30 protein-coding genes (2 of these 30 cut by a window edge) are annotated in these 57,671 nt (G+C 58.2%); 19 read left to right on the forward strand and 11 right to left on the reverse strand.

The annotated features are described in order from the left end of the window. Positions 1–90, forward strand: the end of a protein-coding gene (locus J3U88_RS17165) for a hypothetical protein (protein ID WP_207860159.1). Its footprint begins 168 nt before the window's first position; 90 of the gene's 258 nt are visible here — the last part of the coding sequence; the start codon falls outside the window, past its left edge; its stop codon occupies positions 88–90. Positions 91–179: 89 nt separating this feature from the next. Continuing rightward, positions 180–1,256, forward strand: coding sequence for a S66 peptidase family protein (locus J3U88_RS17170; RefSeq protein ID WP_207860160.1), 1,077 nt, complete (start codon positions 180–182; stop codon positions 1,254–1,256). Between the two features lie 21 nt (positions 1,257–1,277). Here the strand turns inward: J3U88_RS17170 and J3U88_RS17175 are convergent, their stop codons facing one another. Then, positions 1,278–4,334, reverse strand: coding sequence for a serine/threonine-protein kinase (locus J3U88_RS17175; RefSeq protein WP_207860161.1), 3,057 nt, complete (start codon positions 4,332–4,334; stop codon positions 1,278–1,280). Positions 4,335–4,682: 348 nt separating this feature from the next. On the opposite strand from J3U88_RS17175, the gene J3U88_RS17180 reads away from it, so the two are divergent. Then, a complete protein-coding gene (locus J3U88_RS17180; RefSeq protein ID WP_207860162.1) occupies positions 4,683–5,708 on the forward strand; it encodes a potassium channel family protein in 1,026 nt (341 codons plus the stop codon). A gap of 176 nt (positions 5,709–5,884) precedes the next feature. Here J3U88_RS17180 and J3U88_RS17185 read toward each other — a convergent pair whose 3' ends face one another. Then, entirely contained in the window at positions 5,885–16,951 is an 11,067-nt protein-coding gene (locus J3U88_RS17185; protein ID WP_207860163.1) for an SDR family NAD(P)-dependent oxidoreductase, read from the reverse strand. A 672-nt stretch (positions 16,952–17,623) separates the two neighbouring features. Between J3U88_RS17185 and J3U88_RS17190 the strand changes: the two genes are divergently transcribed. The 7 genes from J3U88_RS17190 to ribD all read left to right on the forward strand — a co-directional run bounded on the left by J3U88_RS17190 (position 17,624) and on the right by ribD (position 29,191). Beyond that, a complete protein-coding gene (locus tag J3U88_RS17190) occupies positions 17,624–17,995 on the forward strand; it encodes a hypothetical protein (RefSeq protein ID WP_207860164.1) in 372 nt (123 codons plus the stop codon). 310 nt (positions 17,996–18,305) lie between these two features. Next, positions 18,306–19,790 carry a hypothetical protein gene (locus tag J3U88_RS17195; protein ID WP_207860165.1) on the forward strand — a complete coding sequence of 495 codons (1,485 nt, stop codon included), beginning with the start codon at positions 18,306–18,308 and terminating at the stop codon, positions 19,788–19,790. A gap of 393 nt (positions 19,791–20,183) precedes the next feature. After that, complete coding sequence (locus J3U88_RS17200) at positions 20,184–24,242, forward strand: two-component regulator propeller domain-containing protein (RefSeq protein WP_207860166.1); 4,059 nt, start codon at positions 20,184–20,186, stop codon at positions 24,240–24,242. Next, positions 24,239–25,645, forward strand: coding sequence for an ATP-binding cassette domain-containing protein (locus J3U88_RS17205; protein ID WP_207860167.1), 1,407 nt, complete (start codon positions 24,239–24,241; stop codon positions 25,643–25,645). The genes J3U88_RS17200 and J3U88_RS17205 overlap by 4 nt, the downstream gene beginning before the upstream one ends. Positions 25,646–25,799: 154 nt before the next feature. After that, positions 25,800–26,999 (forward strand): BtaA family protein, encoded by a 1,200-nt coding sequence (locus tag J3U88_RS17210; RefSeq protein WP_207860168.1) that lies wholly within the window; start codon positions 25,800–25,802, stop codon positions 26,997–26,999. Positions 27,000–27,112: 113 nt separating this feature from the next. Beyond that, on the forward strand, positions 27,113–27,886 hold the full coding sequence (locus tag J3U88_RS17215) for a methyltransferase domain-containing protein (RefSeq protein ID WP_207860169.1): 774 nt from the start codon (positions 27,113–27,115) through the stop codon (positions 27,884–27,886). Positions 27,887–28,054: 168 nt separating this feature from the next. After that, complete coding sequence (ribD, locus tag J3U88_RS17220; protein WP_207860170.1) at positions 28,055–29,191, forward strand: bifunctional diaminohydroxyphosphoribosylaminopyrimidine deaminase/5-amino-6-(5-phosphoribosylamino)uracil reductase RibD; 1,137 nt, start codon at positions 28,055–28,057, stop codon at positions 29,189–29,191. 66 nt (positions 29,192–29,257) lie between these two features. On the opposite strand, the gene J3U88_RS17225 is transcribed toward ribD, so the two are convergent. Continuing rightward, positions 29,258–31,213 carry a TRAP transporter permease gene (locus tag J3U88_RS17225; RefSeq protein WP_207860171.1) on the reverse strand — a complete coding sequence of 652 codons (1,956 nt, stop codon included), beginning with the start codon at positions 31,211–31,213 and terminating at the stop codon, positions 29,258–29,260. A gap of 4 nt (positions 31,214–31,217) precedes the next feature. Further along, positions 31,218–32,264, reverse strand: coding sequence for a TAXI family TRAP transporter solute-binding subunit (locus tag J3U88_RS17230; RefSeq protein ID WP_207860172.1), 1,047 nt, complete (start codon positions 32,262–32,264; stop codon positions 31,218–31,220). Between the two features lie 280 nt (positions 32,265–32,544). Here J3U88_RS17230 and J3U88_RS17235 point away from each other — a divergent pair, with 280 nt between their 5' ends. Further along, positions 32,545–36,774, forward strand: a complete 4,230-nt coding sequence (locus J3U88_RS17235) for a DEAD/DEAH box helicase (RefSeq protein WP_207860173.1) — start codon at positions 32,545–32,547, stop codon at positions 36,772–36,774. A 24-nt stretch (positions 36,775–36,798) separates the two neighbouring features. Here J3U88_RS17235 and J3U88_RS17240 read toward each other — a convergent pair whose 3' ends face one another. From J3U88_RS17240 to thiL, 4 genes are all read right to left on the reverse strand, one after another. Further along, positions 36,799–37,212 (reverse strand): hypothetical protein, encoded by a 414-nt coding sequence (locus J3U88_RS17240; RefSeq protein WP_207860174.1) that lies wholly within the window; start codon positions 37,210–37,212, stop codon positions 36,799–36,801. Positions 37,213–37,240: 28 nt separating this feature from the next. Continuing rightward, positions 37,241–38,236, reverse strand: a complete 996-nt coding sequence (locus J3U88_RS17245) for an RpnC/YadD family protein (RefSeq protein WP_207860175.1) — start codon at positions 38,234–38,236, stop codon at positions 37,241–37,243. A gap of 231 nt (positions 38,237–38,467) precedes the next feature. Beyond that, positions 38,468–39,391: a DUF1338 domain-containing protein gene (locus J3U88_RS17250; protein WP_207860176.1), complete on the reverse strand. Its 924-nt coding sequence runs from the start codon at positions 39,389–39,391 to the stop codon at positions 38,468–38,470. Positions 39,392–39,515: 124 nt separating this feature from the next. Continuing rightward, on the reverse strand, positions 39,516–40,505 hold the full coding sequence (gene thiL / locus J3U88_RS17255; RefSeq protein ID WP_207860177.1) for a thiamine-phosphate kinase: 990 nt from the start codon (positions 40,503–40,505) through the stop codon (positions 39,516–39,518). 373 nt (positions 40,506–40,878) lie between these two features. Here thiL and J3U88_RS17260 point away from each other — a divergent pair, with 373 nt between their 5' ends. Beyond that, a complete protein-coding gene (locus tag J3U88_RS17260) occupies positions 40,879–42,168 on the forward strand; it encodes a PilZ domain-containing protein (RefSeq protein ID WP_207860178.1) in 1,290 nt (429 codons plus the stop codon). A 257-nt stretch (positions 42,169–42,425) separates the two neighbouring features. Here the strand turns inward: J3U88_RS17260 and J3U88_RS17265 are convergent, their stop codons facing one another. From J3U88_RS17265 to J3U88_RS17275, 3 genes are all read right to left on the reverse strand, one after another. Beyond that, the gene (locus J3U88_RS17265) at positions 42,426–45,386 is read right to left on the reverse strand and encodes a TonB-dependent receptor (RefSeq protein WP_207860179.1); all 2,961 of its coding nucleotides are present in this window, start codon (positions 45,384–45,386) and stop codon (positions 42,426–42,428) included. Between the two features lie 729 nt (positions 45,387–46,115). Next, positions 46,116–46,658: an alpha/beta fold hydrolase gene (locus J3U88_RS17270; protein ID WP_207860180.1), complete on the reverse strand. Its 543-nt coding sequence runs from the start codon at positions 46,656–46,658 to the stop codon at positions 46,116–46,118. Beyond that, positions 46,658–49,582: a BACON domain-containing protein gene (locus J3U88_RS17275; RefSeq protein WP_207860181.1), complete on the reverse strand. Its 2,925-nt coding sequence runs from the start codon at positions 49,580–49,582 to the stop codon at positions 46,658–46,660. Before J3U88_RS17275 ends, J3U88_RS17270 begins: the two co-directional genes overlap by 1 nt. Positions 49,583–50,790: 1,208 nt before the next feature. On the opposite strand from J3U88_RS17275, the gene hisG reads away from it, so the two are divergent. The 7 genes in view from hisG to hisD are tightly spaced (at most 40 nt apart) and all read left to right on the forward strand, a layout consistent with a single transcriptional unit that may run on beyond the window. After that, entirely contained in the window at positions 50,791–51,642 is an 852-nt protein-coding gene (hisG, locus tag J3U88_RS17280; protein WP_207860182.1) for an ATP phosphoribosyltransferase, read from the forward strand. Beyond that, the gene (locus J3U88_RS17285; RefSeq protein WP_207860183.1) at positions 51,639–53,342 is read left to right on the forward strand and encodes an aminotransferase class I/II-fold pyridoxal phosphate-dependent enzyme; all 1,704 of its coding nucleotides are present in this window, start codon (positions 51,639–51,641) and stop codon (positions 53,340–53,342) included. The genes hisG and J3U88_RS17285 overlap by 4 nt, the downstream gene beginning before the upstream one ends. Beyond that, positions 53,339–53,938, forward strand: a complete 600-nt coding sequence (gene hisB / locus J3U88_RS17290; RefSeq protein WP_207860184.1) for an imidazoleglycerol-phosphate dehydratase HisB — start codon at positions 53,339–53,341, stop codon at positions 53,936–53,938. Before J3U88_RS17285 ends, hisB begins: the two co-directional genes overlap by 4 nt. Further along, positions 53,938–54,501: an imidazole glycerol phosphate synthase subunit HisH gene (hisH, locus tag J3U88_RS17295; protein ID WP_243436007.1), complete on the forward strand. Its 564-nt coding sequence runs from the start codon at positions 53,938–53,940 to the stop codon at positions 54,499–54,501. The genes hisB and hisH overlap by 1 nt, the downstream gene beginning before the upstream one ends. Further along, positions 54,489–55,283 (forward strand): imidazole glycerol phosphate synthase subunit HisF, encoded by a 795-nt coding sequence (gene hisF, locus J3U88_RS17300; RefSeq protein WP_207860186.1) that lies wholly within the window; start codon positions 54,489–54,491, stop codon positions 55,281–55,283. Before hisH ends, hisF begins: the two co-directional genes overlap by 13 nt. Positions 55,284–55,323: 40 nt before the next feature. After that, positions 55,324–56,559, forward strand: a complete 1,236-nt coding sequence (hisIE, locus tag J3U88_RS17305) for a bifunctional phosphoribosyl-AMP cyclohydrolase/phosphoribosyl-ATP diphosphatase HisIE (protein ID WP_207860187.1) — start codon at positions 55,324–55,326, stop codon at positions 56,557–56,559. Beyond that, positions 56,546–57,671 carry the 5' portion of a histidinol dehydrogenase gene (gene hisD / locus J3U88_RS17310; protein ID WP_207860188.1) on the forward strand. The gene runs 98 nt beyond the window's last position, so 1,126 of the gene's 1,224 nt are visible here — the first part of the coding sequence; the start codon lies at positions 56,546–56,548; its stop codon lies beyond the right edge, outside the window. Before hisIE ends, hisD begins: the two co-directional genes overlap by 14 nt.

The following is a 57,671-nucleotide window of genomic DNA, read 5'->3' on the forward strand; positions in this document are numbered from 1 at the left end:
AGTTTGGGACCCGGCCAACGCATTTACAAAAGCCTGGATGTGGATGTCGAAAGCGGCCGTGTCATCGCGGTTCGGCGCGCCCATCTGTAAGGAAACGTGGGCCCGCTCACCAAAAGTGCACGCTTTTTCGTCCGTGCTTGGTTTGGGGGCCGTTTCAACCGACAAAAAAAGGAGACGACATGGATCGTCGTGTGTTTTTGCGCGCCGCGGCCGGTTTGGCGGCCGTTAACAGTTTGTCTTGTGTCGCGGCCAAGGTGCCGCTGAACAAATCCGACCGGCTCATGGCCGTCAAGGAGGCTCCCGTGATGGTGCGACCGCCGCGTTTGCAAAGCGGCCAGACGATTGCCCTGATTGCCCCCGCCAGCAACACCCGCGAGAACGAGGACATCCGTTTTGCCATGGACGTCCTCGATTCCTTGGGTTTCAAAGTGAAACCTGGGCGCCATTTGTTCGAGCGCAGCCTTTACCTTGCCGGTGATGACCGCAACCGCGCCGCGGACCTTAACAAAGCTTTTGCAGACAACGACGTTCACGGTATTTGGGCTTTGCGCGGGGGGTACGGGTCCGGCCGCATTTTGCCCTATGTTGATTATCAAACCATCTCCGCGCATCCCAAGGTGTTTGTCGGTTACAGCGACATCACCGCTTTGCACTGCGCCATTCAGGCCCACACCGGGTTGGTGACCTTCCACGGGCCCATCGCAACCCAACAATTTTCCGAATACGCGCTCCAGTCCTTTCAGCAGGTGGTCATGGAAGCTAAGGCGCCGACGCCTTTGGCCGCGCCGCCGCCTTTTGAAACCAAACCCGGCCAAGTGGAGCGCGAAAACCGAATTACCCGTTTTCACGGCGGCAAAGCGCGGGGTCGGTTGATCGGCGGCAACCTCTCGATCCTAACCCAAATGATCGGTACGCCTTACGAACCCCAATTCGACGGCGCCGTCTTGTGTCTGGAAGACGTGAACGAGGCACCCTACCGCATTGACCGCATGCTGACCCATCTGATTCTGTCCGGCCGCTTGCAACGCGTTGCCGGGATTGCCTTTGGAAAATGCACCGACTGCACCCCCGGTAAAGGCAACAGCTTCAGTTTGGAAGAAGTGATTGCCGACCGTTGCTCCGGGTTGGGGGTACCGGTGGTTCGCGGCCTGATGTTTGGCCATATCGAGGACAACGCAACCCTGCCCTTCGGTGCGCTCGCCGAGTTGGATGGTGACACCGGCACCTTGACCCTGGTTGAATCAGCCGTTGCTTAAACCCAAATCGCTCAATTTAGGTTAAAACGCGTCGACCTGCTGCCAGCGCGGCCATTTGGTGAGGTCCAGGGTGAGCAGGCGACCGTCGTTGGTGCCGATATACAGACGGGGTAACTTGGGGTCAAACACGCCGGTGTGGGCACCGTTGAGCCCGATGGCGTTGCCGATCGGTTGAAGGCCCGGCGAGGTGTAAAGCTGCACGCGGTCGCCGCGGAACACCGCCAAGCTATTGGCGTCCGGCCAGCGCGAGAAACCGTGGGTCACCCCGTAGGCGCTGCTTTGGTTGGGTAGAATTTGGGTTTTGACATCATTGTCGTGGAGTTCAACCAGCAGGGTTTGGTGATCCGAGGTGTTGATCAACAGGCGGTTGTTTTGACCGGGGAAAAAGCTGATCCAGTACAAGCCGCGCGTGCTGATGCGTTGCGTGAATTGCTGTTGGAACCCGTCGGTGCGGTAGATGCGGAGGTTCCCGCTCCAGTCGCCGATCACCAGCAGCGAGCCGTCGTCGTTAAAAGCCGCACCCGCGCTGCTGTCCGGCATCGGTGCCAGCGATTGTTCCAAGCTCAACTGGGGGAGGCGCCACACCTTGACCGTGCGGTCGGAGGAGGTCGAAACGCATAAGGTATCGTCCGGGCTGAGTACCACGTTGTTGACCAGATCCTCATGGGCGCGGGTGCGGTTGATCATGCGACCCGCGTCGAGGTCCCAGTGGATGAGGGTGAAATCGTCGCTGGCGGAAACCATGCGCTCGCCGTTTTTCGTGATCGACACGCGGGTTACGCTGTTTTGATGGCCTTCCAGCCGGGCACCGCTCCGAGGGGGATCCGTGCTCAGTACCGCGATGTTGGGATCGAGCCCGGCCACCACAATTTGGCCCTTGGTGCCGCGCGTTGCCACGTCCCACACGCTCCCCCCGAGCAAGGCGGTTTCGTTGAGGATGTCGCGGTTAAGGCGTCGGTAAATATGGACTTTTCCCGTGTCGGGTTTGGCTAACGCGAACACGCCGCCGTCGCTGTAAGCCATCGACAGGTTGCGTTGGCTCTCAAATTGTTCCTGTTTTTTTAAGCCGTCCAACTGAAGCACCGTGAAATCACCGGACTGCGAATAAGCCAAAACCTGTAGTTCGTTTTTGCGGTTTGGGTCGGGCAACAACATGCAGAAGCGTACCCAGTTGTCGAAACTGTTGTTGGCCTTTTTCACTTTATTAAACAAGTCGAAGGTGAGGACTTGGTTGCCGCGCGTGCCGGCCACCAAGTAACGGCCGTCCTCGGAGAAATACGCCGTTTGTACTTGGCCGGCGCCCGAATAGGTTTCGCGCAGGATGAGCCCTTTTTCCGGCATGCGGTACACGCGAACCTGGTTGTCGCCGGCGAAGTGGGCCAATAACGAACCCTTGTCGTCGTAAACCAAACGGCCGCGTCCCTCGGAGGGCATGCTTTTGAGGATTTCGAACTGGTCGCGACCGTTCCAATCGAGCATAAGCAACTGGGTGCTGGTGAGCACCACCAAATCGGGCTCCGCCTCGCGACGGTCGAGGCGGGGGCTAAAGGCGATGTCCATGACCGGTTCGCCTTTGGTCAACTCACACAGATTAAACGTGGTTATTTGGAAATCGTCGCTGTCGACCAAGGCCAAGCGGCACTGATCCTGGGCCAGCAATCCCAAGAAGTCACCCGCGGCGGGGACCGAGTGGGCCAGCCAGCGCGTGTTGTTGGTGGCGGGTTTGTGGACCAAGTTGCCTTTTTCAATATTGTGGAATTCGAGGGAGCCGTCCTCGTAAATCAACGCCAGCAGGCGTTTTTCGGGAATCAGCGCCAACCCATTTTGCAAGAGGGGTTTTTTCGCGAGCGGCAAGGTTTGGGTTTCGCTGAAATGCGTTTCGAACCAGGAGGTTTCGTCCAAACCGCTGGGAAACGAAAGCAAGCCGGCCAGCCAGGCCGCGCCCGTCACCAGTGGCAAGAGCAGCAGCGGCACCAGCCACCACCAGCGCGCCGCCGGGCTTGGTTGCGGGGCTTCCATGACCACGGTTTCCACATCCGCCGATTCTTCCGTGAGCAGGTGGCGGTGGGCGTGTCCGCTGCCGCGGGTTTTTCCGAGTGTGAATTGGTGCTGCTCAATTTCGATGGCTTTGTAGAAATCGCGAGCCGAGGTGTAGCGATCCTCCGGCCGTTTGGAAATCGCACGATCAATGGCGCGGCAGACTTCGTCGGGAATTTCAGGGCGGAACTGCTGGATCGGGGTCGGTGTTTCCTTAATCTGGCGACCCATGATCACCAGGTAATCGTCGCCGATCACCGCGGGCTGGGCCGTCAGCATTTCGTAGGCGACCAGCCCCAGCGAATAAATATCCGTCATGCGGCTGACATTTTGGCCGCGGCATTGTTCCGGCGACATATAGGCCGGGGTGCCGACCATGTGGCCGTGGGCCGTTAGTTTGACGTTGTTCGTTTCCAGATCGTTCTGCATCAGGTGGACCAGACCGAAATCGAGAATGGTCAGGTGCAGTTCGGCGCTGTCGTGGCGCACCATGATATTGCTGGGTTTGATATCGCGGTGGATCATGCCGGATTGGTGAATCGCTTCCATGGCGCGGCAAAGCTGTTTGGTGAGGCTGAAAAACCATTCAATCGGCAGACCGTCGCTGTATTCCTTCAAAAACTCACTGAGCGGTTGACCCTCGACAAACTCCATCACGATGTAAGGCGTGTCGCTATCGATGATGTTGTAGTCGACAATTTCGACCACGTTGGGATGGCTGACCTTGGCCGCGGCCCGTGCCTCGCGTTTAAATCGACCCAGGTAAACCTCGCGTTGGCGGCCGCTAAGTCCTTGCATACGAATAAGTTTGATCGCGAACTTTTTGGGTAGATTGCGGTGCTTGGCAAGGTACAGGATCCCCATGCCGCCCTTGGACAGTACCGACTCGATTTGGTAACGCCCGGCGATGACACGACCAATCATGGTGTCTTCCGGTGTCTCAAGTCCGTGCTTCAGGGAGGAGGGGATATCGACGACCGGACGAACCTCGCCGTCCTCACCGTCCTTATGCTGATGCTTCCAGAGATCGCTAAGCCCCATGTAACCACAACCTTAAATTTTCTTGAGCAAGGTATTGGGAAAAACATGCAAGTATTCAAGTATGCCATAGGAGCCGCCGTTTCGAAGGAAAATTCGCCGAATCAACCTGTCTCGGCCCGATTCCTTGAAAATTGGGGCGATTGGGTCGCCCTGTCGCGATCCTGTTGCCGGGGCCACATCATTCATGCCGATGGGGGCCGAGGTGCGCGCGGGGGCGATCTATTTGGGAAATCCGCGTACCGAGGGTGACAAGGCACCCCGACCTTTTCTATAATGACTGAAATCAAACGTCTTAAATCAAGATAAACAACCCGCTGTATTTGCGTGGGTTGGGCGATGGGTGGCGGCATGAAAGTCAAAACGCTGGTCGAGCGGCTTATCAAGTTTTGTATTCAGGAGAACTTGCACCGCGTTTTTGTGGTGGTGTTTGTCCTGCTGTTCCTCAGTGGTTTCGCCATCTCCCATCTGGAGGACGAACTCAGTTTCGTTGACGGCTTGTGGTGGAGCATTGTCACGCTGACCACCGTCGGTTACGGTGACATTTCCCCGGCCACCCTGGGCGGTCGGGTGATCGCCGTATTTTTGATGCTGTTCGGGATCGGGGTGCTGGGGACCTTAAGCGCCACCCTGGCCGGCTTTTTGATCGAAAAACGTTTTAAGGAAGATCGCGGCATGGGCACTATTCAATTTGACGACCACATCGTGTTGTGCGGCTGGAATCGCCGCGCCAACTTCATCTACCAAGAATTGCGCAAGGATCCGACCACCTCGGAAACGCCGATTGTGATCATCGACGAGCTGGAAAACAAACCCCTAGACGACGCCGATTTGTACCTCATCCGCGGCGAATTGGACGAGGACACCTTCGCCCGTGCCAACATCGCGGGTGCCCGTACCGCCATCGTGATGGGCGACGACACCTTGCCGGTTTCCGCGCGCGACGCCGCCGTGGTGCTCACCACGCTGACGATTGAATCAATGAACCCCGACGTATACACCATTGTCGAGTTATCCGACGAGCGCAATGTGCAGCACTGTGAACGGGCCAACGCCAACGAAATCATCGTCCACAGCGAGTTAAGCAGCAGCCTGATCGCGCGCGCCGCGCTCAACCACGGCATTTCCACCGTCATTTCCGAACTGTTGGCCTACGACCGCGGCAACGAGCTGTACAAATTACCGATTCCGGCGTCGATGGTCGGCAAAAGCTTCAACGAGATCTTCTACGACTTAAAGAAAAACCACCATTCGATTGCAGTCGCGGTCCAGCGCGGCGACGGCGGCAAGGTCTTCAGCAACCCCGACGACGGATTCACCCTGGAAAGCAAAGACTTCCTCATGCTCATCGCCCCAAAACGCCCCAAGCTCGCCTAGCCCAAACCCTTCTTTTTCCCAGCGCAAAGGATGTCCCTTGGCCAATGCCAAATAGATGTCCGGGACGAACCAGGGCCTCTATTAATAAAAGAACGCGCGCGGACGAGAATACGGCATGTTTCTTACAAGAAATAGTGTGGTGGCATGATGTGCTGGTTAAGCTAAATCAAAGAAAATCAACGGAAGATTTTTACGTTTTTTAGGGTGTCGCTGTTGGCTTGGCCCTCCGCCACGTTGGTGAGCATGCGGTACAACTCGCCGATTTTTTCCGGCGGGATGCGGCCCGCCGCCGGTGCTTCGCTTTTGACCGCTTCGCCTTCGCCCGCTTTGGTTGCGGGTGGTTTGTTTGGCGGGGCGGCTTTTTGAGGCTCGAAGGATTGGCCCTGGAAGGGGTATACCGGCAATGGCTCCATTTTGCCGCTGAGCCGCAAGATGCGCCAATCGATGCGTGCGCCTTCCAGCCACAGCGCCGCCAGTTGGCCCAGGTGACCGGTATCGGCCAAACCTTTGAGGTAGGCGCGGTCTTGGAGCGACAACCCAAAAACGCGGTCGCTTTGTTCGTGGCCCAGTTGCACTTGGCTGTCGCCTCCCTCGAGGAATTGCTCCAATTCCTCGCGTAGGTGAACCTGGGTGTCGATGAGCAAGGCTAGGCGGTGTTGCATGTGCTCCCGGCCGATTTGTAGGGTGTAGGCGATGTTGCGCAAGCTGGGTGGGTTTTCAGATTCCTCGGCCGCTTTCAAGTAGTCGGCCAGCGCCCTGGCGCGGTCGCGTAAGCGGTTTTCGTCGCGCGCCGACAGCAGAATGAGCTCGTGGGCCGGCGCATTTGGCGCGGGGGCGCTGTCGCGACGGGCGCGCTCCTCCAGAATCACCGCGGCGCCGGTGCCGCCGTCGCCCACGGTGGTGATCAAACCGCGGCGCGGTTGGGCCTGGCCGTCGACGGCCATTTGCGGCCAGTGTTGTTTTTCGGTTTGCAGGTAAAACGGGGTGTTTTTTAGTTCCAGCGCCGGGTTGATTTCGTCGTGGAGCAGGGTAGGCGCTAGGTGGTTGTGGTAAAGCTGCAGCACCATTTTGATCAGCGTGGCGATGCCCGATGCGGCTTCCAAGTGCCCGATGTTGGGTTTTAGCGTGCCCACGGCGCAGAATTGACGTCCGCCCGCCTGGTGCCCGAAGGCCTTGGCCAAACCGGCGATTTCCATTTGGTCGCCGAGTTGGGCGCCGAAGCCTTGGATTTCGACCGCGGCGATGGTGGCGGGGTTGACAGCGCTGGTGTTAAAGGCTTTGGTGACGACCTCGGCCTGGGCCTCGGGGTTGGGGGTGATGGTGTTGCCCGCGCGGCCTCGGTGGCTGACGGCGGTGCCGCGGATGACGGCGAAACAGTGATCGTCGCTTTTGAGGGCGGCGTCCAGCGGTTTGAGCAGCAACGCGCCTACGCCTTCACCGGGGACCAGGCCGTGGCGGCCCGCCTCGAAACTGTGCATACGTCCGTCGGTGGCCAGCAAGTTGAGCCCGTCCAGGTGCAGGTACCGGTCCGGTTGCAGGTGCAGGTTGATACCCGCGACAATCGCGGCGCGGCACTCGCCGCGGCGCAAGCTTTCACAAGCCAGGTGCAGCGCCGTGAGGCTGGAGGACGATCCCGTGTCCACCGGAATGGAGGGGCCGTGGAGGTCGAAGAAACTGCTGATGCGGTCGGCGCTTAACCACAGCGAATGGCCGACCCCTAAGCTGCTCGAGGGGGGATCGTGGCTGCCCGCCACAAAAACGCCGATTTCGTGTTTGAGGTTGTTGAGGGTTTCGGCGGTGTAGCCGGCGTTTTCAAAAAGCGCCCAAACGGTTTCCAGCAAAATGCGTTCGCCGGGATCCATCGCGCGCGCCTCGCGGGTTTCAATTTGGAAAAGGTCGTTGTCGAAACGCTGGACGTCGTCGAGGAAGCCGCCCCAGCGGCAGGTTACCCCGAATTCTTGTTCCAGGTGTTGCCAATCCCAGCGATCACCGGGCACCAAATCCACGGCGCTGTGGCGGTTGCACAGGTTGTCCCAAAAGCTGTCGAGATCGGCGCCGCCGGGGAAACGGCCGGCGAGACCCACGACCGCGATGGCGTTTTTGGGGCGTTTCGGTTTGACTTTTCCGGGTTCCTTGCTTTCTCCCGGTTTGCCGTTACTGCGGTGGGACGAAAGCAAACGGCTGAGCAAACCGCGTTCGTTGTTGGCGATAAAGTCGGTGACGTCCTTGATGGTGCTGTACTCGTCGAGCAAGCCGCGCAGGGTGCTGTTGAGCCCGGCGGCGAGGTTGCGGGTAATACTTTTTTCCGCCTCGGAATCGAGGTTTTTGAGGCCCAGCTCGCGGTCCTTGTCGCTGTTCTCGCGGCCGATCAGGTGGCGCAGGAAGGCGGCGGTATCGCCCGGCGACAGGCCGTCCGGCAATTCGTCGTCCTCGTGCTGATCGCTTTCAAAACGCGCGAAGCCGCGCACGAGGTGGGGCAATCCGTAAAGCGCCAACAGCCGCGAACGGCGCAGGGCGAGGCTGTCCTCAAAAATCGCGCGTGCGACGCTGTCCGACAAGGTGGGGTCGGGTAACTCGGCTGAAACGGATTCCGGGGTCAACTCGCCCCACATCGGCCAGCAGATGGCGGTGGTGTGCCCGGGCCGTTCTGACCCGAGGCTGTTGCGGAAGGCGGCGAAGCTGTCGAGGAAGGCGTTGGCGGTGGCGAACGGCGTCATCTTGGCGGCGCCAAACCAAGCGGCGGCGGAAGAGACGAGCAACATAAATTCCAACGGCTGTTCACGGGTGTAGTAGTCGAGGTTGAGGAGGCCGCTTGCCTTGGGGCCGAGCGCGGCGCGGAAGTCCTTGAGGTTGAGCTCGGTAAAGGGTTTGAGTTCGAGTCGGGAGGCGACGTGGACGATGCCGTGAATCGCGCCAAAGCGTTCGATACCGGCGGCGACCAGCGCCTCGGTTTCCTCCGCGCCGGCCAGGTTGGTGGGCACGTAAAGCACCTCGGCGCCCGCCAATTGTAGGTTCGCCAGTTTTTCTTCAATGCGTTCGTTGAGCCCGCTGCGTCCGGTCAGAATAAGTTTGGCGCCGTAATGGCGCGCCAGGAAACCGGCGATGGGGTAACCCAAGGAACCGAGCGCGCCGGTGATCAGGTAAACCGCGCCGGCCCGCGGCAGGACCCGTGCCTCGTTTTTCTCGGGCATGCTGATTTCCTGAAGACCGAGCGCCTGACGGCGGCCGTCGGAGAAACGAACTTGGATGGGTTCGCTGCCGGCTTCACCCAGTTCGTGCAGCAGGTTGGGAATCCAGCTCAGGTTGTGGGAGAGGATGCCGCGGCGCGAGATCATTTTGAACTGGATGTTGGTGAATTCGCGCGAAACGCTGCGCATGTAACCCAGCAGCATTTCGTGTTGGGGGCGCGGCTGCGAACCACCTTGCAGGTACATAAAACGCAGGCGCCGGTTGCCCATGAGCTTCAGCCAGGCTTGGCAGAAGTGGAACACCGAGTACAAGCCGCTTTCGACTTGGGTTTGCAGGTAGGGTTCGCCCTGGATCGGGTTGTTAAAGATTTGGCGTTCGCCGTCTTCCATGCGGAAATGCCAGAAGTGGAGAATGGCACCGGGCACGATGCCGCGCTCGCTCAATTCGCGCACTAGCTGGAAGTAATCTTCTTCCTTGCCGGGGTTGATGCGGTAGACGAAGTCGGAGAGGCGGCGGAACGAGGGTCCGGTGCGCACCAAGAACACGCTTTCCGGGTACTCCTTGCGCAGGGAGGCGGCTTGTTCGTCTTGGTGATCGAGGACGAGCAGGGGACCCAGATGTTTGACGGTTTTCTCGGTGAGGGGTTGGCTCTGCCAGTAGGGTGAGAAGTAGAAAATTTGGGGTTCTTCCGGTTTGGGCTGCGCAAATTCCGCGGCGACAGCCTCGTCCATCGATTTGATTTCTTCCTGGGTGAGGCGCACCGTGGGTTTGGCTTCTTGCTCGTTCCCGAGTGGTGACCAATAAGCACCGTCGGAAAATCCCAGCATCATATGGTATTGAGCGCGTTCGTTGCCGGTGACGGGCAAAGCAGCGGCGCGGGTATCGCGGTACCCACAAGCCGCGAGCAGGGCACCCCAACGCTGTTCGTCCAGCAGGGTCATTTGGTCGAGGCGCAATTGGTCCTGGTAGGGTTGGCTGGTTGGGGGGTGTTTGGCTTGCAGCAACAGGTGACTGGTGCGGACGGCGGTTTCCTCCGCGAACAACAGCATACCGTCCTTTTTCAACAACTGTTTGATGCGCAGTAAGACGTTGGGTAGGTCGCGATAGCCGTGCAACTCTTGACAAGCGAGGACAATATCAAAGGAGCCCAGTTCCAAGCCTTGCTTGATGGGGTCGACGGCCAGATCGAGCACGGCAAAACGGACGAAGGGGTATTCGTCCGCGAGCAGATCGGCGGCCTGGCGAACCTCGCGGGAAGAAGCGCTGGTCCAGTGGACGGTGGCCTCACGGCCGGTCTCGCGAATGAGGTCGAGCAAATAGGTTGCAAAGTGGTGCTCGTTGGTGCCGATCTGTAAAATGCGCAACCGTTTATGGTTGAGCGGTAGGTGGGTGATTAACGAAGCCAGGGTTTGGCCCAATTGTTGGTGGATCAGGGTGACCAGCGGCGCGCGCGAGGCGTGGGCGAAGGATTCCGAACCCCGTCCGTGGACCAGCCACGACAAGGTGTAGGTGGTGTGGATGGGATCGGTTTTCAGGTATTTGGGCAAGGCGGCGGCAGCGCTTTCAAAGAGATCGACGTGCTCCTGCTCATTTGGGAAGGAGGCGATGATGCTTTTGGCGTCCGGCAACAGCAGCAACATGGTTTCGGCTTGATCACGCACGGCGTATTTTTTACCGTGGCGCACGAGCAAACCCGCGTTGCACAGGTTCTCGCACATCAAGCCGAGCAAGCCGAGGCGTGCTTGCGCAAGGTTGATTTTCTCGGCAAGTTCCTCGGTGGTGAAGGGTTGTTTGGGTGAGCCCGGCAGCCCCATGGCGAGCAAGGCCTCAAAGATCAGGCGGGTGGTGAAACGCTCCAATTGACGTGCGCTTTCGGGAAAAGCCTCGTCCTTGTGTGCAGGGAGGTGCGCCAACAAAATGCGGGGTGCAATGGTGAGGGCGCGGTCCTGGAAGCTGACGGATTTTTCCTTGCGGGCGTCGATGGTTTCGGTGAAGGCGCGTGTGGCCGGGGTGGCGGCGATGTCGACGAGGTGGGGCTCGGCGAGTAGGTGGTCGAGCGCGCGCATGCCTTCCTTCAGCGCGAGCGGGCCGAGCCCGGTTTTGCCGGCGTGTTCGGTTGCGCCGCTGGGGGCGGCCACATCCCAGCAACCCCAACGTACCAGGCTTAGTTCGATGGGGACCTCACGCTGGAGCCAGAGGCGGCGTTGCGCGGCGCAAAAATCGACAAAATACTGGTTGGCGGCGTAAAGCGCGGCCATTTGCACGCCGAGCGCGGGGTGGACCGAAAGGCTGTTGCCGAAACAAATGAAAAAGCGCGGTTGCAAGCTGGGGCGACTGTCGATCAAGTCGACCATACCCTGCAGCCCTTTGATGCGTGGGTTGAGCACGGCTTGAAGCAGGGACAGCGGCTTTTGGCGCAGTTGGTCGGGATGTTCCATGGGGCCGGTGTTAAAGAAAAAGCCGTCGACGGCGCCCATTTCGGCTTCGACCTGATCGAAAAACAAAGCGAGTCGGTCGCGCTCGTGGAGTGGTCCGTGGTAGAGCTTGATTTGGACGCCTTGTTTTTCAAACGCCATGAGTTTGATGATTTTACCGCGGGTCGGTTCCTCACCCCGTTCGGCTAAATTCTGCCAAAAATCGCGCGGCGGAAGCGGGCGCAGGCCCATCAACACCAGTTTCCGCACGCCTTTGGTCACCAAATGGTCGGCCATGGCGAAACCCAAATTGCCGGTTCCGCCGGCAATGACATAGGTTTTGTCGCCGTTGTAGCGAACCGCCTCGGCGGTCGGTTTCTGGCGCGGGAGGAACACGGGTTGGAATCGCAGGTTGCCGCGATAGCAGATTTCGCTGTTGCGGCCGGCGGTGCCCAATTCGCGGCGGATAACCTGGGCGATGGGTTCGGAGCCGTCCCAGTCGATGGTCACGGCCTTGAGATGGCGTTCTTCCCAGCCGAGAACACCGATAAGCCCCGCGCCAATGGAGGCTGAGACGGTGGTTTTTTCCGACGTGGTGGGCGCAAAAATACGTTGGTAGCGGTTGCGGCTGAAATGAATCAGGCTGAAATCGCGCGGTCCGACACCGCGAACCAGGTCGCGAATAAAGTTGAGTTTGCCCCAGGGAATGCTGTCTTCCTGTTTTTGGGCGAGGTCGCTAATGTCTACCAACCCTTGGATTTCCGTAAGGGCGGGCAGTTCCATTTGGGCGGGGTCCTCTTCGAAAAAGTCCAGTTGTCGGCTGTCAGGTTCGCCGTCCTTGGTTTTTTTGCAGATGGTGGTCCAGGTGACGTTGGGTAGGGCGAGGAGTTGGGCTAACAGGTTTTCGGGCACGGAAGCCGCGGTGATCAGGATGAAGCGACCGCGCAGCGCGTAACCGGAAAATTCTTTCGAGGTGGGGATGGGCACGAGCGTTTGCGTGAAGTAGCTGAGTCGGTTGTGGACGGGGTGGGGATCGCCACCGCTTGGGCGCTCCGGCGAGGTGGCCGTCGTTTCGGGGGCGGGTGGCGGCTGGACCCAATAGCGGCGTCGTTGGAAGGGATAGGTGGGAACCTGGATTCGGGGCACTGCGCCGCGCGGGTAGAAGGCCTGCCAGTCGATGTCCCAGCCCTCGGTCCAGAGTTGCGCCAGCCGGGTGAAATTTTTGTCGTGGAAGAGTTGATCGGGGGTTTCGTCGGTGGTGAACCGTGACATTAAATCGATATCCCCTTCATGACCACTCCCCGGCTCGGCGGGGGGCGATTCGGGTTCTTCCAATCGCCGACGCAGCGCCCGTTCCAGGCCTTCCGCATCCTCGACCACGGCCGCGAAACGTTCCGCCATGGCGACGCGTCCGACCTGCAGGGTATAGGCAAGCGCGTTGAGATCCAGGGGGGCACCGTCCCAGGAGGAAACCATGCGGCGCAGTACATAACGGCGCAGGTTCTCCAAACCTTCGCGCAGGGCACGCGGGGTGGCGGCCGAGAGGGGAATCAGGTATGGCCCGTTGCCGGCATCCGCTTTCTTCTCGATGTGGCTTTCTTCAAGGACGAGGTGCACGTTGGTCCCACCCTCGCCAAGGGAACTGAGGCAGGCCCGACGCGGCACGGGGATACCGTCGATTTGGGGTTGCTCCCAGGTTTGGCGATCACGTTGCACATAAAAAGGGCCTGACTTGAACTGGATGTTGGGGTTGAGGTAGTTGGCGTGCAAGGAGGGGACCAAGGTGCGGTTGGTCATTTGCAGCAACACCTTGACCAGGCCCGCGATACCGGAGGCCGATTCACCGTGGCCGATGTTGGATTTAACCGAACCCAGCGCGCAGAATTGGCGGTCCCCCGTATCAAAAGCCTGGGATAACGCGTGGATTTCGATGGGATCGCCAACGACGGTACCGGCACCGTGGGCTTCCACATAACTAATGGTGCGGGGTGAAACATCGCAGCGGCGGAGTGCGCCACGCACGAGGGTCACCTGTGAGTCGGCGTTGGGTAAGCCAAAACCCAAGGCGCGGCCGTCGTGGTTAATCGTGGAGGCCAGAATGGTGCCGTAGATGTGGTCGTTGTCGGCCACGGCCCTGGACAGGGGTTTGAGCAAAACGGCGGCGACTCCCTCGCCGGGAGCAAAGCCGTCGCCGCCGTCGGCCGTCCCACTGCGGGGGCCGACCGCGTTGTTGGTGGTGGTGCGGTCCTTGAGGAAGGCGTCGGCATTGATGTAGAGGTTGACGCCCCCCGCGACGGCCACCTCGCAGTGACCCCGTAGCAAACTTTCGCAGGCTTGGTGGACGGCGTAAAGCGAACTGGACCCGGCCGTGTTGACCACATGGCTGGGTCCGGTGAAATCAAAGGTTTGGCTGATTTGGTTGGCCAGCGACCAAGGATCGATGGACAGGTGATGGTCGTCGTCGTTGTGGTACAGCAAGTGGTAATCGCTGTACATGGCGCCCGCGAAGACGCCGACGTCGCCGGAACCGCTTTCGGCACAGTGTTCCTTGAGCAGGGTAGGGGTGTAGCCGGCGTCTTCCACCGCGGCCCAGACCGACTCCATGAACAGACGGGTTTGTGGATCCATCAGGGAGGCTTGGGTGTCGTCGATCTCAAAGAGATCGGCGTCGAAGTGGTCGATGAATTCGAGGAAGCCACCGAAGATGGGGCGTTCGCCCGGTGTTTCCGGTGGTTCACCTTCCATGCGGTCACGGGGCAGCGGCGACAAACAGTCGCGGCCCGCTTTGAGGTTTTCCCAAAACATTTCCATGTCGGGTGAACGGGGAAACCTTCCCGCCATACCGATGACGGCGATGGGTTCGTCACCCGCGCGCGACGGTGGCGGGGTTGGTTCACGACGTGGTTCGGGTTCAGGGACGGACTGCTCTGGCTCGGGCACGGCCGCTTGGAGGGCTTCCTCTTCGACCGGTAAGGTATTGTGGTCGCTATCCTTTTGGTCCGGGGCGTCTTTTTTTGCGTAAAGGGCGGCGGCTTCTGCGTCAAGTGTATCGGGTTCGAGTCGGCGGGTTTCGAGTGCGGCCGCTTCAGGGCCCGCAACGGGATCGGTCGTCCCCGTGTTAGGCGGGATCGGAACCGTTTCGACGGGGAGGGTTTGCGCGGGTGCCGTTTCCTTTGAGGGCGGTGTTTGCGCGGGGGTGACGGGCGTGACCGGGATGGTTTCGATTGCCGGGCCGGCCTCCGCCGGCTCGGTTTCCACGGTTTCGATTTTTCGGGTCTCGGCAAGGGACGCCGTGGCCGGCTCCGCGCTCGCCGGGACGGTGGTTGCCGGGCTTTGGGGACCCGCTTGGCCATTCATGACCCAAATAGGGATTTCCATGGTGTCATGCCAGGAGGGATCCTCAGCTTCCGCGTCTTCGGAAGCGGGCGGCGACGGGGGCGGGGGCACTGGGGCCGGTTTAGGCTCCGTACCTTTGCTTGAGGCGGGCGGTGGTGTCGGGGTCGATTTGGTCTCGCTGTCATTACCCAAGACGGGCGGTGGTGCCGAAGTCGATTTGGTCACGCTGTCATTACCCAAGACGGGTGGTGGTGCCGGAGTCGATTTGGTCTCGCTGTCTTTTCCCAAGGCGGGCGGTTTGGGGGGCGCTGGGTTGGCGGGGTCTCCGCTCTGTTGGGCTTTGCGCCTGGCCTCCACCTTTTCGACAGCCTCGCGTAACATCTCCGCGGCCGGCCGTTTGTCGTCCATGTCGGGCCATTTTGGGATAATCATGGTGTCGTCCCATGATTCTTCCGGCGCTTTGTCGGCAAGGTTCATTAATTGGGTGTTGAGCGAGGCGTTTTTGGGATTGGCGCCGGCTGGAATTTTGGGGTTCGCCTGGGGTTCGAAACCTTCAGGATCGTCTTGTGCGGTTGTTCCATCCTCGCTGGGGGCTGCTGCGCGCGGTGGTTCGGCGGGATTCACGGGCGTTGTTTTGGGGACCGTGTCGGTGTCGCGAACAACAGGGAATTCCTTGGGATCGCTTTCGGGTTCGCTGTCGCTGAATACCGGCGGTTCCTTCGTATGGTCAAAGGCTCGCCGTGACGCCGTCGCTGGGTTTTCCGCCGTGCTTTCTTCTTCCGCATCACCGTCCAGGAACACCGGTGGCTCGTTGAAGGGCAGACCGGAGGGGCTGAAGTGATGGGGAAGCTTTGGGGTTTTTTGGACGACGGTTTCATGAGCGGGAGGGAAGGAGTCACGCAAGTCGGAAGCCGTTTGATCGTCGAGAATCCACAGCGGTAATTTTTGGGTTTTGTCGAAGGGATCCTCCTCTTCGGTGGGAGGGACAACGTCGATGATGTCTTCTGGTAGGGCCACCACCCCTTCTTCAAAAGGAGGCGGTTCGTCGGGCAAAACGCCTTGAGAGGGAGGTTCGGAAACATTTTTTGGGGATCGCATTGCGGCGGAGGCCGGTGCCGCGGGAACTTTGGGCGCAGGGGTTGGCGGTGGAGGTGTATTGATCGAGGAAGCGCTGGTCGCGGGATCGCTGGTCGCGGGATCGCTGGTCGCGGGATCGCTGGTCGCGGGATCGCTGGTCGCGGGATCGCTAAGGCCGGTGGTATCGTCTGCTTCTTTTTGAGCCCTTGGCTCGGATTTTTCCGCTACTGGCTCGGATGAATCTGATTCTGGGGCTGACCCTTCGTTGTTAGAAAAAGCGGCGGTAATGGAATCTCGCACCCCTTTCGTAAATCCGGCCCGTCGCAACAGGCGCTCCAAATCAGAATACTGGCCGGTGTTGCGTGCGATATCGGCCTCGAACGACCAATCGGTTTTGGAGATCGCGTCGGCCCATGAATCGTCGTCATCGACCACTTCATCCGCGGCTCGGCGGTGGAACGGTTGATTGGTCGGCGCACGTCCCGTGGTTGGGCGCCGTTCGGAAGCGGACTCCGTGGGAACGTGCGTGCCCGACACAAGGTTTGGTTCGGGTGGGTGGGCCGGTGTTGGGCTGCCGGACGCGGAAACGCTAGACGCGGAAACGCGAGACGCGGCCCCCGTTTCGAGATTGGGTACCACCCGGTTGGGCAAGGCCAAACTGGGATCGCAATAAAGGAGAAACAGTTCGCGAATGAGTTCCTCGCAAGCTTGTTGGGTGGCAAGGCGACGGTCAATGACGCAGTGGAACCGCAGCAAATCACCGCTCAGCCGGCTGCAACACACCTCAAAATGAGGCCACTTGTGGTCCTTCATTTCCATGGTTTCCATTTTGCGGCGCAAGGTCAGCAGCGCTTCCTCCGGGTTGCGTCGATGCCGGAAATCGTGAAGGGTGAGGATGATGGAGGAAGGCGTGGGGCTGTCAGCCTGAGATTGATTGAGCCGGATCATCAGAACGGGACGTTGCTCCAAAAGCTTATTCAGCGCGTTTTCAAGGCGTGTTAAATCGCCAAAGGCAATTTGAATTTCACCGTAGGAGGGATGGGGCTCGTCGTTTTTACTGAAGTAGTAGGTTGCGTCTACTTTCCAAAGCGGGGAGAACTTGGCGGGTCCGCTCTCATTGTGCGAAATGATATGGGATTCCTTGTCGCCGGGGATCGGATCGTTGCCGGCGGCTTTGGCCAATGACAATATGTTGCGAATGATGTCTTCGCGTTTGGAATCGGTCATGAATCCCTACCTAAGCTCGAATGAATCACGGCGGCCCGAACCGGAACAACCGCGCGGGACGCGATCAGGAAGTCGGGCATAGGGGTGGGGTTCCGGTTTGTTTGGGGTCACCCCGTGTTCGAAGACGCCGAAAAGAGGAGACCGGCCTCTTGACACGCGGCGCGCCGGCGAAAAAGAGTTCCGGTTGGAATGAATGAACCTCATTGTAGCGGAAAGAGGGCGTGCTGTCAGTGGCGCAATGGGGGCTCATTCTGGGGTTTTTACCCACCGGCAAGGGTCATGGAAGCGGCGCGATCACGGAATTAAGTGTTTGGAAAAAGGACCTTTGATTTGCCAGGGGAGAGGTGGGACGTCTGTCCTTGGTGGTTGGGTGGATCGCGCTGCTTGTGCCTGCCTAAGGGGCGTGTCGTGAAGAGGATATTGCCTTGGTCTTGTCGTCCGTGGGTTTTAGGAATTTACGTAGGTTATCGCGTCTCATGGAGGGCGTTTGCGTGCTATAAAGCTCAAAGTTTAATAAACGTGATAAATAGCAGTTGCTTTTAAAGTCAAATGAGGTGAAATTTAACATGGGTCCAAAATGACCTCGGTGAGTCTGCTTTCGCCGTGGGTTGTATTTTCGGGGGTGCCTGGTTGGTTGTTTTTGATGAGCTCTTGAGAAGTATTGAACTACAAATGAAAGATCGAGATGCGGCATTCACCACCGCACATCCCGATCTCGAAGAAGTTTCCCAGCAAGAATTGAATCAGATCGAGCACGACGCCCACCTTGAAATGACCGAGGAACTGGCCGTGGCGATTGTGCTTGATATGCGGCGCGCCATTCAAGAAGAAGAGGGATGGTCTTTGGTTTTGGCCGGCGCGCGTTTGTTGCGTGAAGATTTGGAGCGGCGCGCCTCGTTTTTGCGGCAGTTGCAACGGAATCACGCCGAAATACTTAACGAGTTGGCCGGCGACCGGGTGCGGCTTAGCTTTCACGATGCGCCCTTCAAGCAAGCAATCGCCACCGAGTTAGAGCTGCTTTGCAGTTTGTTCAAACGACACTAAGCCGCCTTTTCCGCTTGTTATCCCGATTCCTATCGCCGACTTTGCGATTCGCATCGCGAAGTCGGCCATGCTTGGTACAATGTTTTTCAGCCAAAACACGGGTTCCGATGTTTGCGCACCGGCCCGGCCGTCCCCTTTATTTATTGTATGCTCCTCTGATCTAACGGGTCTTTGACACACGGGTTTGGTCTATCACCGACCCAAAAAACAACGCGCCATTCGGTAGATGCGCGGCTTGTGTCCCGTTTGGGTTGTCCCGCTGGGCGGCCGTTGTGTTTGGTTAGGAATGGATATTTTAGGAGTTGCTTCGATGAAACGTACACTTCTTTTACTTGTTTCGCTGGTGATTTCCACGGCGACCGTATGGGCCCAAGTAGGTCGTATTGCCCATGTTACCAGCGCAAGCGGCGGATTTCAGACCGACTTGAACCTCGCCAATTTGGGGAACGCCTCCCTCCAAGTCGCCCTGACCGCTTACGATGTCAACGGTAATTTCGTGACCACGGTGACGCCCAGTCTGGCCGCCGGCGCTACCCTTTTCCAGGACAGTCAATCGCTGTTTGGGTCCGATCAAGTCGGTTATGTGACCTATACCCCGCAAGCCGATCTTTCCATCAGCGCTGTTTACCGATTGGCCGCCGACAGCAACGCGACCCCGGCTCACGTACCCGCCGACCAAACCACCTCAACCGGCTGGCGTATTTATCCCGGCAACCCCAGCCAAGCTTGGGACGGTTTCGCGGTGGTCAACACCGGGTCGGCGACCACGGATGTGCGGGTGCGCCAATTTGATGCGGCCGGCTCGATGCTCACCGAAACCACGGCTGTTTCCGGCCTGGCCGCCAATGCCAAGGGCCTTTATGTGATCGGTGACGCCTTCACACCACGTGCCGACAGTTGGTTTGAGATCTCCGCCGATCAACCCTTGGCCATGACCGCGCTGCGCGGCAACTTCAGCGCGACCCTGCTTTGGCAAAACGCCGCCGAGGCGGTTACCCCGCGCACCGTAAACCCCACTGCCTGTAACCCGGAGAACAGCGTGCAACTCGGCGCTTTTTTCATCGGCCACAGCTTAGTGGGCTGGGACTTTCCCTTCATCCTTGAAGAAATGGCCAAGGATGCGGGCCACCAGCACACGCAAAACCTCTCTTTTATCATCGGTGCTCCCTTGAAATGGATTTGGGATCGCGGCGACGAGGCTCACGGCTCCAACTTCAATGTCGAGTTACCCAGCGGCAATTACGACCATTTGGTCATTACCGAGGCATTGCCGATCACCAACCACATTTCCGACGCCGTCATCTACGCGCCCTTGTATTACGGTCGTGTCCTTGAAGGTAACCCCAACGCAACCCTCTACATCTACCAAACCTGGCCGGACTTATTTGTCAATGATTGGGTCGGCCAAATTGAATCCGAACGCGTTTATTGGGAGCAAATCGCGGATGCCGCCGGCGCCGCCCATCCCAATGCCGCCACCCCGCTGATTGTGCCCGCCGGCCCGGCTTTGGTTGAATTGCGGCGTCGAATTGAAGCCGGTCTGGTGCCTGGGATTACCGAGATTCGCGGCACCATTTTTATCGACGACATTCACATGACCCTGCTGGGCAATTACTTCATCGCCATGGTTCAATACGCCACCCTTTACAAGCGTTGCCCCTCCACCATGAAAACGGACTTTTCGGGGCCCTTCGGCGAGCCCGATTGGTTGGTGGTTGATCCAGCGGTTCGTGCTGTTTTTGAAGAGGTTGCCTGGCAGGTTGTCTCCTCGGATCCGCGTTCCGGCGTGCGCTAGCCCCGACCTTATCTTTCATTAAATCCCCATCTTATTCTCAACCAGACCCATTCTTCAGACGATATGCTGTTTAATGGGTCTGGACCCGCATTGCCTTTCTCCGCATCAAAGGAACATGGTCGCGCCGCTTGTTTCCCTTCTTGATTCTCGAACCCTCCTTGGTTTTCTCAAGCGGGGACAGGCAAGGGTGTGAAACGCGCCACGCGCGCTTGTCTGATGAATGCGATCCACGGCTGTTGGGCCGGTTGCGCGTGTCTCGTCCCCCATCCCCGCGTCAGCCCCCGTTTTGATTCTCCAGACCTCGTGGAGTGCCCTTTGACCCCCACGCCCTACCCCCGTTTCTCTGGAATCTCGACCGTCGCTCACACTGTTACCTTAATTAAGGAGGCAGGCGTGCGAGCCGCTTTTAAGAATGACCTTTTGCACTGTTTCCGCCTTTTTGCGGCCGTCCTTTGGTTGGGGGTGCCGGCGGGCGTGCTCAAGGCCTCGGAACCGACGGTGATGGGTCGGCAAGAGCTTGAAAAGTTTAAATTCGAGCGATTCACCATTCGGAACGGCCTTTCGAGCAACACCATCTATGGTGTGTTGCAGGACAAACGCGGCTTGCTGTGGATCTCCACCACCGGCGGTTTGAACCGCTACGACGGTTACCGTTTTCAGACCTATCATCACGATTACACCGATCCGCGGTCCCTGTCTTTTTCTTCGACCGGGCGCATGGTTGAAAACCCGGACGGTCGGATATGGGTTGGTACCTGGGGGGGTGGACTCAACCTGTTCGATCCGGTTCTCGAAACCTTTACCCATTTCAAAAACGATCAGCAAGACCCGAAAACCTTGTCGGAAAACCGAATTCAATCCCTGTACCTGGAAAACGGGGAGCGCCTTTGGGTCGGCACCTACAGCCAAGGCCTTAACAAACTCAATCCCCAAACCGGGTTGGTGACCCGTTATCCGCCCGATCCGAACGATCCCCATGCCGCGCCCGGCGGGCGTATTTGGTCGATTGTGCCGGGTGACGCCGGGCAATTGTGGTTGGGGACCGAGGCGGGGGTTTTTCTGTTCGATGCCGGTACGGGCAAGGTGCTGGAAAACTACCGCCACGATCCCGACAATCCTGCCTCGCTCAGCAGCGACCATGTCAAAGTCCTGTTGCGTGACAGCGGTGGACGTCTTTGGGCCGGGACGCGCTCCGGGCTCAACGTGTTCCTACCCGAGGCGCGGGCCTGGCGGCGGTTTTTGGTCGATGAGACGGCGTGTGAAGATGCGAACCGGTGCAGCATCCGTACCCTCTTCGAAGATCGCGACGGCCGTTTATGGATTGGCACCATTGGCGGCGGACTATTGTGTTTGCTGGATTTGGACGAGCCGCTCTTGCAATTTACACCCGATCCCTTGGACCCGCGTTCCCTCTCAAACGGCAACGTGGAGCGTATTTTTCTGGATCGCGGCGGTGTGATGTGGATCGCCACCTTGAACGGTTTGAACAAGGTGGATCTCAAACCACGCAAATTTAAGCGCTACCGGCAAAGCGCGACCCAAACCAACGGTTTGAGCAGCAACGAGGTGGGCGCTTTGTACGAGGATGCGCGCGGGCGGCTCTGGGTGGGTACCTTTCGCGGCGGCTTAAACCTTTTTGATCTGGAAACGGAGACCGTGGCGCGGTTTGACGTTCAGATGGCTACTTCGGCGGGGGAAAATGTAGTGCGCGCCATTGCCGCGGCACCCGACGGTCGCCTTTGGATCGGCACTTATTCCGACGGCCTGCAGCGGCTGGATGAGCAACGGGGCGAATTCGACGCCTTTACCCACGATCCAGATGATCCCGACAGCTTGAGTAACAATCGGGTTCGCGCCCTCGCCTTTGACAGTCGCGGGCGTGGCTGGGTCGGCACCGACGCGGGGCTCAATCTTTTTGAACCGGGTGCGGGCGTCCCGCGTTTTGCCAATCCCAACAACGATCCTTTTCTCAATATTCGTTTTAACGGCATGCGCATTTACACCTTGCGTGAAGATCGGGATGGACGCATGTGGGTGGGAACCAACCGCGGCTTGGCCCGTTTCGACGCGCAGGAGCAACGGGTGCACCGATTTAACGAGGTCTTGGGCGACACCCTTTCGCTCTCCTCCGACACCGTGTTTTGTGTTGTCCACCGTGCGGACGGAAAGGTATGGGTCGGTACCGAAAGCGGCCTCAACCTATTGGAACCGAACTCGGGCGAATCCAGACGGTTCTACACCGCCGACGGCTTGCCCAGCAACATTATTCACGGCTTGCTCCTCGATGACGACGGTGCCCTGTGGATCGGCACCAACAACGGTTTGTCGGTTTACCGTGAAGCCGGCGGTGGTTTTCGCAACTACGACGTCTTCGACGGTTTGCAGGACAATGACTTTAACCGCAACGCCGCGTTCAAAGGACGCGGTGGTTACCTGTATTTTGGTGGGCGCAACGGGTTTAACCGCTTTCTTCCCTCCGAGGTTCGCGACAATCCTTATGTGCCGCCGGTGATCCTTACCGGGTTTCGGCAAATGGAAGGTCGGCCCAAGTTACCGGTGGCGATTTGGGAAGCGGATCGGCTGGAACTGTCCCACGACAGCGATATGATGACCTTGGAATACGCCGCCTTGGACTATACCAACCCGGAAAAAAACCAGTATGCAATTCGCTTGCTGGGTTTTAACGATGAATGGGTCAACATGGGGACGACCAACCACGTGACCTATACCAACCTGGATCCAGGCACTTATACTTTTCAGGTGCGGGGTAGCAACAACGATTTGGTTTGGAATGAAAACGGTTTAAACGTTACTTTAGAAGTCGTGCCGCCGCTGTGGCTAACTTGGTGGGCTTATGTGTGTTACGTTGTTTTGGGGCTGTCGCTGATGACGGGAATTCCGCTTTGGCGCATTCGAGCCTTGAATCGTCGACGCGCCGTACTCGCCAAAACGGTGGCGACGCGGACCGCGGAGTTACAGCAAAAAAACCAGGAGCTGGGGGAGAAAAACAGCGAGCTGGTCACCCTGGATTTGATCGTCCACGCCATTAACCGCGAGGTCAATGAAGATGCGCTGTTGCGGGCGCTGCTGCTGTATGGGATGAAGTTGGTTAATGAGGCGGAACGCGGTTTGGTGCTCATTTTCGATCACCAGGCCCAGTTGTTTCGTTGTGCCGATGCGGAAGGTGCCCACAACGAGGGGTTGGCGAGTATGCTTTTCTCCCGTGAAGAGATTCACCACCGCTACCTGGACCACACGGAGGAACTACATCCCGGCATTTTTATGATGACCACGCCGGCCGTGAATCTTCCTGATTCCCCCAAATTTTACGGGCAGCCCAAGGCCAAATCGATGCTGATAATGACCGTGACTTCCCGGGAGTTTATTGAGGATTTGCTCGTCTTTGAGAATTTTGAACGTGAGAATGTGTTCCGCGGTTCCGACATCGCCAAATTGGCGCGTTACCGTGAACACGCCATTACCGCCATCGCCAAGGCCAAGTTGTTCCACGAGGCGACTTACTCGGCGCGTCATTTGCGGGAAACCCAGCGGTTGTTGCTTGATGCCGCCCACCATGCCGGGATGTCCGAGATTGCCGCCAATGTTTTGCACAACGTGGGCAATACCCTGAACAGCTTAAACACCTCAACCGGCGTGCTGCGTTCTAAACTGGATTCTCGGGCTTTTGACTTCCTGAAACGCATGCTGCAATTGTTGGAACAACACGCCGACAACTTGGACGATTTTGTACGCAATCAGCCGCGCGGTGCCAAGGTTGCGCCGGCCTTCCTCGAAACCGGCCGAAAAATCGCCGCCGTCCACGAAGGTATGTTGGCCGAGCTAAAATTGGTTGAAGAGCATATCGCGAGGCTGAATGGCGTGGTGCGGGCGCAGCAGGATTACGTGGCCATGGAAGGTTTGAGCGAGATGGTCGACCTGCACGGTACCTTGGAGGAAGTCCTGCAACTGGAGCGCTACATCATTGATTCGAAACGCGTGCAAGTGGTGCGCGAATACGGGGTGATCCCCCGTGTGAAAGTCCAAAAGTCCAAACTGATTCGGGTGATTGTGAATTTGGTGAACAACGCGGTCGACGCGTTGGAGACCAACGCCCACAACCGATTGTTCTCCTTACGGACCGGAATGACGGAAGACCGGGCACACGTGTTTCTTGAGATTCGCGACAACGGTATTGGGATTCCCGAGGATGTGATTGGGGATGTCTTTCACCAGGGTTTTACCACCAAGGAACAGGGTTCGGGCTTTGGTTTGCATTATTGTGCCAACGTGATGCGGGAAATGGGTGGGACCATCACCGTGGTCAGTGACGGTCCCGGCGAAGGGACCGTGGTGCGGTTGCAGCTTCAGAAAGCCGACCCCGAACCGGATAAACCCCTGGACGGATCCAATCATCACCGTCCCGAAAAGAAGCAGTTGGAGTCGATCGCGTGACGCCGACCGCCGTTGCGGAAGACGTTCAGGTACCCGCCTTGATCGTGCCGGGAGATCGGGGGCGTCTTCTCGACTTACCGGCGATGACCTTGGTCCGGGGTCGTCACACGGCGGTGGTCGGCCCCAGCGGTGCTGGGAAATCGCTCTTTTTACACGCGCTCTTTGGTTGGCTTAAGGACGGGCCGGATGCCGTTTTATCACCGCGGGACGGTGGTTATTTGATGATTCAAGATCCCGGCGGCGGATTGACGCCGGCGCTTTCCGTTGCCGGTCATTTTCGCGAATTGGGTTTGGGCCGCGATTGGCGTGCGCGGGTGACCGCGGTTATGGCCCGGCTTGATTTGGACGCCGTCTTGTTGTCGCGTTTGCCGGAGCAATTGTCCGGCGGTCAACGGCAGCGCGTGATGCTGGCTTTGATTCTCTGTCGCCGGCCGCGCTGGGTGGTGTGTGACGAACCGGCGGCATCCTTGGATCGCGATGCCGAACGCGCCATGGTGGCGTTGCTGAAGGCGGAGGCCGATCACTTCGGTTTTACCTTGGTGTTTGTGACCCACCAGGGCCGTTTGGTTCGGGAGATGGCGGATCAGGTGCTGATGATCGACCGGGGAAAGGCCGCATTCTTCGGCGGGGTCGCCGCATTTTTTGAAGCACCCGCGCGCGGCGTTCACGCTGATTTAGTCGCTGCCTGGCAAGCGCGCGACGCGGTCTCCCCGCCGCCGGTCTCGTCGGATGAACCGCGTTTATTGCACGGCCGGGTGGCTTTGGGTTACGGCGACGTCTGGCTTGTCCGCGATTGGCCGTTGCATCTGACACCGGGACGCTTGCACTGGCTTGCGGCCCCGTCCGGGGCGGGCAAAACCACCTTGGCCAAGCTGTTGGCCGGTTTTCCCGAGCCGGCGCGTTGGGCGGGTGAACTGGCATTGGCCGAAAAACCCTTGGCGGCGGATTGGCGGCTTCGCTCGGTTGAGCATCGTTACGCCGTGGCTTGGCTGTTTCAACACGGCCACGCGGCTTTTAACCCCCATACCCCCATGGCCCAACAGTGGAAGCGGCTTATCGCGGGTTGTGCCGATCGTCAAGCACGTCCCCTCGCCGAGTTGGCGCAGGCATTCGAGCGGTGGCGTGAAATCCTGGGGCTGGGTTCCCTTGATTTCGCCCGTTCGCCCGCCACCTTCTCTATCGGTGAACGGCAGCGGTGTCAATTGCTGCGTGCGCTGCTGCTGCAACCCCGTTTGCTCATTGCCGATGAATTGCTTTCGGCCTTGGATGTTCTGACACGGCGGGTTCTGCTCGATCTGCTGCGTCGCTTTGCCGAGGAGCGGCAGGCGGCCGTGTTGTTGTTCAGCCACAATCCCGATTGGGATACGACGCGGGACCGACGGTTGCTTTGGCCCGCGGGGTAACCTCTTTCGCGTGGTTTGGGCGCGGTTTCCAGTCGGATGCGCGAAGGGCTTGCAAAAAGGCCGCAAACGGGTCAGGATGGCGCGGTGGAGCCTTTGTCCTTCTCAAAGAGTTCTCACAGACGAGCGAAAAAAAACGTGGAATACTACGCAAGCTATGAAAAAACTAGGCGACTGGACGAGTCATAAGATCTTTAACTTCGTCCATAAAAACAATTTGGTTTACAACACATGTTGGGAAGATCCGCGCTTGGATCGGGTAGCTCTGGAACTCACTGAAAACGACACGATCTTGATGATCACATCTGCCGGGTGCAACGCGCTCGATTACGTTCTCGACCAGCCCAAACACATTCACGCCGTGGACATGAATCCCCGACAAAACGCGCTGCTGGAATTGAAATTGGCCGCTATTCGCGCGCTTGACTACGAGACCTTCTTTCAGGTCTTCGGCCGGGGTTCCCACCCCGATTTCCAGCAGCTTTATCAGGATAAAATTCGGCCCGAGTTACAGTCGGAACATCGCCCTTATTGGGACAAAAAGACAAGCTATTTTGTCAGAGGGAAGTTGCGGCCCAGCTTCTACTTCCACGGTTCTTCCGGTGCCTTCGCTCGCATGCTGTACTTCTACATCAACCAACGTAAGTTGCGTGATGTGCTGGTCACCCTCTTTGAAGCAGACTCCTTGGAAGCGCAGCATGCCCTATATCACAACCACATCCGCGAGGCGTTCTGGACGCGCCCGTTGCGACGCATGATGCGTTTGGACAGCACCTTGTCGATGTTGGGCGTGCCGCGACCGCAGCGTCAGCAGATCGAACGAACCTATGAAGGCGGGATCGCCAAGTTCGTTGAGGACTGTGTCGAAACCGTGTTTACCCTGGTGCCCACCATCGACAACTACTTCTGGTGGTTGTACGTCACGGGTGAATACCATCCCCAACGCTGTCCGGAATACCTGCGTGAGGAAAATTTCAAGCGGCTGAAGGGTGGCTTAATTGACCGGATAACCACGCATACCAGCACCATTCACGACTTTCTCGAGGGTCATGACGGCGAGGTCACCCGCTATGTTTTGCTGGACCACATGGATTGGTTGAGTGCCGCCGCCCGCGATATTTTGGCGCGCGAATGGCAAGCCATTGTCGACCGAGCCGCGCAGAAAGCGCGTTTGCTGTGGCGCAGTGGTGGCTTGGAAGTGGATTTTATCGATCCCATTACGGTCCAACATGCCGGTCAAAAGGTTCAGGTTGGCGAGATGCTGACCTACCAAACCCAAATGGCCGCGGACCTTCATGGTCGCGACCGGGTTGGGACCTACGGCAGCTTTTACATTGCCGACCTGGTAACGGGCTAACCTGAGGCGCTGTCGCGGGAAGACCGGGACAGCGCGGTATCTCGACTGCTTCGGTTGGACGAAGGACGGCGTGTCCTACTTCTACCGAGGCGATTTGGCTGGGAGGCCCGCGCGTGTCATTGTTGCGTGATTTAAAAGTTCTTTATTCGTTGGCCCTCGCGCCCGTGAAGGGCAAAACCCATGCCGAGCGCATGGAAGGCTTCTACGGCCGCCAGGCCGACCAGTACGACGATTTTCGCAAGCGTTTGCTCAAAGGTCGCGCCGAGCTGTATCAGGCGATTGAGGCTCCCGAGCAAGGGATCTGGATTGACTTTGGCGGCGGTACCGGCTCCAACCTCGAATTCCTCGGGGACCGTATTCACCGCCTCAAGCATGTGTATTTGGTGGACTTGGCGGAATCACTGCTGAAAGTGGCCGAACGTCGGGCAGAGGACCGTGGTTGGCACAATTTCGAGGCGGTTTATGCCGACGCCACGACTTATCGACCCGAGGCTTCGCCGTTGGTAGACGTGGTTACGTTTTCTTATTCTTTGACGATGATCCCCAATTGGTTTGCCGCGATTGATCACGCGTACCGAATTTTGAAGCCGGGCGGTGTGATTGGTGTGGTGGATTTTTATGTGTCGCGGAAGTCTCCTGACGAAGGCCTTCGCCGCCATCCCTGGTCAACCCGTTCGTTCTGGCGCAGTTGGTTCGATTTTGACCACGTCTTTCCCAATCCCGACCATTTACCCTATTTGCATCATCGTTTCGAAGCGCAAAACCTAGATGAATGCCGTGCCAAGGTGCCCTATCTACCTTTGGTTCGCGCGCCCTACTACGTGTTTGTTGGTCGCAAGCCGCTCGATAACCAAGCGAATCAGGCGCCGCCGCCGGTGCAGGTTTAACCCGCGCGCCGCGTAAGGGGTAACAGACGACTGCCAACGCGGTTTGGCCTAGATTGATGTTATGCTTTGTGGTGCATCGTGGCCCCAGCACGGTGCCTCCGTGCACGCTGCGCGGTGCCTCCGCTTCGGCGCGGTGCCTCAGCGGCAACCTCGTGATGAAGGTGGTGCATGACCCTACCTAAAACTCCGGCACCGAAAAACGAACCCCATTTAGGATTTATGGCCCGTGCGTTGGAACTTGCCCGCCGCGCCGACGGTTTTACCGCGCCCAATCCCATGGTCGGCGCCGTCATCGTGCGGGACGGTCGCATCATTGGCGAGGGATACCACCACCGCGCCGGTTTGCCCCACGCCGAGATTGAGGCCTTGCGGTCGGCTAGCGAGGATGTACGCGGTGCAACCATGTACGTGACTTTGGAACCCTGCTGCCATCACGGCCGCACACCGCCCTGCAGTCAGGCGTTAGTTGATGCCGGGATCGGCACGGTTTTTTACGCGGTCGGTGACGATAACCCCAAGGTTGAAGGTGGCGGACACCGGCAGTTGGTTGAGGCGGGGGTGACCGTATTTTGCGGCCCTTTCGAGGACGAGGCGCGTTATTTGAACCGCGCATTTTTTCACATGATCACCCAGAAGCAGCCGTATGTTTTTGCCAAATACGCGATGAGTCTGGACGGGCGCATCGCCACCCGAACCGGCTCCAGTCAATGGATTACCGGACCGGCTGCACGTGCCGAGGCCCATCGTTTACGGCAAAGCTGCGACGGTATTTTGGTTGGCGCGGGTACCGTCATTGCCGACAACCCGTCGTTAACCACGCGTTTGAACGACCGTGAAACCTGCGCCCATCCCGTTCGCATTATTCTCGACAGTCGCGGACGTTGCCCGTTGGAAGCCCGTGTTTTTGATCCCCAGCTTGAAGGGAACACCTTGGTCGTGGCTGCGCCGGATTTTCCCTCCGAACGGCGACGAATTTTGGCCGACCGTGGTGTGGATGTCCTCACCGTGCCGTTGCACGAGCAAAGGCTTGATGTTCGCGCGCTCCTGCCGATGTTGGCGGAACGCGGCATGTTGGCGGTGATGGTTGAAGGCGGCGCGGAGGTGTTGGGCTCTTTCGCCGAACACGGCCTCATCAACGAAATTTGGGCTTTTATCGGGGGCAAAGTTATCGGCGGTGTTTCAGCGCCGGGGCCCATTGGGGGACTGGGGCTTGCCGAGATCGGTGATGCCCACGCTTGGTATATGGATGAGGTGGCGCGGGTTGGCGAGGACGTCGTGCTCAAGGCGCGACGTCGCCTGGGTTAACCCGTTTTCTCACAAGGATTCGTCGCGAGAAGCAGAAAGCCTTGTGAGAAATGCGGGTTAAACCCGTTACTTTTTGGTTCCGAATTTCAGATAGCCGGCGATGCCCAGGAAGGCGGGCAGGCTGATCCAGACCAATCCGCCGAACGACCCATCTTGCGGGGCCAGCATAAGCAGGGCCAAAGCCATGAGCACCAAGCGTAGCGGGAAGTTGAGTGGTCGGAACCAGAAACCGGCTAAGCTCGCGGCCAGTGCCACGATGGCCGGCACGCAAAACACCAGCGCAAGTGCGACGTCGCCGACGGCCGCCACCTGGTGATCGATACCAGGGGCAAGCAGGAGCAGTTCCGGCCGAAAGATAAACGCGAAGGGCAGGGTGAATCCGGCGAAGGCGAAGCGGAACGCCGCCCAACCCGTCGACATCACGTGGGTATCGGCAATGGAGGCGGCGGTATAGGCCGCCAGTGCCACCGGCGGGGTGACCATAGACATTAAACCGAAATAGAAGATGAAGAAGTGCGCGGCCAGGGGGACAACGCCCAGATCGGTGAGAACCGGACTCATTAGGGTGGCCAGCAAGAGGTAACACACCGCGGAAGGCAGGCCCATGCCCAGCACGAGGGAGGCCGCCATCATGAGCAGCAGCGCAAGGACCAGGTTGCTTTCGGCCATGGGGATGAGGAGGGCCGGAAACTTGATACCCAACCCCGTGAGGGTGACCACGCCGATGATGACGCCGACACAGGCCGCCGCCACAATGAGGGGAATGCCTTGCACCGCGGTGGCGCGCATGACGCCGATCAAATCCTTAAAACCAAGGCGGGTGTCCGGGCGAAACATCGCCAGGCCGATGACAAACGGGACCGCCAAGGTGACGGATCGAAAGGGCGTCCAGCCCGCGACCAACATGCCGATTAGCAGGACAAAAGCAGCCAGGAACAGCGACACCTTAAAGGTGCTGATGGGACCTTCCGCCATTTTGGTTGCCGCGGCCACCGCGTCGTCCGCCTCAACCGTTTTCGCGGTGGCTTCCGCTTCAAAGCGGCCCGCGAGAAAGTGGACCAGCAGGAAGAGGGCCAGGTAATAAAGGATTGCCGGAATCAGGGCCGCCTGGATGATTTGCAGGAAGGTGACTTGGGGGGTGACCAATTCGAGCATCATGTAGGCGCCCGCACCCATGACCGGGGGCACCAGGGCGCCGCCCGAGCTGGATGCTGCTTCAATGGCCGCGGCGAAGGTTTTGGGGAAACCGGCGCTGCGCATCAAGGGAATGGTAAAGGTGCCGGTGGTGGCGGTGTTGGCCACCGCGCTGCCGGAAAGGGAGCCCATCAAGCCGCTGGCCGCGACGGCTACCTTGGCGGGCCCGCCGCGACTGTTTCCGAAAATGCGTTGGGCTAGGCGGATCAGATCTTTGGTAGCCCCGGTTTTTTCAAGGACCGCGCCGAACAGTACAAACAAAAACACAAAGGTGAACATCACCTTTAAGGCCGGTCCGAAGACCCCTTGGCTGTGTAAAAAGGTTTGGCTGACAATACGGCCCGCGCTGTAACCACGGTGAGGAAACAGGAAATCGGGAAGGGCAGGACCCCAGAACGCGTAGGCCAGAAAGGTGCCCGAAAGAATCGGGAGCGTCCAGCCGATGGCGCGGCGGGTGCCCTCGAAAAGCAGGGCCAGACCGAGGTAACCCATCCAAAAGTCCATGGTGACCTCGCTGCCGGCCCGTTCGCCGAGCGGCCGCCCGTCGAACCACCACGCTTTAAACAGGGGTTCTGTTTGTACGACCAAGTAGCCCATGGCCGTGACCGAGGCGACGACCAGGACGAGGTCGAGAACCTGAGACCAGGTTGCCTTTGCGAAACGGGGGTGCAGCGGTTTTTGCAAAAACACCATTGCCAGCCCGAACAGGGCGAACAGGGCCAGTGCCGCGTGAGGTTGCATGCGCGGGTAGTTTACCTCGGCGAGGACGAACAGGCAGAGGGCGACTCCGAAACCCGTTTGCAGTTTGCCAAAAAGGGGTTTGAGCATAGAGTTACGGGGTTCCCGCCGGTTCCGGCCAAATACCCGCTTCCTTGTAAAACTTCACCGCGCCGGGGTGAAAGGAGAGACCGGTGCTGCGCGGCGCGTTTTTGGGATTAATCGCTTTGCCGGCGGGGTGGCGTTTCACGATTTCCGCGCGATTCTCATACGCGCTTTTGGTGAATTGGTAAATCAGGTCGGTGTCGGCTTTTGCGGAAGCGATCAGGATCATGGAGCCGACGTTCAATCCCTCATAAGCGGTGTCTAGGCCCTTGTAGGTGCCTGGCGGAATGGTGGCGGCGCTGAAAAAGGGATAGTCGTTGATCAGCTTTTCGCGAGCGGCGTCGGCGAACGGAATGAAGTGGATATCCTGGGATGTGGCCGCCTGGGTAATGGAGGCGGTGGGGACCGCGCCACCGAGAAAGGCTGCATCGGCCGAGCCGTCGCTAAGCATGTCGACCGCGGCGGTTTGGGTGGCGTTAAGCGGGGTGAAGTCTTCGTAGCTCACCCCATGCGCGGCCAAGATCGGGCGAATGAAGTATTCGAAACCGGCGCCCGCGGGACCGACGACCACGCGTTTGCCTTTGAGATCGGCGATGTTTTTGACGCCGGAGGATTTGGCGGTGATGAACAAGGCAATGTTGGGGGCGAGGGTGATGACCGACTGCATGTCGTAGGCTTTGTCCCAGCCCTCCTCACCGCGAACGGCGAAGTAGGTAATGGCCGCGTTGGCCAGGGCCAGGTCCAGCTCGCCTTTTTCGAGGCGGCGGATGTTCTCCATCGTACCTTTGGTGGCTTCCGCGCTGACATCCCAGTTTTTGTTCCCTTCAGCGTCGCCGACTGTTTGGGCGATAGCCCCGCCGACCACGAAAAACGCGCCGCCCGGCGGCGCGGTACCGATGCTCAAAAAGCGGCGTTTTTCGGTTTCTTTTGCGCCGCCTTCGCCTTGCGGTGTGTCGGCCTGTTGGCTACAGGCGACGAGCAGGAACAAACTAAGGAGGGTGAGGATCAGGGTTGAGAAACGGAACGGATGGGAAAGGGACGGCGTAAATGATGTCAATGCATATCCTCGCGTATAAAAATCGGGACCCACGGGGGTGTCCCTTGGGACACCGGCCCACACAAACTTGCTACAATGGCACGCGTTCTTGGCGCGACGAAAAGGCCTTACATGGAAAGATTTCAGTGTAATGGCAATTGCTACTTACGTCAACGAAGCCAAGGTGTTTCCACCATGGTGCGCGAAGGCGCGATTCAAGTGGGCTGTCACCCGTTTTCTTCCGGTGCGGCTTGGTTGTTTGGGTGGTTTCGGTCGGCGGGGAACAGGAGAGGATGGTGCCATGAGTCAGGCAAAGGATGCCGACGTTTTTGTGCCCGCGGCGGTGTGTCAACAGTTTTACGACGAACTTCCCGAGGCACAGCGGGTTCATTTTGTGATGATGACCCTCGCGGGTTCCCTGTTTGATCGCGAGCTGATTGCGGTATTGAGCTGTGAGTTGACCGGACGTCGAAAGGTTGCGCCTGACAAGGTTGATGCGGTGGTGACGGCTTTGCGGGAAAAATCGCGGGGTTCCGCGCCCATGGAACGCCCGAAAGGTGGCTATTTTACGTTTCGTCCCCACCCCGCTTGGTTTTGTTTGATCGCGTCGCAGTTAGCCCAGCACGCGGCCTACGATTATTTGGTCCAAACGGTGTTGTCCCACCAAAATGAGGGCTTCCGCGAGGTTGGCCGGGAGCAGGAGCGCCGACGCGACTTGGCCTCGGCACCCTACAGCGTGGTTGCGCTGATGTTTGTGGCGCCGGTGTTTCGAATGCGCCAGGTGTTGTTCCATGGCGAAGTTCTCCTGCCATGGTTTGGTGCTGATACCGCACACCTGACCGTCCGGGCCTTGCAGCGGTGGCGAACGCTTGGCCCACCTCGCTGGAGTGACGAGGCCGAGAATGCCCTGTTGGATTATGCGTTCGACCGTGTTCCCCCAAACCCCGCGTTAAACCAAGCCTTGTTCTCGTTCCACGATGCTTTTTGGTCTGTGATCGAGAAGGAAAACGTGGATCTCAAACAGGTTCAGCGGCGTTTCCTCCTGACGCTGGAGCGCCGTTTGCTGTGTGGCGCCGAGGTCGCTTGGCCTTCTCCTGAAGAGACGCTTCGTCTGAAATGTGCACCCGGCCTTTCCGCGATTCGCGAGACCTTGGCGGGAGGGTCCGACAAAGGGATTGAGGCCGCGGTGTCTTTAGACAAGCCGGCCAACGGGATCGATAGCCTGCTGACCGTCAAGGATTCGACCCTTCCGTTTTTGTTTTTGCTGCGTGTTGCTGTCGGCGATGACGCTCCAGCTCGAGAATTTTTGCCCAAATTGGGGCAGCATCTCCGTTCGCGGGGTGGGGTTTGTGGGGGGATTGCCTTCCAAATGGCGCTGGGTTTTGAAGCGCCCCGCAAGGTGGTCGGCAAGCCTTGGTACGAGTTTCGGCAATATTTTGGCGGTGATCCCAAACCTATTCCTGTTTGGCTTTATACGCTGGTTGCGACTTGGCTGGAAACGCCCAATTTTGCCGTGGATCATGCACGACTTGCGTCCGCGGTGGTTGAACTGGAACGGGCCGGTTTTCTTTGGCCGATGTGGGACCTATCTTACCTAATTGCCATTCGAGCCGGTGATGAGGCGCGCCAAAACGCGTGTCGGGACGCCCTGGCCGCCATGGGTTATGTGCCGCTCTTAACGCGCTTGCCGCGGCAAGAACCCTGGGAGATGGTTCTTAAGGAACTGGATGCATGGCGCCGTCGGGTTGCGCCCGCCGAGGAAGAAACTGTCGAAACGACGACCCGGTTGGTCTGGGTTTTTGATTTCTCCGATACCGACAACTACCACGAACGCCTTTACGCGCGGTTCCAGAAATACAACGCCAAGCGGAAGAATTGGAGCAAGGGACGCCGGGTGTCCTGCGTTCAATTTGCCGAACGATCGCGGCAGTTCGAGCCGCTTAGCGAGGCGGATCGCCGCTTTCAAGCACAGTTACTGAAGCTGTTTCACGAGGGCGTTTATTCACCGGGCCACAAACTGCCGGCTTCCTTGTTCGAGGCCTTGGCGGATCATCCCCGTGTATTTGAAGAACTTGCGGGCGAGCAGCTGGTGCCCGCGACCTTGACGAAGGGCGACGTGCAAATCCAAGTGATCGAAGATGGTGACAGGGTTCGCTTGCGCCTTTCGCCGAACGAATCCTTGGTCCCTGATGAGGATGTATTGGTCGCAAGAGCGGGTGCCAACCGGCTCGTGTTTTATCCGCTTGACGACCACCTGCGCGGGATTCGCCACATTCTGCAACGGGGGGTGGCGATTCCCAACCGCGGTCGCGACCAATTGCGCCGGACCTTAAATGATTTGGCCCCGCTGATCGCCATTCAATCCGATGTGGAACTGGACAGCTCGGCACGCGAAGTAGCGCCCGACCAACAACTGTACCTGCTGCTAACGCCGATGAGCGATGTGCTGTCGGTCCAGCCCGCGGTGATGCCTTTTGGGGATCAAGGACCCTGGTTTCAGCCGGGGTCGCCGGGACGTTCCGTTACCGCGGATGTGAACGGCGAGAAGTTGCGTACGCGTCGTGATGCCGAGGCTGAAAAAAACGCCCTCAACAACTTGTTCCGTATTTGCCCTGCTTTGTTTCCTTTTCAACAGGTGGAAATGCCCTGGGTGCTTGATAGCGTTGAGGATTGTTTGGAACTGCTGGACGACTTAGAACGGATCCGCGAACAAGTGACGGTCGCTTGGCCGGAAGGCCAATCCATGCGGTTGGCGGGTATCGCGCACTTGGGTAATGCTTCGATGCGCATCAAACATTCCCGCGATTGGTTCGCGGTAGAGGGGCAGGTTCAGGTTAATGAAGAAATGGTGGTTGGTCTTCAAGAGTTGTTGACCCTGATTGGGGAAGGTCGCCACGGTCGTTTTGTTGCCTTGGCGGATGGTCGTTTCCTTTCCTTGAGCCACGAATTTCTACGGCGCCTGCAAAGCTTGCAAAACCTCAATCAGGCCCGTGACCAGAAGCGGCTGCGTTACAGTTTGTCGGCCGCCTTAAGTATGGCGCCGGTTTTTGAGGGGATCGCTGATTTCAAAGGTGACCGCAAGTGGCACCGGCTGCAAGAACAATTTGCAGCGATTGAGCATCAGGACATCCCGATCCCGACCACCCTCGATGGTGATCTTCGCGATTACCAAGTTGCGGGTTTTCGCTGGATGGCGCGGCTGGCCCATTGCGGGCTCGGCGCCTGTTTGGCCGACGACATGGGTTTGGGGAAAACCATTCAGGCGATTACGCTCCTGTTACGGCGTGCCGCCGACGGTCCCGCCTTGGTTTTGGCGCCGACCTCGGTATGTTACAACTGGGAGGCGGAACTGCGTCGGTTTGCGCCTAGCCTGCGGCCGTGTTACCTCGGTGATGAGGATCGCGGCAAGGTGGTGACGGAAGCCGGTCCCTTTGATGTGCTCATCGTCAGCCACGGCCTTTTGTCCTTTGTCGGTGAACTTCTTCAAACCCGATCCTGGCATAGTCTGGTGTTTGATGAGGCCCAGGCCATCAAAAATCCGGTGACCCAGCGAGCCAAAACGGCGCGGGCCCTCCAGGCTGAATTTCGATTGATTATGACCGGGACGCCGATTGAAAATCACCTGGGCGAACTGTGGAGCCTGTTCCAATTTATCAATCCCGGTTTATTGGGACCCCGCGAGACCTTTAACAAACGTTTTGCCGGTCCGATAGAGCGGCAATCGAACCGTGAGGTACAGCGCGATTTGCAGCTTTTGGTGCGCCCGTTTATATTGCGGCGCCTCAAGCGGGATGTGTTGTCCGCGTTACCGCCACGCACCGAAATAGAATTGCAAGTGGCGCTTAGTGAGGAAGAACGCACGGTTTACGAGGCCTTGAGACGGGACGCCTTGGATCGCATAAGTCGCATGTCGCCGGGTAAGGGAAATCAGTACCTTGAGGTGTTGGCCAACCTGATGCGGTTGCGGCGTGGGGTGTGCCATCCCAAAATGGTTTTGCCGGAGTGGGACAAGGGCAGCGCGAAGTTGCGCATGTTGGCCTCGGTGCTGGATGAGCTCCAGGCCAACGGGCATCGGGCGCTCATTTTCAGCCAGTTTGTTGACCATCTTCAACTGATTCGTGACTTTGTGAAGGCGCGGGGGATGCCGTTTCAGTATTTGGATGGGGCAACTCCCGCGCGCACCCGAGCGGCGCGGGTTCGGGCATTTCAAGGTGGCGAGGGTGATGTCTTTTTAATTAGCTTAAAAGCCGGTGGGACGGGTCTGAACTTGACCGCGGCGGATTATGTGATTTTGATGGACCCGTGGTGGAATCCGGCGGTAGAAGATCAGGCCGGTGATCGGGCCCACCGATTGGGACAAACACGCCCCGTGACCATTTACCGTTTGGTGGCGCGGCATACCGTTGAAGAAAAAATAATGGCGCTGCATCGCCACAAGCGCGAGTTGGCGGAAAGCCTGCTGGCGGGTACGGAAAGCGGTGCCCCGATTGATAAAGAGGTGCTGCTGCGTTTGTTGGCTGAGCCGAGTTAAGGGTTGTGTTCGTGGGACGTGGATTTACCATGTGTCTTCGGGGAAAACGGTGCCGGGGTGTTCGGCGGTAAGGGCCGCTTCGAACCACGCGTTAAGCTGGGGTAGTGTAGCCGCTTCAATTTTTTGGAGGACGGCGGGGGGAATGGTGCCAAAACGTTGGTTTAAGGTGATGCGGAGCAATTCTGCGAAGGTCTCGGCACGACCTTCTTCGCGGCCTTCGGCACGACCTTCTTCGCGGCCTTCGGCACGACCTTCTTCGCGGCCTTCGGCACGACCTTCTTCGCGGCCTTCGGCACGACCTTCTTCGCGGCCTTCGGCACGACCTTCTTCGCGGCCCTTTTTCATGGCGAAGCGTTCGATGCTGCTGACATAACGCATGCTGGTTTCTCCTTCAAGAACGGATAAATCCTGATGGAAGCCTTGCTCCAAAGCGGCCATGAGTTTCACGTGTCGTAAACTTGTGGCTTTACCAAGTGTCGTTGGGGAAAACGATGCCGGGGTGTTCGGCGGTAAGGGCCAACTCGAACCATGCGTTAAGCTGGGGTAGTGTAGCCGCTTCAATTTTTTGGAGGACGGCGGGGGGAATGGTGCCAAAACGTTGATTTAATGCAACGCGCAGCAATTCCGCAAAAGTCTCGGCACGACCCGCTTCACGGCCTTCTTCGCGACCTTCTTCACGGCCTTCTTCACGGCCTTCTTCACGGCCTTCTTCACGGCCTTTTTTCATGGCGAAGCGTTCGATACTGCTGACATAGCGCATGTTGGTTTCTCCTTCGAGAGCTGATAAATCCTGGTGGAAGCGTTGTTCCAAGGCGTCGGGCAGGGTCATCACCCAATCAAAAAAGAGGTAAAGCTGGACGATTTTTTTCTTTGAAAAACCACTTCGGTATAGGTGCCTGGTGAGTTGCCATTTGTCCAAGTAGCGTTGCTTGGGTTGTTTTTGGTTGGCGAGTGCCATGAGGTAGGCGGCGGTGGCGAGTTCGAAGGGGTTGCTGGAGACGGCCAATTCTTCGATTCGATGCCACTCATTTTGTAACTTAATGATTTTAAATTCAAACGACAAGGATGTTTCGTAATCCGAGTAGCCGAAACTATTGGACGGCGTGTATCTGGAGGGATCGCCGTAAATCACCAAGTTCACCACGGGTTGCTGGTAGGTGTCGCGAATGCGGTAATGGTAGGTGTAAATGCGCTCTGCCAAATTGGCGGATCGTTGGTTTTGAAATTCGATGTGGACGAACATCGATTGCGCCTTACCATTCTTCTTGACCACCGAAACCAGCTTGTCGGCAATTCGCGGCCCGGTCATCGAAGCCGGGGTCAGCTTGAGCAACTCTTTGTCCCGCGTGATAAAACCCTGTGACCAATCAATCGCCGCATGGGCATCGGGTAAAAAACATTCGATGAGCTCTTTAAAAAACGAATCGCATAGCGCTTTCCAAGGACTGTCGTAATCCGTCATGGTTCCTCCATAACCTCAAGGGCGTCAGCCGATTTACCCTGCTGCCCTGTGGTTTGGGGACCAACCTAACCTGGCTTCAAAGAATCGAAACATCAAAAATGAAGATACTTTCGGTCGTTAATTTTTTTTGGTGCGCTAATTTGCGCGATACGCACTTGTTTTAATTGGCCAACGAAAAACGCCCGCACCGGGTAGCTACCGATGCGGGCGTGTGCATGTTCTAAAAAACCATTAATCTTCTTTGCGGTGAACCTGATCGTCGTAGGTGGACTCGAAGATTTTGTCCGCGCTCAGTTCTTCAAAGCCGTGGTACAGATCTTCGTGTTTCCAGGGTTTCGGCAGGTTTGGATCAATGGGGAAGCGACGCGCAAACTCAATGTAGGCGTAGGGAATCACTTCCAGACGTTCGTCTGCAAAGTGCCAGTAAATTCGGTCGGCAACCGTGGAACTTTGTTCCAAGGCCACCTCGCGGTTGCCTTTGATCAAACCACCGGAATCATTTAACTTGATGCCGACATTTTGCACCGCCTCATTGATCTGGCGGATGTCGTCGAACACTGCCGATTGATGTACGGATAGCGTGAAATGGTTGACCCGGTTCCCGAAGGCGGCTACCCAGGATGCGTACTCGCTTTCTTCTTTCAGCTGGTTGTATTCCTCAAAGGTAACCCAAGGCCAAGGCGTGGTGTCCAGGTGGAGGAAGGTCGCGTCAATAGCGTGGCGGATGGAATCGAAGTGGCCCAAGTTGACCTTGTCGATACCGATAACGCCGCGGCCGTAGCTGCTGTCGACTTTACGGGTATGGGAACGAATAAAACCTTGGTTCTCAGGGGATAAGCGCTCAACCATCAATTCAGAAATGAAAATTTTGGGAAGGAGCTTGTCCTCCGGGTATTCGAGGTGGATTGCTTTGAGTTTTTTCTTTTCGAAGTAGTAATCGCCACCTTTTTGGTAACCCAAGGCTTTGAACGGGGCGGCAATTGAATCGATGCCGAATCCTGGCAAACCAAAGGTACGGAATGCAATGTGGTCATTGATATAGTGACCGCCCATACTTTCGATGGTCTGTTTAACTTTAAGGGCCACCAACGCTTTTCCTGCGTAACTTTGGTGGATTTTGTCTAAGAGTTGGAGGAGTATTTCCTTCTGCCGCATGGGGCCTCCCAGCCGAAAAAAGAATTGGCGTGGCGTCTCTTCCAAAGACGGGTACGCGCCGGCGCTCCACTCTCTCACAACCGCTTCCTTTGTCCAAGCGACCCCGACCATGTTTTACAAGGTTTTACCTGTCGGTGTTGGTTTTTGGCGAGGATTTTGAGAAGTGGTGCCAGCCGACGGCCGGGGTCACCGTCCGGCCTTGGAGACGCCAGGCGACGCCTGGCTCTTGGGTGCAGCGGCCGATGAAATGGAGCGGTGTATGCTTTTCGGTTGCCAGCGCGACCAAGGCTTCGCGGTGCACCGGGGGACAGGTTAACAACAATTCGAAATCCTCGCCACAACCCGGTAACATGAGAGGATCTAAGTATTTGATGCCGTCGTTGGAGCGAGGGAGATGTTCGAGATCAATGCGCGCGCCGACGCCGGATGCGCGACATAAGCGAGGCAGGTCGGTGGCGGGGCCGTCCGAGAGATCCATCATGGCGCTAACCAGCCGCTTCACCGCCGCCGCGCGTGCGAAGGGGCCCCGGTCCGGCGGCATGAAATGGCGCTGCAACAACCGTTTGTGTGTGTCGGCTGGTGTTTCGGTTTGCTGTAACATCACGCCAAGGCCCAAAAAGCTGTCGCCCAGAGGTCCCGTTACCGCGATCAGATGGCCGGGCTCGGCGCCCGAACGTGTGATTGCGGTGCCATGAGGAATATCGCCTAACACGGTGATGCTAATGGCGATATGTTGGGGGGCACGGGTCGTATCACCGCCGACTAAGGTGATGCCCAATTCGCTGCACGCCGCGGCGACGCCGGTCATGAATTCGCGAACCCACCGGACAGGTAGGTCCGGTGGCAACGAGAGACTGAGGGTGATCCAGCGCGGCGAACCCCCGTCGGCCGCAATATCCGAGGCATTCACGCGCACCGCCTTTTGACCGACCCAGGCGGCCGGGGCGCGGCGCAAAAAGTGAACATCTTCGACCAATGCATCGCTGCTGATCAGCAGGTCATGACCGGCTTGCGGGTGGAGCACCGCCGTGTCGTTGCTCAGGTCGGCGGCAACGGGTGCGATGACCTGTCGGATGAGCTGGTCCTCTTCCCAATCTTTAACGAATTCGCTCAAGGTACGGTCTCCCGGCGGTTTTTTGGACCGTGCCGCATACAAGTCGGCGACCCATCGGACGATGGAATCGATACGAGGTGGTGCGGCACAAACCGGTCCTTCTTAGGTTCTATTCTATGTTCTTAACCGGTGGCTGCAAAGAGGTTGTCTCGGGCTTGTTGTGCCAACGGCTGCCGTTATCGGTCAGATGTGAACGGTTTTTTTGCAGATTCTTTTGGAGAGAGCAGTAAATGTGCTCTGGTTAAAAAAGCGTGGCTCTCAAGGATTTTGTGTGGCGGGCGATAGGGATAGTACCTGAATCTATCGATTCGTGTCCTTCTGCATCGATCTCCCATCGCGGTGGAAAGGGCGCGGATGTTACAGGGCGGTTAGGATGGGCTTGAAAGATTTCCTGGGTCTTACCCCAAAGGATGAGGAACCACACTTCACGGATCGTGAGCAGATTCTCGCTTATCTAGAAGACCAGATTGGGCCGGGAACACCTGAATCCGTGCTGGAACCGGTTCAGGCTAAAATGGATCCTTTTATGGTCCGCATCGAAGGTGTTTTTGAAAACAAGGGTACTTTTTCCGTGATGTTGAACCATCGACCGCCAAAGCCGATTCCCAAGGGAACACCCTTTATTTTGTACTTTGTGGTTTCCAATCACCGCGTGCGGACGTGCCAAATTCAATACCAGCGTCCCTTTCGCGACAACATGCACATTCTTACCTTGCCCAAGAAAATTTACCATGCGGAACGACGGGGTCAGGGGCGTGGTGGCCCGCCCATGCGCGACAAGTCACAGGTTTTGATTCTCGAGAGTTTAGAGCAAGGGATCGGGCTGCATGGTCGCCCTGTCAATTTCAGCAAGCGCGGGTTGGGCATCAAGATCGATAAAGCGATGCGCATCAAAGGCCAAAAATTCATTCCCGTTACCAAGGATTTGTATCCCATTGGAACCCAACTCATGATGGTTCGCCTTAAAAACTTGGCCGGGATTCGCCAGATTGAATGCAGTTGCGAGGTACGCCACATCAGTTACCTTCAAGGTCGCTACCTGCTCGGCCTCAGAATTGCCGACATGGCCCCGGAAGAAATATCTGCTTATGAACGCTTCTTGGAAAGCCGGAACATTGTCAACCACGACGACTTTCCGCTGATCGCGCGGCTCAAAAAAGGAGGCGCCGAAAAAACCAAACCCGCCGCGCCGGCGTCACAGCCGGCTCTGGTGCCCAAGGCCTCATCCGGCGGTGAACCTGCAGCGGCCGGCGCTCCCGCCGCTGAGGTGGAACCGGCAAAACCGCCACCTGCCGCGCGTGGCGAGAAACCGGTTGCCTTAATTGTTGCACCTACCGGTCCAGTGCGTGCCAAGCTGGTCGCTTCTCTGCTCAAGGCCGGTTTCAAACTTACCCAAATTGACCACATCCAACAACTGGCAAACCTCGCCGCGGGCCGTCATTTCGACGCGGTTTTTGTATACGGCGGTGAGGACCATGCATTTTCCCTGGCCACCTTGGATATTTTTGCAAAAATGCCTTATTTCAAGGCATTGCCGTTGGTAATGGTAACCACCCACCTGGATATGCGCACCAAAATCGCGGCCAAGAGCCACGGCATCAAACACGTGCTTGATGTTACCGCCGAAACCGCGCCCGCCGACGCCCGCTCCGTGCTTTCGTAGCCTGCTAGCCCGCATTTCTCACAAGGAATTCTGCTACGGGGCAACCCATGCGAATACTTCGTTTACTTGGTCGAGCCGCCTTCGCCTCAGCTGCTACGCCCATGCCGTCTCTCGGTCGTAACCTTCGTACTCACAAGGCTTTCTGCTTCTCGCGACGAATCCTTGTGAGAAATGCGGGCCAGGAGGCGTCGCGCGTTGTCCCGGCGCCCAAAAAAAATGGGGCGAGCATCAAGCTCGCCCCGCTCAAGAACCTTAGATTAGAATGCGTAGCGCAAGCTGAACCGCAACGAGCGCGGTTCTTGCCAGTGCGTGGGTTGCCCGTGATAGGGCTGGTTGGCGCCGCTGTCGAATTCGGCTTCTTCTTCGAGTTGGGTAGCGCGTTCGAAGTTAAAGACGTTAAACACCTCGGCTTTGATATTGACCGCGCCGCGGCCCAGTTGGAGTTTGTAGGCCAGGTTGAGGTCGAGGTTGGTTTGCCATGGGGTGCGACCGGCCGAGCCGCGCGGTTGGGCCACGCCGTCCGTGAAGAAGCTGACCGCGCCGTACCAGATACGACCGTAGCAGTCGCCTTCACAATCATCGCCGGGGTGGACGCCGAATGAGTTGAGCGGTCGACCTGAGATGGCGTAACCGTTGAAACCCATGGTGAAGTTGGCCGGGAGGCGGTAGCTCCCGTAGAGTTTGAGTTGATGGCGACGGTCGTTGGGAAGATCGCCGTAACCGTTGTCCATCAGTTCGGGATAATCAAATGAGGTGGTCCAACCTGGGTCGGACTGGTCGTTGTCGGAGCGGAGCAAACCTTCGGTGTTGCCGTAGTTATGGGACCAGGTGTAGGAACTCGCAACGAGGAGGTTGGCACCGATGCGGCCTTCTGCTGAAAGCTCGAAGGCCAAGTATTTGCGTTCGCTTTGCGGGAAGCCGAGGTCGGCCGCCGACAGTTCGATGCGCTCTTTGGTTCCATCGCCGTCGACGTCGTAGTTTAGCACCGCATCGGAACCGGGATTGGTCAGCAACGGGAACCAGCCGCCGACGCGGGGGGCGTCCGGCATGTTGGCCTCGATCCAGTTGTTGAGTGCGTAGTTAATCGAAATATCTTCAATGGATTGCACCAAATCCCGCCAGGTGGCGCGGGCGCCGAAACGCCAGCCGGAGTTGGTTTGTTGTTGGTAGCCGATCATGTATTCGTCGTTGTACATCGGGCCGGCTTCTTGGTTGAAAAGGCGGTCGGAGGCGGGAACTTCGCCGTTGGAGACGACCTGGTGGGCAATTTGTTCGCCAATCACCGGCGAGCCGTCGGGATTGACGCCGAGCAGGTAAGAGACGAAATGTTCATCGAGTTCGCCACTGGCCATGCGCACGTTGGTGTTGGGAGAAACCGGCATGTAGAAGCGGCCGTAGTTCGCAAACACCTTGGTACGGCCTTCACCGAAGGGATCCCAGGAGATGCCGATACGCGGTGCGATTTGGTTGCTGATGTCCACGTAGGTTTCCCCTTGGGACGTGGTGTTTTCGAAGGTGGTGTTGCGCAGGCCGAGGTTCAGCGTCATCCGGTCATTGATCAACCAGGTATCCTGAACGTAAAGCGAACGGCTGCGCGTCCCCGTGGTGCCGCCGCGTACAAAGACACGGCGGTCGACGTAGTCGGTGCCTTCCGGCAAGTTGTAAGGATTGTCGGCCTCGGCACGGTAATACTCGTAATAACCGTCGCCGGTTGGGGTGGTTAGGTCGACGATGTCGAGATCCTCGTCGTCGTAGCCAAAGCGCAGGCTGTGGTTGCCGACGACCCAGTCGACATCAAGTCGAAAGTTGGTGCGTTCATCTTCTTTGGTGTTAATGCTGGCCGCGACCCAGTCCCCGAGTCGAATCCAGCTTCCTGAGCGGCTGTCCCAGTAAGCGGGGAGTTCCGGGTTGTCGGCGCGGGTATTGTCGACCGCTTCCACTTTGCCGTACATGGTTGAAACACTGAGCGTGTCGGTCACCGCCCAATTGTATTTCAGGGTCCAAACGTCGCCGCCGGTTTCGCGGTAGCTGTTGCCGTGGGATTCGCCACGACCTTCGTTGAAAGAATAAGCAAACGAACGGGTGGTGCGTTCCTGTTCATTGTTAAAACCAAGCAACTCCACCGAGTGGCGTTGATTGATGTACCAATCCATTTTCGCCAGCCAGAAGTCGCCTTCGGTTTGGCGGTCATAGAAGGTATTGGTATTGGCATAGGTGTCTTTGTAGCGGCGTGGGTTGCCGAGCACATAAAAGAAAGCCTTGTCTTTTACGATGGGGCCGCTTGCGAACACGTTGTAGTCCTGCCATTCGGAGGAATCCTCGCGGTTGTTCACAATAAGCTGTTCGTTGCCCTCGTTGTCAGGCCAGAAGGTGGTGGGGTTTTGGCCGGACAAATCGCGCGGATCCCAAACGGTGCGAACCCCGAAGTGGAAATCGTTGCTGCCGGATTTGGTGACCATGTTAACAACCCCGCCGATATGGCGTCCGAACTCCGCGGGGGTGCCGCCGGTTTTAACCTGAATCTGGTCAACGGCTTCCCAGGGATAACGAATCGCGCCGATTCCTTTACGGATATCGGTGATGTTGAGCCCGTTTAAGTAATAGCCGTTTTCACCAACCGAGGCGCCGCCGAAGGATACCAGATCGCCCGTGCCGAAATCGGAATCGCCTTGAACGGCGCCCGGCGCCAACAGGGCAACGGCGTTGTGGTTGGTTTTGACCGGCAAGGTTTCGGTGCGTTGGGTATCGAATACCAGGCCGGTGGTCGTGCTGGTGATGTCAAATGCTTTGATGCGTGAGGTGGTGACCGTGATGGATTCGCTGTAACTCAGCTCGTCGGGGACCAAGGTGAAGTCGATGGCGGCTGCACCGCCCAATGCGATGTCCAAGCGGTCCTGCTCGACGTCGTTAAACCCGGGCATGGAAATGCGAATACTGTATGTCCCGATGGGTAGGGATTGGAACTGGAAAGATCCGTTGCCCTGGGAGACGGCGGATCGACGGATCCCTTTTTGGTGGTGGCGAATTTCAATGGTTGCGCCTGGTAAAGGGTTGGTTTCGTGGTCAATGACGCGGCCGCGGAGTTGGCCGGCGGCGTCGGTCTGGCCGAACACCGTGCCGCTGCCGAGCAAGCAGAGGAGGACGGTGAGGCCCAGAGTTTTGAGCGTTTTTAAGTGGGGAACAGGGGAAAAAGCAGCAAAAGGACAAGGCGAACCCATAGCGGAAAGTCTCCTTGAGTCAAAGTGTTAGGGGGAGTGGAGAGCAGGAATATATCCAGGTATCTTGTTGATATATTAAACGTATGTGAAAGATGTGTAAACAGGATGTCTGTAATTTCTTTCATTTTTTTTGCCGCCCCGTGTTTCTCGCGGGCGTTCTTCGTGAGCCGGCCAAGAAGCTTGGCAGCACAAGGCCGGCGACCGAAACCAGGCGCAGGGATTCTACCTAAGGTATGCGATTCTTGGCGGCGCACTTGCCCAACCTGTTGGGCTGCAACGTGCAGTAAAAATGCTCGACGTACCTTACAGGTACGCGTCGTGCGCGACCCCGGTGCGCTTTTCCAACACCTTTCGCTCCAACCCTCGGCGCGTCCTGCGCCGATACTTGAGCAATTGCATCCACCCGAATCGCACACTTTAGGTTCTAGCCTTCGGCATCGTGGCGCTATGTGGAAGGCCGGATCTCATCGTTGTTGTGCAACGGTAGGCGTAACCGAGGTGGTTTTCTTGTGTCTCGCGAAACAGATGGCTGGTGAGACGTGTGTGTCAGATCCGGGGGATCGGTTGCCAACTTGGTATCGAGAACGGATATTTTTTCTTTGTGAATGCGCTTTTTGGCCCGCGGCCTGCAGGGTCCCAACTCAAGGGGAACCAACTGGGACCTTTTAATTGCGGGTTAAAAAACCACGCATTGGGGCGTGAGCCACGGGGGAGAAGAGGGCGTCGCGCTTAGTTGGGGGTGGCCGCGACCAGGCCGGAAACCTGTTGGATGCCCTGGACCATGGCGGCGAGGGCCGCCTCGCTATGTAAGCGGTGCTGATCGTCGACCGCGACGAAGGTGATTTGGTCGGGTTGGGGCGAGCGGGCTACCAGGGCTTCGACCGCGGCAAACGGAATCACCTCGTCGTTGCGACCCATGATCACCGTGGTGGGTTTGCCCGCGGGAATCACCAAAGCCTTAACCAGCCTCAAGATCTCGGGAGTGCGGTAGGCGGCGTCGTGAAAACCGACCGCCGGTGCCAACAACACCATGCCGCGCACCCGTTCCGGGATGTCGCGCGCCAACAGCAAAGCACTGAGCCCGCCCAGCGAAGAGCCTACCAAAAAGGTAGGTTCCACCAGCGTTTCCAGCAAAAACTGGTGGCGTTGCCAGGGGTCTTTGCTCAGCGCCGGAACCTGAATCTCGGGAAAACGGGCACGCAGGTAATTGGCGCGAAATCCGTCCGGGCTGCTCTCCAACCCATGCAAAAAAGTAAGTCTGTCGGCCGTCATCAGCTTCGTTTCTCCCATTTGGCTTTGAGTTCTTTGAGTTCTTGGTAGCGCATGGGGTTGTTGTTGATGGTGCTGACCGGGATTTCGTTAATCCAACGGAACGATTGCTGCAACCGTTTGCGGTAACGGCGCTTTTGGAAGCTGTTGCCTCGCTCATGGAGGAAATTCAGCGCCTTGATGCGGTGGTAAAGGAATTGGAAGCGCCACCAGGCGTCGCGTTCCCCGCTTTGCAGTTTGTTGAATTCGTTGATGAGGACGTCTTGTTCGGTAATTTGACCGATGATACTGAGTTCGTTGTCGTTGGCCAGACAATCGAGGTAGGCGACCACATACTGCGGACGGACGTTCATCGACAACCAGAGTTCCCAATGGCCGTACAAATCCGCCAGCAGGGCTTTGGCGCTTGACTGCTGACCGCGGTCCCAGTGGAACCGGGCCAACCAGTAACGGGCCAGGAAGTAATGGTACCCGTGGCGGCGCGGTTCATTCATTTCGTCGACCTTGGCCTGTAACTGTCGCTGATTCCCGTCGCGATAAAGGGTGCGGTAATACACGTTCGGCATGGTGGCGATGTCGATTTCAATCGAGGTCGCCTTGGTGATGGTGTGCACCTCGGTATGGATCAAGTCCCCGTTTTCGTAAGACACAAAGTAGGTGCCGTAGGGCAGACGGACTTGAGAACCGGGTTCGGTTTTGCGTTCGATGCCGTCGCTTTGTGAGCGAACCCAAATCACCCCGTCGGTACGGTTTTTGTCGTCGACCACCAGGCTGAAACGCACTTCAAAGGCGTCCTCAAGCATATGGACCAGTTTGAGGTTGCTGCCGAAGTCGCGACGGCGACCATTGATGCTGTAGGCAACACCCCGATTTTCTTTGACGGTTTGGCCGGCGATACCTTGGGCGTTGGTTTTGGTTTCAAACGCTTGCTCGCCGTTGTGGAAGGTCACCGGTTGGTTGGATACAAAGTTACCGTCGCGGTCGCGTACGATCACGGTGAACTGAAATTCGCCGGTTCCTTCTTGCATGACTTTAATGGTTTGGTCGGAAATGCGGAGGGTCCCAATCCGGGGTTTGCCCTCCTCATTGGATTCGGCTTCAATCGTGATTTCGCCCTGGCCGGTGCCCAGGTTGTTGGACACGATTTTGAGCCAAGTGGTCGCCGAACCGGCTTGCCAGTGGCAGTTTTCACCGGTGGAGATGGTGACCGTTTGACGGCCGCCCTTGGCACCCATCTGCAGGGTTTCGGCGGTGAGGGTGACCGAACAAGGCGCGCGACCTTCTTGGATGACCACAAAGTTGGCGTTCCCGATTTCGATGACCCCGGTGCGCGCGGTGCTTTCGCTGTTGGCGCGCACCTCAATCCCAATCGTCGCTTCACCTTTACCACGTGCATCGCCGGTTAACTGAATCCAGTCTGAGTTGCTACGCGCCTGCCATTCGCAGTAATCACGGGTCATCAGGCGAAACGTGCCCTTGCCGCCTTGGGCAAGCACGTTGGTGTGGCTGGGTTGGGCGATGTACACGCAGGGTGAAACACCTTCTTGGGTGACGGTAAACAGTTGATCGCCGACGCGAATGGTTGCCGTCCGCGGCGAAACCGCGGTGTTGCTTTGCACCTCGTAGCCGACCCGTTCCGGGCTGATCTCGTCGGGATCGCCGAGAATGTTGATCCATGGGGCGCTGGTGGAAACGCGCCAATCGCAATCATCGGGCGAGGAGATCACCATGTTGCCCGTACCGCCTTCAATGGCAAAAGCCGCGCTTTGCGGGACCACATCCAAACGACAATCCGGCGTACCTTTTTGGACAACCACAAGGGTGCGGTCCTCCACGCGAATCGTACCAATCCGTGCGTCTGATGCGCGGTTGGTCTGGGCCTGGTAACGCAGGGCCGCGCCCGTCTCGCCCTCCGTTTTTGCAACGGTCAACCAGTCCACGTCGCTCACCGCGCGCCAATCACAGGACGAGGTAATTTCGAGCAAGCCGTCGTGCGCCTCCATTGAAAGGTCGATGCGCGATTGGGACACGCGGACCTCGCATTGGGATGCATCTTGAATGATCACAATATTGCGGGTGACCGGGTTACCGCCGGTTTCGTTTTCCTGCGTGATGGTTAAGGTGCCGGTGCGTGAGCGCAATCCGACATTGGCCATGATGCGATAGCTGAATGAGGTTTCGCCTTGTTTGATCACGCCGCGGTTGGGCAGTTCAATCCAATCGGCATTGGTGCGGACTTGCCAACGGCAATCGCCTTCTTCCTTAAAAGTGACCCGCGAGCTTCCGCCCTTGGCCGACCAGTTGACCGGTTTCTCGTCAACGATCAGGCTACAGGGATTGTGCACTTTCTGGATGCCTTCTTGGACGACCCAGAAGGAACCCATTTCTTTTTGGTCGATGAGGAACTGAACCGAACCGGCTCGCGATTGTTGCGAGGTGTTGGGTTCGACTTTGTAAACCACCTCGCCGATGCCGCGGGTTTCGATGGCGATCCAGTCCACCTTGCGTTCGGCCGTCCACTTGCAGGGGTCGGCCTCTTTAATGAGCAGGGTCCCTTCGCCGCCGTCGGCCGACATGGCAACCTGGGTAGGCGCCAGCTTCAGCCCGCATGCGCTGCCTTCTTGGAATATGGAAAAGGTTCGAAGCACCACGCCTTTGTTTTTAAACGTAATGACCGCGTTGCGAGAGGTCGGCCCGGTGTTGGCCGTAACGCGGTAATTCAGTTGGGTGGCGGTGCCTTGCTCAATGACGACCCAAGCCGCGCCACCGGAGTTGGCGACCCAAACACAATCGCCCTCGGTTTGTACCTGGAGATCGCCTTTTCCACCGGCCGCGTCGAACACGGCACTGGGCGCGCTTAGGGCGAGGCGGCACGGGGTTTGGTCCTGGATGGATTTGTTTTGGTCGGCCCCGGGTTGGCACCCCATAAGTCCCACGAGCAATAGGAGGGTCAAACCCGTCAAAAAGGAAAAACGGCCGTTGAGGCGGCACAAAAAAAGGCGACGTGGTGAAACAGTTTGGCGCAAAGGTTCCTCTCTTTTGTCTCAGGACAAAACCCGAACGCGGTTGGTCCACTTATCGCAGACCCAGGGTCCGTGCATTCAAGGTGGCTGGTTCTATAGATAGCGTGTCCCGACCTTACCGCCTGGTCGTGATCCCGGCAAGGGATCGCGGCAATCTTGGACCAAAACAACCGTCCAAATATCCGTTCAAAAGGGAGAGGGCTGCTTTCCAGGATCGGGTAAGCCCCCAGTTTACGACAAAACGCGGCGCTACGCCTATGAGGATTAAAGGTGACGAGGCCTGCGTGGGAATCAAGGGACGAGGATCCCGTGGGGATGGGGTGGACATCGGCTTCGCGGGCAGGGGGTTGACTTGGGTTTATTGCGTAGGATGGCAGGATGGAATGAGGATGGGCGATGGGCTTATCGGAAAAGCACGCGGGGATCGCGCCTTGGATCAATGGGTTGGCGATGAAGCTGGGAATAGGGAACACGCCTGATTGCGCCTCGCCGGCTAGGCGGTGGGCCGTGGGGAAAAGCACGCGATGATCGCGCCTTGGATAAGTTGGGTAAACGATGTAGCTGGGAATGTGAACCACGCCTGAGTGCGTTGTCGCCGAAAAGGCCGGCCGAAGTGACGGCGCCATCCACGTCGGGAAGGGGAAACCGAGGGTGCGCCTGCCCACCCGCATCCTGCGAACGTGGTTCTGCCCGGAAAAAGACCAAAGCAAGGGCGTTCCCCTGATCCTTGCCGGACAAAAGACCCAACCCGGGAGGTTCTCATCCTCAAACCATCCCTTCATGTTTTTTTAACTTGACCTTTTTTAGGACCTCCTTTTCAATTGGGTCTCATTGACGTTAGGAGTTTTCCATGTTGTTGGCAGCCCAACACCATCATCATCACCATCACGGCCATTCCCATTCTGGGAGGTGGTTACCCGTGTGATGGTGTTGCGCTGCTCACAAATCAGTCGTAACGAACACCAAAGCCTCGACGGTATCCCCTCTGCGCGGAGACCCTCGGGGCTTTTCTCATTTATACCCGTTTGGTTTCTTCGCTTTTTGCGCTCGATGGTTTTGGTTTGTCGCTTAACCCACAACGGCCCCGCGCCACAACTCCCTTGGAGGAAACCATGTTACTGAAATTTGTTCTACCCAAAGGCCGCCAATTCAAATCCATCCAGACCTTGCTCAATGATGCCGGCATCAAACTCGCCGGCAGCGAACGCAACTACCGCCCGGCCTGTAACGACCCCGATCTCGAAATCAAAATGCTCAAAAGCCAAAACATCCCGCCGCTCCTCGCGTGGGGCCGCCACGACATCGGCTTCGCTGGCAAAGATTGGATTGAAGAGCAAAGCGCCGAGGTGGTTAGCATGCTCGATCTTGGTTTCGATCCCGTGCGCATCGTGGCCAGCATCCCCGAGGATTGGGATTGGGAGGAAGTCAAAGCGCGCAAGCTGATCGCCGTTTCCGAGTACACCAACATCAGCAAGCGTTATCTGGAAAAAGAAGGCATCGATTCCACCTTCATCCGTGCTTTCGGCGCCACCGAGGTATTCCCGCCCGAGGACGCGGACTTGGTCATCGACAACACCAGCACCGGCACCACGCTTAAAGAAAACCGTTTGAAAATTGTCGACACCTTGATGACCAGTTCCACCCAATTCATCGCCGATCCGCGCGCGCTCGATGATCCCGCCAAACGGTCCAAAATCGAAGACATGGTGTTGCTTTTTGAAAGTGTATTGGAAGGCCGCAAACGGGTCTTGCTGGAAATGAACTGTGATGAGAATCGCCTGGAAGAGGTGGTCAACGCCTTGCCCGCCATGAAATCACCCACCATTTCTAAGTTGTTCCGCCAAGACGGCTTTGCCGTAAAAGCCGCTGTTTTGAAAAGCGAAGTACGTGAATTGCTGCCCCGTCTGCGTGCCGCCGGTGCCGCCGACATTCTCGAAACGCCGATCAGGAAGGTGATGCCTTGAGTTTAAAAGTAGCCCTTGCACCCAGTTCTCCCGTTTTTCAGGCGGCGGATCGACCGGGATGCAAACTTGATCAAAACGAGCGCAGTGAAGCCCTGCCTCACTGGCTCGAAAAAGCCATCAACCAGATTCCGGCTCAGGCCGTTTGGCGCTACCCTGATCGTCGGGAATTGGAAGCCGCGCTTGCGGAAAAGTTCGGCCTGGAAGACGGCATGGTCCTGGTCGGCAACGGTGGCGATGAAGTGATTCAGTACCTGATCGCCGATCTACCCGCGGGGACGCCCTTGATCGCGCCCTTGCCGACGTTCGGTTTTTACCGCGAGCAAGCCGCCATTTGGCCCGTGAAACCCGTGTTCCTGCCGGCCAAGGACGACCTAACCTTTGACCTTGAGGCCTGCCGCTCCGCCATTCGCGAGAACCCCAACGGTGTTTTTATCTTAATCCGGCCCAACAACCCGACCGGTGAAATGGTATCCCGCGAGGAGGCCTTGGAACTTCTCGCGCTGTGCCGCGAACACAACACCCTCGTCTTGCTGGACGAGGCCTACGCCGAATTTGCCGACGACGACCTGCTCGACCAACTCCAGGCCAACCCCCACCTTGTTATCCTGCGCACCTTTTCCAAAGCCTACGGCTTGGCCGGTTTGCGGCTGGGCTATTTTTTAGCGAGTGCCGAGCTGCTCAACCGTTTGCGCAAACGCGTGATGCCCTACAACGTGAGTGGTGTGACCCTGCACCTGGGCCTGGCCGCGCTGCAACCCAATGCCGAGGGCGAGGTGCGCACCTATTGCGAACGCGTCATCGAGAATCGGCGGTATTTTGAGAAGTTGTTGGCGGAATGGGGCATTCGCTCCCTGCCCAGCCAGGCCAATTTCATTACCATGCAACTGGGCGATGCGCGTGCCGCATTTGTGGGCAAGGTCATGGCCGCCCAAGGGTTTGCCGTACGTACCTTTAATCGCGCACCGATTACCGGCTGCGTGCGTTTCTCCATCCCCGCCGATACCTGCGCTTTCAAGGACGCCTTGATGCTGGCTTTGAAACCCGACTTGCTGTGTCTGGATGTCGACGGGACCTTGATCGACGTGGTCGAGAGTTTCGATACCGCCGTCACCACCACCGTCGAACACTACACCGGGCAAACGCCCGACCGCGACGAGATTTTGGCCTTACGCGCCGCCGGCGGTTACAACGATGACTTCCAACTCGCCGCCGAACTCGTTCGTCGACGCGGGGTTGCGGTGGATCTGGAAGCGTTGAAGGATGTGTTTCGCGGTATTTATTTCGGTGACGAAACCCGCGCCGGCGCCAACCAAAGCGAGTCACTCCTGATCAATGACGATCTGTGGGCGCGCTGGAAGCAACGTGCTTTAGACGGAAGCTGGAGTTTGGCCTTGGTTACCGGCCGTGATCGCAAGGAAATGGCCCATGGCTTGACCTTGCTCGACTATCCCGAGGACCAACCGGTTTACACCATCGACGACGTCGCCGTCGGGAAACCCGACCCCGAGGGGATCCGCGCCGCCGCGGAACGTACCGGCCGCCGTCGCATCTGGATGGTTGGCGACAACCTCGACGACATCCGCGCCGCCCATGCCGCCGGTGCCGTGGCCATCGGGGTCGGCGAGAACCGCGAGGCCCTCGAAGCGGCCGGCTGTGCCGTGTTCCTGGACGATATCAATCAGTTGGAGACGCTGTTATGACCGATCCCGCCGTAAAATCGCCCGCCATTAAGCGGCACCGCAAAACCAAAGAAACCGACATTGAGTTGAGCCTGCGCCTGCGCGGTCGCCAAGAGGTTTCGGTAAAAACCGGTCACGGTTTTTTTGACCACATGCTGCATCAGCTAGCCTTCCACGCCGGTTGGGATCTGACCCTCAAAGCCGACGGCGATCTTTGGATCGACGACCACCACCTCGTCGAAGATACCGCGCTCACCCTCGGCGGTGCCATTCAAGAAGGTTGGCGCGGGCTTGCCGACATGAACCGTTACGGTCAACGTCTCCTGCCCATGGACGAAACCCTGGTGTTGTGCGCCTTGGACCTGTGTGGCCGTCCCTTGTGCCGCACCAACTATCGGTTCACCCGCGAAAGTGTCGGCAACCTCTCCACCGAAATGGTGCCCCACTTCTTTAATTCCTTGGCCATGGCGGGCGCCTTCACCCTGCACCTGCGCCAAATGGACGGCGAGAACCACCACCACATTATCGAGGCCTCGTTCAAAGCCTTGGCCCACGCCTTCCGCGAGGCCATGGCGCCTTCCGGCCGCATCAGTGCCAGCACCAAGGGGATGTTGTGATGATCGGGATTGTGCAGCCGGATTCCGGCAACATTACGTCGATTTGCGATAGCGTGGCGCGGCTGGGACTTGATTACCGCTTGTTGCCCGAGCCCCAGTTGGACGGCATCACCCACCTGATTCTTCCCGGCCAAGGGCGCTTCGGTGCCGTGATGCGTTACCTGCACCGGACCGGCTGGGCCGACGCCTTGACCCAATGGGTTGCCGACGGCAAACCGCTGGTCGGCATTTGTGTCGGTCTCCAGGTTTTGTTCCAAAGCAGCGCCGAGGACGACGATCCCGGACTTGGGATTCTGCCAGGACGCGTTGAATGGGTGCAGGCACCGAAACGGCCGATGATGGGCTGGGCGCCGGTCGCCTTCAACAACATCGACCTGCCCGACGGCGATGCCTACTTCGTTAACAGCTACGTGGTTCCCGAAAGCGAACACGCCGTGGCGACCGTCACCTACGGCGCATCGTTTGCCGCCGCCGTGGCGCGCGACAATGTCGTTGCGTTCCAATTCCACCCCGAGAAATCGGGCGCGTGGGGACAGGAGGTCCTTGGTTTATGTCTGAAGTAACCTATGCAAGCGATTTACAGAAACGCATCATTCCCTGCCTCGATGTGGATCGCGGCCGGGTCGTCAAAGGTGTGAATTTTCAGAACATGCGCGACATGGGCGATCCTGTCGAACTCGCCGTGCGGTACGAAAACGAGGGTGCCGACGAGCTCGTGTTCCTCGATATTTCCGCCTCGGCCGAATCGCGCCCCACCGCGCTGGCCATGGTCCGCAATGTGTCCCGCGCCCTGTCGATTCCCTACACCGTCGGCGGTGGATTGCGCACCATCGACGACATTTACAGCTTCCTGGAGGCCGGTGCAGACAAGGTCGCCCTCAACACCACCGCCGTTAAAAACCCCGATCTGGTCAACGAGGCCGCGCGCCAGTTTGGTTCGCAGTGCATTGTCGTCGCCGTTGACATCAAACGGCGCGAGGACGGCGTCCACGGCGTGTTTACCCACGGCGGCCGTAACCCCACCGAACTGGAGGCGCGTTCCTGGACCGCCGAACTGGCCGAACGCGGCGCCGGTGAGCTGTTGTTGACCAGTATGGACCGCGACGGGACCGGTATTGGTTTTGATGTCGGTATTACCGGTGAATTGGGACGCACCTTGTCCATCCCGGTGATTGCCTCCGGCGGAGCCAAAAACGAAGAACACCTGCTGGCCGCTTTTGAGGCCGGCGCCGACGCCGTTTTGGCCGCAACCATGTTCCACTCCGGCGATTACCGCATCGACCAAGTTAAGGATTGGCTTGCCGAACGGGGCGTGCCCGTGCGCCGGATGCCCGCGTCGAACTAGGTTTTGCGCGTCGAATTTTCTGCAATAAAACGAGGAAGAGATGTTAGTTCCCAGTATTGATCTTTTTGACGGCAAAGCCGTCCAGTGGCGACAGGGCCGTGAACACGTGTTGGAGCGTGAGGATGTGTTTGACCTGTTGACTTCTTTTAGTATGTACGGCGAGGTCGCCGTGATCGACTTAAACGCCGCTACCGGAAAAGGTTCCAACCGCGAACTGATTGAGCGCATGTTAAACGTGCGGTCCTTCCGCGTCGGCGGTGGTATTCGCGATCTCGAAACCGCGCGGGCCTACCTTAAGGCCGGTGCCTCCCGATTGATCCTCGGCACCGCCGCCCGTCAGGATTGGGTCAAAAAATTGCCCCGTGAGGCGCTGATTTTTGCCATTGATTCCAAGGGCGACCAACTCGTCGATCAAGGCTGGCAAAGCGCCACCGGCGAAAAAACCGAGGACGTGCTGCAGGAGATGGGGTCGCGCTGCTCCGCCTTGCTTTACACCCAAGTTGAAAAAGAAGGCATGATGCAGGGTCTCGACCGTGAACGCGTCGAACGCATTGTCAAAGCCTCGCCCGTGCCCGTCACCGTTGCCGGTGGGATTACCACCGTGGACGACATCAAGTACCTCAACGAACTCGGCGCTTCCGGCCAAATCGGCATGGCCTTGTACACCGGTAAGTTAACCCTTGAGGACTGCATGCTGGCCCGCTGTAACTTCGAAAAGGCGCCGCTGATCCCCACCGTCGTTCAAGACGCCGACAGCGGCGATGTCCTCATGACCGCCTACAGCAACCGCGAATCCCTCGAGGTCGCCTTGCGCGAACGGCGCGGTGTCTACTGGAGCCGTTCACGCCAAAAGCTGTGGCGTAAAGGCGAATCCAGCGGCCACGTTCAAGCGCTTCAACGCGTCGACATCGATTGCGACGGCGATACCTTGCTTTTCCAAATCCGCCAGACCGGTAACGCCTGTCACTTTGATCGCTGGAGCTGTTTCCCCACCGTGAACCAACGCTGGCGTCTCGAAAACCTGGACGCCGTCCTCGCCGACCGTCGCGAAAAAATGCCCGAGGGCAGCTACACCGCCAAACTCTTTAGCGACGCCGATCTACAAGCCGAAAAACTGCGTGAAGAAACCGAGGAACTCCTCGAAGCCGAGACCTTTGAAGACGTTCGCTGGGAAGCCGCCGATTTGATTTACTTTGCCCTGGTTTCCGCCCGTGCCCGCGGTGTCGGCCTCGAGGACATCATCAGCGAGTTGAGGAGCCGACATGGAAATGCTTAAACAAGCCGACTGGCGTCGCCCCGATTCCGTCGCGCCGGCCGACCTGGACGCCACCGTGCGTGCGGTGATCGACGCCGTCGCCGAACGCGGGGACGCCGCGGTCACCGAATACAGCCGCAAGTTCGACGGCTACGAACCCAGCATCATCGAACTGCAACCCTGGGAACAGTACCCGCTCAGCGATGAAACCAAAGCCCACCTGCGCGTCGCCGCCGAACGCATTCAAACCTTTGCCAAAATGCAGTTCGAAATGTACCGTGACGTCGAACGCGAGGATCACTACGGCCGCTTCGGCCAAACCGTGAAAGCGCTGCCCAGTATGGCCGCCTACATCCCCGGCGGCCGTTTTCCCCTCGTCTCCACCGCGCTCATGACCCTCATCCCGGCCCGCGTCGCCGGCGTCCCGCGCCGCGTCGCCGTGTCGCCTTCCAACGAGCCCGCCATCCTCGCGGCCGCCTCCCTCGCCGGCGCCACCGCGTTCGTTCATATGGGCGGCGCCCAAGCCATTGCCGCCCTCGCCCTCGGCTCCCAATGGGCCGACCCCGTCGACATGATCGTCGGGCCTGGCAACGCTTACGTTAATGCAGCTAAGGGTTTACTGCAAGGCAAGGTCAAAATTGATACCCTGGCGGGGCCCAGTGAAATCCTTGTGCTTTGCGACGACAGCGTCGACCCTCGTTGGCTGGCGCTCGACGTGCTCGCCCAGGCCGAACACGATCCCATGGCGCTTTCCGTGCTCGCCACCACCGACGAGGCGCTGCTCCAACGCATCGCCGCCGCCGTGGAAACCGAACTCGCCAAGGACCCCGACAAAGACGAGGGCGTTATCCAGCTCGTCCACTGCGAGAACCGCGAACAAATGGTCGCGCTCGCCAACGAAATGGGTGCCGAACACCTGCATCTCGCCTGCCGCGAAGGCACCATCCAACCCGATGAAATCGACCACTACGGTTCTCTCTTCATCGGCGGCCACAGCGCCGTCGCCCTCGGCGATTACTGCACCGGTCCCAACCACACCCTGCCCACCCTTGCCGTCGCCCGTCGCAAAGGCGGCCTGCAAGTAGGTGACTTCCTAAAGGTCCTTACTTGGCAACAGGTTAAGCCTGATCGCT

It is taken from the genome of Acanthopleuribacter pedis (genome assembly GCF_017377855.1).
Taxonomy (GTDB): Bacteria; Acidobacteriota; Holophagae; order Acanthopleuribacterales; family Acanthopleuribacteraceae; genus Acanthopleuribacter; species Acanthopleuribacter pedis.

Coding starts and splice junctions, on each gene's coding strand:
- hisH (WP_243436007.1), top strand. CDS start 53,938: ATGATCGGGATTGTGCAGCCGGATTCCGGCAACATTACGTCGATTTGC.
- hisB (WP_207860184.1), top strand. CDS start 53,339: ATGACCGATCCCGCCGTAAAATCGCCCGCCATTAAGCGGCACCGCAAA.
- J3U88_RS17225 (WP_207860171.1), bottom strand. CDS start 31,213: ATGCTCAAACCCCTTTTTGGCAAACTGCAAACGGGTTTCGGAGTCGCC.
- J3U88_RS17250 (WP_207860176.1), bottom strand. CDS start 39,391: ATGCGGCAGAAGGAAATACTCCTCCAACTCTTAGACAAAATCCACCAA.
- J3U88_RS17190 (WP_207860164.1), top strand. CDS start 17,624: ATGAAAGATCGAGATGCGGCATTCACCACCGCACATCCCGATCTCGAA.
- J3U88_RS17170 (WP_207860160.1), top strand. CDS start 180: ATGGATCGTCGTGTGTTTTTGCGCGCCGCGGCCGGTTTGGCGGCCGTT.
- hisIE (WP_207860187.1), top strand. CDS start 55,324: ATGTTAGTTCCCAGTATTGATCTTTTTGACGGCAAAGCCGTCCAGTGG.
- J3U88_RS17185 (WP_207860163.1), bottom strand. CDS start 16,951: ATGACCGATTCCAAACGCGAAGACATCATTCGCAACATATTGTCATTG.
- J3U88_RS17180 (WP_207860162.1), top strand. CDS start 4,683: ATGAAAGTCAAAACGCTGGTCGAGCGGCTTATCAAGTTTTGTATTCAG.
- J3U88_RS17270 (WP_207860180.1), bottom strand. CDS start 46,658: ATGACGGCCGACAGACTTACTTTTTTGCATGGGTTGGAGAGCAGCCCG.
- hisG (WP_207860182.1), top strand. CDS start 50,791: ATGTTACTGAAATTTGTTCTACCCAAAGGCCGCCAATTCAAATCCATC.
- J3U88_RS17175 (WP_207860161.1), bottom strand. CDS start 4,334: ATGGGGCTTAGCGATCTCTGGAAGCATCAGCATAAGGACGGTGAGGAC.
- J3U88_RS17195 (WP_207860165.1), top strand. CDS start 18,306: ATGAAACGTACACTTCTTTTACTTGTTTCGCTGGTGATTTCCACGGCG.
- hisF (WP_207860186.1), top strand. CDS start 54,489: ATGTCTGAAGTAACCTATGCAAGCGATTTACAGAAACGCATCATTCCC.
- J3U88_RS17260 (WP_207860178.1), top strand. CDS start 40,879: ATGGGCTTGAAAGATTTCCTGGGTCTTACCCCAAAGGATGAGGAACCA.
- J3U88_RS17245 (WP_207860175.1), bottom strand. CDS start 38,236: ATGACGGATTACGACAGTCCTTGGAAAGCGCTATGCGATTCGTTTTTT.
- J3U88_RS17275 (WP_207860181.1), bottom strand. CDS start 49,582: ATGGGGTGCCAACCCGGGGCCGACCAAAACAAATCCATCCAGGACCAA.
- J3U88_RS17235 (WP_207860173.1), top strand. CDS start 32,545: ATGAGTCAGGCAAAGGATGCCGACGTTTTTGTGCCCGCGGCGGTGTGT.
- ribD (WP_207860170.1), top strand. CDS start 28,055: ATGACCCTACCTAAAACTCCGGCACCGAAAAACGAACCCCATTTAGGA.
- J3U88_RS17265 (WP_207860179.1), bottom strand. CDS start 45,386: ATGGGTTCGCCTTGTCCTTTTGCTGCTTTTTCCCCTGTTCCCCACTTA.
- J3U88_RS17210 (WP_207860168.1), top strand. CDS start 25,800: ATGAAAAAACTAGGCGACTGGACGAGTCATAAGATCTTTAACTTCGTC.
- J3U88_RS17240 (WP_207860174.1), bottom strand. CDS start 37,212: ATGGCCGCTTTGGAGCAAGGCTTCCATCAGGATTTATCCGTTCTTGAA.